Source organism: Lysinibacillus sp. EB271-A1-10B, assembly GCF_058791335.1.
Map to the genome: position 1 here is coordinate 76723 of NZ_JBYTDL010000003.1, position 57671 is coordinate 134393.

Here is a 57671-nt window from a genome sequence, read left to right on the forward strand (position 1 = left end):
GTTGCTGTCGCTTCGCTTTCGCACAGAGCAAAGCTTCCAGGGGGCGTCCGATGAGATTTATTTAAATTCTCCTTATCTCTTTTTTAAATTATAATATTAGATAAAATTACCCAAATTCCTCTTTAAAGAAATAAAAAAGAGAGAACACGTTTTTAATCGTATTCTCCCTAAGAAACTATTATCTACTTTGAGTTTGAAGTGCTAATTTAACGCCTAGTCCTATATAAACAAAACCAACAGCCTTTTCAAGCCAACGTGAACCATTGTTTGTTGTTTTCGTAAAGATTTTTTCACCAATAAAGCTTGTAATAATAGCTAACAAAATCGTATACAAAGCGCTCATCACAACAAAAGTAATGCCTAAAACCAATAATTGTACAGTGATGGATTGGCCATTATGTTGAACAAACTGTGGTAAAAACGCTAAGAAAAATAATGCGGTTTTTGGATTTAAAATCTCCGCTAAAAAACCTTGTCGGAACGAAGTACTTGCCGGGCTTTGCTCAACAGTTGGTTTTTCTATTTTTTGTGGTTTTGTTAGTAGCATTTGAATACCTAGATAAACAAGATAGGCTACACCAATATATTTCACTACTTCGAACGCAGTGGCAGATTTCATTAAAATGGCAGATAACCCTAAGACAGCTGCTAACGTATGGACTAAGTCACCTAATCCAATGCCTAATGCAGTGAAAATACCGTTCTTTTTACCACCTTTCAGCGTTTGTGTAATGGTAATGATAACAGCAGGGCCAGGAATTAAAAATAAGAGAAGAACTATTGCGATAAAAGATAACATGTTAACCCATCCTATTCTAATAAACTAAACATTCAAGTAAGACAATAATAAGATTAACTTAATGAATGCAAAAAATATTATATGCTATCTTCTATATAACTGTCGATAATGAAATACTAAAATAGAAGCGAACTAATTATTCATAAAAATCGGAAAATAATCCAGTGATATTTGTATAGTGTTATATATTATTGAATTATAGTGAAGTAAGTGTATGTTATAACAAATACACAATTTTATTAACGTGAGAGCTGCATTCGAACCAATAGTGGGAGATATTATTTATGCGGATGCACGAGGAGCAGCCTCAAATTATTTGAGGAACTTCCCATATGAAAATGTCCCTGCCACTATTTGGCCACTCAATAAAGAAGACTACTAATACAAAATAGTACAGTCACATCTAATTAGGATGTGGCTTTTATTTAGAAATTCAAACAAAAAATAGTACCAACTACTAATAATTAATGCTAGAATTAGGTGATAAAATTATTGGAGGTTTTTTGATGCTAGATATTCAACAAATACAAGAGGTTTTACTACATCGTTATCCTTTTTTGTTAGTGGATAGAGTATTAGAATTAGAAGAGGGGAAGAGAGCAGTAGCCATTAAAAACGTCACGATAAATGAAGAGTTCTTTAATGGACATTTTCCTAATTACCCGGTAATGCCAGGTGTATTAATTGTTGAAGCATTAGCGCAAGTAAGCGCTATTATTATGCTTACAAAAGAAGGGAACCAAGGCAGACTTGGATTACTGGCAGGTATTGATAACTGTCGCTTTAAAAAACAAGTGAAACCTGGTGATCAATTGCGTCTTGAAGTGGAAATTACACGCTTAAAGGGTGCCATTGGTAAAGGACGTGGGGTTGCAACGGTTGACGGAGAAATAGCTTGTGAAACAGAGCTTATTTTCGCATTCGGAAGCTAAGTCAATTCGATTAAAGAGTACTGCAAAAATCATTGCAGTACTTTTTTTGTGTGCTGTGTCAAAAGGGTATTTAAAATTATGTTAGTAAATGAATGACTTCTAAATGCAGATGGTTACATGAACTATCCATTAACTCTTTATATAGCCATTTGTATCAAGCAATTGATCATCCTCACAAATATACCTGCAATTTTCATCTCAAGCAGATCAAAAAGAGAAGCTCTAATGACTAGCACAACATCCAACTATCTAAAAATTAGTTTGTTAATTACAACAAGCCAAAATCACTGACCGAGGTAGTCGGCCTTTCTTTAGAAATATGGCTAAGTGGCGCAATTTACAATTTCAGAGAAACAAGGTTTGCAAAATAGAAGCCTGTTCTTTTGTTGGAAGAATAAAATAAAACAAAAGAAATGATCATCACATGTCGTATCTAAAGAAGAATTAAATTCATTTAGCTACAAAATAGACATAAAAATCCAAAAATATAATAGTTAAGGGAAAGGGATGAATGTATACTTAAATTAAAATAATGAGAACTAATTATGAAGGGGAGATTTTATATGTCGTTAAGTACACCATTTATAAAAGATGTTCCTGATGAAAATGTGAAATTTTCTGTTATAATACCTGCTCATAATGAAGAAAAATATATCGGTGAGTGTTTAGAGTCAATTGCAAAGTCTGCACAACCTTATAAAGATCAAGTTGAAGTTATTGTAGTGCTAAATCGTTGTACAGATAAAACGAAAGAAATTGCACAGTCCTACAATTGCGTGACATTGGAAAATAGCGCTAAAAACTTAGCCAAAATTAGAAATGCTGGGGCTGCTTTAGCAAAAGGCGAAATTCTAATTACAATTGATGCTGATACTCGAATGACAGAACACTTATTATCTGAAGTTGAAAAGCATTTAGCATCTAATCAATACATTGGAGGAGGCGTGAATGGTAATTTTGAAAGAATGTCCTTAGGTATCGTTGTTTCTAGCATGGTGCTAATTGTTCCTTTACTTTTCAAGTACGGAGTTATCTCTGTGGGAATCTTTTGGTGCTATAAAAAAGACTTTCAGGAAGTAAACGGTTTTAATGAGAATATGCTAATGGCAGAGGATGCTGATTTTGCTAAGCGTTTAAAAGCATGGGGCAAGAAGAACGGAAAAAAATACGGAACAATTAAAAATGGGATGATAACTTCTTGTAGACGATTTGACCATTATGGCGACTGGATGTTACTGAAACGTCCAGATATAGTTTTTGCTTATCTCAGAGGTACGAATAAAAAGGCTGCAAATGAAGCCTATTATGATGATCAAGCAAGATAAAGTTCAATTAGCTCGTCTCGACCACTTCGTTGTAAAAGAAGTGGTTTTTTATATGTATTTCTTTACATTTTCTAGAATGTACTTCGTAGATAATAAACTTCAATAAAGTTTTGTCGAAAATAACATACAACCTTTCTGTCCCTTCATATACTTTAATTATCTGAAAGATTTGGGTGACTATAAACATGTTTTCTATTTTAAATAAGGTCATTAAATCTGGTAAACCAGTATGAGAGGATGAGGGGTTTGAAGCATCCCGGCACAAATGTTTTTGAAAATAAAGAGGAACTATTCATACCTAAAAAAGCTTTAGATAAAGATTTTTGTGATCGATTAGTGAAAAAAATCCATAAAAATATTCTAAATGAAAATATAGCAAACGATGTTTATATGTCTTATTTCGTGATTTTTGATCAAAAGTATACATTGAAAGAAATTCAATATCTTCTAGATGTTTTGAAATTACAAGCAAATGAAATTATTAGATCAAAGCCGATTTTTATTACATTATGTGGTGTGCTATTATCGTTAATTACTATCATTGCCTCTGCCATTAATACAAAGCTCATGATTGGTATCTCATTTGTCCAAATAGTCGCTCTCGCAGTATTGAGTTTTAATGTAGCTGTATTGTTTATTTCTTATAAAATAGAAAAAGAATATAAAAAGATATACGAAGTCATTAAATTAATCGATTATTATTTAAGCTTTTATAAGTAGGGGGTGGGAATTATGCAAAATATTATTGATCAATTGAATGGTTGGATAAATAAAGTGCCGATAGAGTTCCGGCAAATGTCTGAATTAGAGATTTCGCAACGACCAGCGCCTCAAAAGTGGTCGAAAAAAGAGGTATTAGGCCATTTATGTGACTCTGCCATCAATAATCTACAAAGGTTCATTAAAATACAATACGAAAAGGAACCCTTTGTACTAACTCCATATAATCAAGTTGAATGGGTAAAAATCCAAGGATATCAAGAGCTACAGATTGATGAAATATTAGATTTATGGGTGAGCTTAAATAAAAAAATAATAAATGTTATTAAAAAAATCCCCAATGAAAAGCTAGCCCTCCAATGTGATATTGGAAGTAATGAACTCATGACCCTACAGTGGCTTATCCAAGACTACCTAGAACATATGGAACATCATATAAAAAAACAGATTTTATTAGCGGACTGAAATAAAGGAACTCTGTGTAAGAACGCCACGCACTGTGGCAATTTATCTGTGCGAAAGCGAAGCGACAGCAACAATATGGTTTTATCTGTGCGACAGCAACAACAACAACTCGGTTTCGCACAGAGACAAAAACACGTTGCTGCCGCTACGTTAGCGCTACACTTTCGCGTGAAAAATATCTACAGGACTAAACACAAAGCCGATTAACGGGTGCAATAATATCGGGGCATAATTGATGACAGCGTTAGCTTTTTAACAATTTGGCGCAAATTAGTTGTCTAAAAATGTATTTGACAAACCCAAAAGACAACCTCTAACTTCAATCTGTTTTAGCTTAAGATATACACCAACAAAAAAATTAAAAAGAGCATTTTTTTTATCATTCCTCAAATAATAAGTCTAAATATTTTTAGTTGAGGAAGTGAAGAATTGAAAAAATTGTGGTTTTTAATACCTGTTTGTCTTTTAACGGTCTCCTTTTTTTATCTAAAAGTTGGCGCAGCAACATATGAAAATAAAGGAAGAAAGTATTATGAAGAAGCGGGACAAATTGTTTGGGAAATCAAAACGGACGAAAAAATTGTTGCTCTAACCTTTGATGATGGGCCACATCGAAAGTACACATCTGAGATTTTAGATGTATTATCAAAATACAATGCGAAAGCAACTTTTTTTATTGTTGGCCAAAATGCACAAAAAAATCCTGAAGTGATATCAAGAATGTATAAGGAAGGCCATGAACTAGCTAACCATACATTTACGCATCCCTTAAGGACAAATGTCCCGAATTTACTTAAGGAGATAAAACAAACAGATGACACTATTCAGAACATCACTGGAACTAAACCAACTTTGTTCCGACCTGTTGAAGGTCAGTATTCAGATGCAATGATTGAAGCGATTGCTAAAGAAGGATATAAAGTGGTTATGTGGTCATGGCATTTAGATACATTAGATTGGAAAAGTCCAGGAACGAATAGAATTGTGAATACTGTGTTAAATGGTGTTAAAGAAGGTAATATCGTTCTTTTTCATGATGGAGGCGGCAATCGTCATCAAACTGTGAAAGCGATGGAAAAAATATTAGCAGAACTTGACAGTCAGGGATATCGATTTGTCACAGTTTCTGAATTACTCGACGAGCAGGGTAAAAAAAGCACAAACAAATAAGTATCCGGAATGTTTGAAGCAATATGTTATTTTAAAATTTTTTTTATTTGCTGTAACTCAGAAATTAAATAATCAATTTGTTCTTTCATGTTTGCATTTTGTTTTGCCTGATCATTTGAATTGTCATTTTTGGAATTTTGTAATGCTTCTAAGGCAAGACCTGCTGCAACTGCCTGAATGCCATCACCTAATGTAGAAATAGATGATCCGATATAGGTAAGTTTAGCAGCAAAAATATCCAGTGAATCAGTTGATTGATTTTTAAATGTATTCTTATTCCTATCCAATATTAAACCCTCCTTAAATAGTTCAAATCATTCCTCATTTATCATTTGTATGAAATATCGACAATGAGTAGTCCTATGTAAGACACATAAACATATTAATTTTCTTCCCTTTGTCGAAATCAGGCTAAAATGCAAATTAGCCTGATTTTTTTGTTCTAATGCGTACTTTAAACACCTGAATAAAAAGGGTATAATTACCATGATATTAGGGGGCGATTGGCATTGGGCAAGGTTGAATTGGTGGAAATGAATGCTGAGCTTTTAGAGGGAATTGGGAGCTATTGTCTTAGAAGCAAGAAGAAATCAAATGGCTATATAAATAAGAATAAATGGCTGAATAATCGATTTGAAGAAGGCTTGAAATATGTGCAAGTAATCGCCAATAAAAAACAAGTAGGGTTTATTGAATATACAGAAGCAGAAAATTCATCTAGAGTGGTTCATGCTGATGGTTATTTAGTCATCCATTGTTTATGGGTAAGTGAAGTTGGAAAAGGATACGGTGCTCGATTAATTAATAAATGTATAGAAGATGCAAAAAAACTTGGAAAAAAAGGAGTTGTTGTTATTACGAATTCAACAACGTCTTGGTCGCCAAGCAAAGATATTTTTTTGAAAAACGATTTTCAACTTATTGATGCGGCACCATATGATTTTGAATTACTTGTCTACCCTTTGAGCAGTGAATCCGAACAACCATATTTTCCGACTGATTGGGAGGAGAGATTAAAAAAATTTAACAATTTGACGATATTACGTTCATTCCAATGTCCGTATGTCGAAATTGCAACAGAAAATATTATAGCTGGTGCAAATACATTGAATATACCAGTGGAACTTATTGATCTCAGAGGTAGAGAAGCGTTGATGGAACTGGCGCCAACCCCGTATGGTATTTTTTCTGTCATTTTTAAGGGCCAGCTTCTTACATTTCATAGGTTAACAATACATTCGGTGATAAAAAAATTAAGAGAACTTACGTAATAATAACAGCGCAAATGATAGGAACATGCATAAGTGGACATGTAATTTCTAATATTCTATGAGGATATTAGTTGACTGCTACGAGGAAATGAGTAAAATAGAAAATCAGTACCATTATATACCTACAACTTAGCAGATAACTGGAGTGTCTTTAGAAAGTACTTCTGAGGCATCTTTACTTTTACAAAGGCTACATAGAATAAAGAGCTTATAATAAAGTGATTAGAAGTGATGGATTTTAGGAAGATTGATGTGGACAAGATTTGTCATGAAGTTTTGACAGTCTTTTTCTTTTCGTCTTCTCTATAACCTGTTAAGATGGTAATAGTGTGAAACAAGTTAGTGTATATGAGAGTGGTGACAATCAAGATGGATGAAGAGAAAAAAGATAGTGTAGAACAGCAGACAGAACAAACATCCGCTGCTGAAATAAAACCAGCAGTACGATTTGTACAAATGAAACCGTTTAAATTTATCATGTTGATGTTCTTTACAATCCTTATTACTGCAGGCTTAACGATCTTTGCGTTAACATTCGGTGAAAAGAAAGTAGTTGAAGTGAAAGTACCGAGTGGGCGTGCAGAATTTACAAAATTATATGAAGCCTATGATTTACTTAAAAACAAGTATTACAAAGATATCGATGATGTAAAAGTGGTCGACGGCGCTATTAACGGCATGTTCGACGCACTAGATGATCCGTATTCTGATTTTATGGTGAAGGACGAAGCAGAACAATTTCAGTCTGGACTGTCTTCTAGTTTCCAAGGAATTGGAGCGGAAATTCAAGAACGTAACGGTTTTATTACTGTTGTGTCACCTATTAAAAACTCACCTGCTGAAAAAGCGGGCTTATTACCACAAGATATTATCTTAACTGTGGATGGAAAAAGCATGCAAGGATTTAGTGCTTCTGAAGCAGTTGCGCGTATTCGCGGCGAAAAGGGAACGCCTGTAAAATTAACCGTGAAACGTGGAACAAATGCTGAGCCTATTAATATGACGATTGTCCGTGACGAAATTCCGGTTGAAACGGTTTACGGTGAAATGCTTGAAGGGGACATTGCCCATATTCAAATCACGTCATTTAGTGAAAATACTGCAAAAGAATTTGAGAAGATTCTTGCAGATTACGAAGGTAAAGCAAAAGGCATCGTATTAGATTTACGTCAAAATCCTGGCGGCTACCTAGATGCAGCGGTAGAGATTTCGAATTTATTCGTTCCAGAAGGTAAAGCGATTGTACAAGTGCAACAAAAAGATGAGGAGCCGAAAATTACAAAAGCTGTTTCTGGTAAAAAATACAATATTCCAGTGACAGTACTTGTCGATAGCGGCAGTGCTTCTGCTTCTGAAATTTTAGCTGGTGCATTAAAAGAATCTGTTGGTGCTAAAATTGTTGGAGAAACATCATTTGGTAAAGGTACAGTGCAAAATGTCGCACCATTAAAAGATGGCTCTAACCTTAAATTCACAACAGGAAAATGGTTAACACCAAATGGTAACTGGATTAACGAAAAAGGCATAGCTCCAGATGTGAAAGTGTCATACCCACCTTATGCTTCATTACCATACTTAGATCCAGCTATGGAAATGAAAATGGGCGTGCAATCTAACTCTGTAAAAGCGGCACAAGAGATGTTAGAAGTTCTAGGATATGAGCCTGGAAATGCAGACGGTATTTTTGAGCAAAATACAGAAAGTGCAGTGAAAAAACTGCAAGCTGCAAATGGTTTTGAAGAGACTGGTGTTTTAACTGGCGATACAACGTATGCTTTAATGGATGCGTTACGCGCTAAAATAAAAGCAGAGGATCCTCAATTGTTAAAAGCGAAAGAACTGCTAACTGGTACACCAGCAAAAACTGAGTAAACTACAAACTAACAAAGTAGCTGTCGCAGTAGGCGTCTCTAAGGCCTCTAGCGACAGCTTTTTTAATAGGAGGAAAAATGGTGAAGGACGTATATTTATTTAGTGGTTTTTTAGGTAGTGGAAAAACATCCATGTTAACTGATGTTATTCGACAACTTAAGGAAAAAAAATTAAAACCCGCTGTCATTATGAATGAGCTTGGAAAGCTACCATTTGACTCACAGGCTGTGGAAAAGGATATTCCGTTAAAGGAAATGCTAGAGGGCTGTATTTGCTGCTCTGGCGCTGAAAAAACAGAGGCGCAAATTCAATCTCTTCTATTAGATAGTGACTTTGATGTCCTGATTATTGAAACAACAGGTGCAGCACATCCTGTGGAAGCATTAGACGCTGTTTATTCACCATTATTTGCAGAAAAGCTAAATGTCAAAGGGATTGTCACAGTTGCTGATTCAAAGCTGTGGTTGAACCGAGAAACATTAACTCCGCAAGTGCGCTCTTTATTTATGGAACAAATCCGTCACGCACATTTATTACTGGCCAATAAAACGGATTTACTAACAGAAGCTGAGCAGGCACAAGTTGTTTATGAGCTGCAAGGCTTTAATCCACATGCCTTTATTTTGCAAACTACAAATGGACGCGTGCCATTACGTTTATTAGAAGATTTAAAGGCAACGGTACAGGTGGACAAACAAGATATTGTGAAAGCTCCTATAGCGTCGATGCATCTAGGCTCACGATTAGTTGAATTTAAAGACGTTAACTTTACACAAGAACAATTTGAGGATTGGGTACGTACATTGCCTGAAACTGTGTATCGAATGAAAGGATACGTGCCAATTGAAGGTGTAAAAAATCCTATGCTGTTTCAATATGCATATGGCATGGTCCAATGGCTTCCAGAGTACGTAAAAATGCCCGCAAAACTCGTGATCATTGGTGAAGATGTAAGTAGATTAAACGTCATTGGTATTGAGTAAACGCTAAAACTAGTTAAAGCAAAAATCCAAAATCTGCCATTTCTGCTTGTCAGACGAAAGTTTTGTTCGTTTCGTCTTTCTCAAAGTAGAAATTTTGGCAGTTTTTTTGTGTGAATGCGCACGAAAATATATTTGAATATTGAAAATGCTTAATAGTTTTTAAGAGGTGTCAACCCTATTTAAAACGTAAGTATTTCATAGGCTGGTGAAACCTGCTAAAAATTAATTCCAATAACCCTCTATTTAACGCGAATCTATTTCTTGGATGGTGTTGCTAGAAGATGCTGGTAAGAAATTTATTAAAATCGTACTTTACGATTGTTTGCATAGAAGGAGGAATTGCAAAAATGAAAAAAACACTAACTGCAATTTGTGCAACATTTTTATTAGCAGCTCCAATTCAAATGGCTTCCGCTGCAGAAAATACTACAGAGGGGAACACAACTACAGACTGTAATAAAGTTGTTTATTCTTATAAATGGTCAAATCAGTGGTCAAATCATAAGTGGGTAGTTAAACAACCACAAACACAAGCACCATCAAAAGAAGTACAAGTACCAGAAAATAATCAAACAACAAATAACAATACACAAACGACTCAAAAAGATAATACAACACCAGCACCATCTCAAACAAAACCATCAACATCTACTTCAGATGTGAATGCTTTTGAACAAGAGGTTGTAAAATTAACGAATGCTGAACGTACAAAAGCTGGTTTAGCACCATTTAAAACTGATGATAAATTGATGGCAGCTGCTCGTGAAAAATCACAAGATATGCAATCTAAAAACTATTTTTCACATACAAGCCCTACATTTGGTTCACCATTTGATCGTATGAAAGCTTTAGGTATTACGTATAAGAGTGCAGGAGAAAATATTGCACAAGGTCAACGTTCACCTCAAGAAGTAGTACAAGGTTGGATGAATTCACCTGGTCACCGTGCGAATATTTTAAATGAGAAATTTACGCATATTGGTGTTGGCTATGTGAAAACAGGTAACTACTGGACTCAACAATTTATCCAAAAGTAATCGTATAAATTGAATAGCTACATTGAATAATAGGATGTCCACTAAGTTGTAATAGGCTTAGTGGACATCTTTTTTTTGACAAAAATGCATGGTTCTTTGGCAAAACGAGGGTTGATTTCCGTTCCGGCTGGGCGCTTTCCTGGGGGCGTCCGATGAGCCGCTTCACTCGCGTTGCTCGCTGCAGGGTCACATCTGTGACGCTGAACCCCGAGGAGTCGCCCAGCCTCCACCCCAATCAACCTCTTCATATAGGGTGTATCGTTTTAAAATTCCGCATTCACAAAGATTACTAGATTATTTAGTTTTTCAACACAATATAATTAGAAATGTGTTTAATTTCTTTTTCATGGTGTCAAAAAACATTATGTCAATGAAATTAAGATGCCATAATAGTTAAAGGGTGTCTCTTTGGTAAAACGAGTGGGTGATTACTGTTCTGGCCGGGTGTTTTTCTGGAGGCTTCGGGGCAAGCAGATGATTTTTGCGTGAAAGCGAAGCGCGAGGAATTGTATTAGGAGATAGAGGATTTTTAATTATACATAGAATAGGGGATATGGGTGGCTCTCATAGGTTTGTTACTTCAATAATAAAAAAAGCAAACTAGAGCGAAGTCTAGTTTGCTTTTTTTATTTTGGTCGTATTTGTAAATCTTTTTTGAACAAGTAATAAACGTATTAATAAAGTAATCGCGCCTGCTGTCAGACCTGCTACTAGTCCAATCCAGTAACCAAACGGCCCGAAGTCTGTATGAGTGGCAAGTACATAGCCGACAGGCAAGCCGATTACCCAATACGAAATGATGGCCATAATAAAGGTTACTGTAACATCTTTGTACCCTCTTAAAGCTCCTTGTACAGGCGCCTGGATAGCATCAGATAGTTGGAAAATGGCTGCGAAAATTAAAAAATGAACGGCGTACTCTAACACTTTTCCATCGGTTGTATACATATTTGCAACGGGTTCGCGAAGGATAAAAAGGATACAAGCTGAAACAAAGCTAAATAAAATCGCGGTCCCGACACACAAATAGCTATAGAGTCTAGCATCGCGCATACGTCCAGCACCAATTTCAAACCCAACTAATATCGTTACACCCATCGAAATGCTGAGCGGTACCATATACAACAAACTAGTGAAATTTAATGCAATTTGATGAGCTGCAATGATTTCTGTACTGAAGCTACTCATCATCATTGTGACAGCAGAAAAAATACTCGTTTCTGCAAATAAGGATATTCCGATTGGCACGCCAATGATTAAAATTTCCTTCCAACGAAGCCATTCTAATTTTGGCCAGTCATTAAATAGCTGGAAACGTTCAAAAGGCTTACGTTTAGCGATAATCCAAACTGTAATCAAGAAAACAAGCCAGTATGTAATCGCTGTTGCAACGCCGGCGCCAATTCCGCCAAGCTCAGGTGCTCCAAATTTGCCGAAAATAAAAATATAATTCAACGCAATATTAATAGGTGTTGTAAGTAATGTAATAATCATTGTAACGCGAGTTTGTCCAAGCGCATCGATAAAACAGCGCATGACAAAAAATAAAAACAGTGGTATAAGTCCAGCGCACATCGATTGAATATAAGATTTAGCAATTGAATGTACAGAGGCTTCTAAATCCATCTTGCCAAGAATCCAATCTATACCGACTATTAATAAAATAAAAATAAGTGCTGCAAGAACGATGGCTACATAGATTCCTTGCTGAACAGCTCTTTTTGCTGCAAACTCATTTTTAGCTCCAACAAGCTGTGAGACAATAGGTGTGATCGCGAGGAGAATTCCAGATAGCCCTATGTAAATAGGCATCCAAATAGAGGAGCCGATTGACACGCCAGCGAGATCGGTGGTACCGTACCGACTTGACATTAAAATATCGAAGAAAGAAATAAGATAAATAGCTACTTGCGATACTAAAATAGGTACGATAATTTTTAAGATTAATGCATATTTTTCTTTTAACGTAGTTGTTTGATTCATAGTGAATAATCTTCCTTTATTATCATAATTAAAATAGTATAGCATACTAAAATAGAGTAAAGATGAAAAAATCAATTATGCCTCGGCATAATTCCATCAGACTGAGTTCCGTTCTTTCAGCGAGTGATTAGACACCGGCTGAAAGAATTTAAAAGCTTCATCTGTATCTTTTCGTTCGCATATAGTAAAATAAAAGACTGTATACAAAAGTAGTATAGCTACAATGGCTTTTAACTTCTTTCAGCGACAGTTACCACCTATATAGGTGATAAGTTACTTATTAGTGTGTGTGCAAGCATCCACTGAAAGAAGGAATTCAGTCTAAGAACGCCACGTCCTGTGGCAACGACTGAGTGACCAACATCGTGTTGGCCCAAAGCCTCCGGCGGATGTCACGAAATCGGAAAGGAGTTCTTTGTTAACACAAAACCGATTTCTGACGCAAAGTGTATCTGTGCGAAAGCGAAGCGACAGCAACAATTATGCCGGTGCATAATTGATGGAATAGGAGAATTAATGTGAATCAACAAACAATCATTTTAACCGGTGGAGGGACAGCTGGTCACGTATCGCTTAATCAAGCGATACTCCCGTCTTTACAAGAACTAGGTTATGATGTCCATTATATTGGCTCAGACCAAGGCATTGAGAAAGAATTAATAGGCGAGGCGTTTCCTAATGTTCCGTTTTACGGTATTTCTAGTGGGAAATTGCGCCGTTATTTCTCGATGAAAAATTTTACAGATCCATTTAAAGTGCTTGCTGGAATGATACAGGCTTTTCGTATTATTAAAAAAGTGAAACCACAAGTCATTTTTTCAAAGGGCGGATTTGTTTCTGTACCTGTAGTCATGGCTGCGAAATTTGCTGGTGTTCCCGTAGTCATTCATGAATCAGATGTTACACCTGGCTTAGCCAATAAAATTGCGCTACCATTTGCATCACACATCTTTACGATTTTTGAGGAAACATTACAGCATCTGCCGAAAGAAAAGGCAACATGCACAGGCTCTATTATTCGCGAAGAGTTATTTATGGGAGATCGAGCGAAAGGGTTAGCTCTTTGTGGCTTTACCACATTAAAACCTGTTCTTCTTGTGATGGGAGGCAGTCTAGGTTCAGTTGTCTTGAATGATGCACTTTGTCAAAATTTACCAGAGCTTGTGAAGCAGTTTCAGATCATCCATTTGTGTGGTAAAGGGAACTACGACGAATCATTTGAATCGATGTCTGGATACAAGCAATTTGAATATGTGACAACGGAATTGCCGGAGCTATTACACGCAGCAGACTTTATCGTCTCACGTGCGGGTTCTAATTCGATTTTTGAATTTTTAGCACTGCACAAGCCGATGTTGCTAGTGCCGTTATCTGCACAAAAAAGTCGTGGTGACCAAATATTAAATGCCAACTTATTTAAAAGACAAGGCTATGCAGAAGTGTTGCAAGAGGAAGAGTTAACAAAGGAATCGTTTAAAAAATCAGTTCATGTGTTAACAGAGCGTAAAGCAGAAATGGTTTCAACGATGGAAAAAACGCAAAGACCGAAAACCCCTGAAGAAATGGCGAAATTGATTTTACAATATAAAAAGTAGTTTTTCGTTATCACAGCCTTTAATTAAAACACAATTACAGTAATAAAATGAAACAAAGCTAAAAATAAGCTATGTGTCTGCCATGAAGACGGAGCACATAGCTTATTTTTATCCGGGATGAACGGGCAGTAATTAATCTTTATCGAAAGTAAAGACTGGTAAAGACAAATGATCAGCGAAGGCTGCAGAAAACCATCGCTGATTATAGTTTCGCTTTATGAAATTACATCGCTTGTTCTTCGCCTTCCGCCACTTGATTGGCAGTTGTAAGGTAGAATAAGTCTTTTGGGATTTTATATAAATTAAATTGCGCCTCGCCTCTGTTAACTTGTGCTAATAATGTTGGATGACTTTCATTTGCGCTCACAACATAAGGTAGCTTTAAGGCTGCACGCTGTGATTTTATATTTTCAACTCGAATACGGAGAAATACCGTATGGAAATTATAATCAAAAAATAGTTCATTCAAAAAAAGCATTTTTGCTTTTTGGTTATAACCTAAACCTTGATAAGGGAGTCCAATCCACGTTCCTATAAAGCCTGCACCATCCTCCACATCATGAATGCTAATGGTGCCGATCGGTTGACCCCAATCATCAGTAATTGTCCTTGAAATAGCGAGTCCCTTCGCTTCTTCTTCAATCAGTTGTTTTGTCATAAACCAATATTCATCAGCGGATGTGGCTTTTTGACGGACAAAAGGGAATACAGAAGGGTGTGATAATAGCTCATAGAGCTCTGTACATTCATGTAGGTCTCGATGTTTAAGCATACGAAACGCCTCCTTTACTAGGGTAGTTAAAACAATTCCTTTAAAACATAAAGAAGAAAACTAAAATTCGTACTGGAATTAAAACCCAAAGAACTAGACGTTCAAACTATGATAACCATAATCTCCCGCTGTCTTACTGATTTTTCGACCATACCGAAAAAAGGCTAGTTTTTTTAATATAATATAACAATCACACTGCTTTATGCAATCATTTTCCTCGCTAAAACAAAAAATAAGTTTTTGTGACTGAAAATTCTGAAAAATAGGTAATCGGGTAGATAGTTAAAAACTGTTAATGTATAATTTTGTAGAGTATTAAGTCTATAATATCAATTTTTGAATAAAATAGTGTTTCTTTAGGATTATTTTATTTCTTTAAAAGAGGTAAAATATCAAAAATTACCCTAAAAAGGATATAAATTTTCCAATTCGAGAAGGGTAGTTCTTTTAAATTATGTTATAATAGTAGTATTGATTTTTTTGTATGAACAAAAACTATATTACTATTAACGACTTATGGGGTGGCAGCATGAAATATCTTTTAAGCGAAGTCTTATTTAATGAATTATTTTTTGGAAAAGATTTTGTCTTTTTAATGAAAAAAGTGGGAGACGATTATCAATATATTCGCTTAAATCAAGCAGCTAGAGCTTTGTTTCCACAAGAGGCGAATGGGAAAATGCTTTCTTCCCTTACCCAAAGTCGTAGTTTCACTACAATTCAAGAAAATTACAATCAAGCGATTATAATGCGTAGTCAAGTTGATTATGTGGATTATGCCTATTATAAATCAGAGGTTCGTAAATACGAGACATCTGTTCGTCCGCTTAAACATAATAAAGAAGACTATATTTTAGCTATAACTAAAGAGATTCTCTATGATCGTAGCATCGAAGATAAGTTTTTGTTTCTGCGTTCAATGTTTGATCATGCCTTCTTTTCGACAGTCATCTTATCAGCTGAAGGGACTATTTATGAAGTGAATGCCAGCTTTACAAAAGACTTTGAATTAGATACTGAAACAGTTAAACAGCATCTATTCATTGATCTACCGATTGTTCCTAAAGATGAAGTAGAAAATATACAGAACTATTTACAAAAAGCAGCTATGGGCGAAAATATTGGCGAAAAACTCATTAAGCTTCATACACTGGATAAAAAAGAGCGCAAGTATTTAGTTTCACTATCCCCAGTTATGCAGGGGGATAACTCTTTTGCTATTTTTCTTATCATGCAGGATTTCACACAATTCACCGAACAAAAGGCAGAGTTACGCTCAAAATCTCATGGTTTAGAGGTGTTTAAGGCTGCACTCAATTCTGCAGCTTCCATTGCTGTTCTAGATAGAAATGCAAAAATTTTAGAAGTAAATGATTTGTTTTTAAATGCAACAGGCTTCATTGCAGAAGAGCTAATAGGTCAATCTTCCTTAGAATTAATCGAGCCTCGTAACGATACAGAAGAGTTAGTACAAATACTTAGGACGGGGAGTGTTTGGAGAGGGGAGTTATGCTATCGTACAAAATTCCATGCTGATTGCTGGGTAGAGACAACTATAGTTCCATTGAAAAATGAATTTGGCGAAACAGAACAATATTTATCCATTAACTATAATATTACGGACAAGAAAAGAATGTTAACGGAATTGAAAAATATTGAACGAACATTCCGTCTCATTACAGAAAATACAAATGATTTAATTGTCATAACGAACGAAGATGGCATCATTATTTATGCCTCGCCTTCTTATGAGATGTATTTAGGCTACGAAAATGTAGAATTACAAGGTCAGTTTTACAATAATATTGTCGATGAACAAAGTAAGAAGGCTTGGCAAACGTTTCTAAATAATTTTTCGGGTCTAACAGAAACACAATTTGAGCTTCTACTAAAGGCGAAGGACGGTACGCCTGTTTGGACTGAAGGAAACGTAACAGTTGTTCATGATCCAAAGCGTGAAAAAGTATCACAAATTATGATGGTATCTCGAGAGATTACTCATCGTAAGGAACGAGAGAATGATCTATTATATTTAGCCTATCACGATACATTAACACAATTACCAAATCGCCGTTTTTTAAACAAGGAGTTCCCGAAAATATTGGCAGAAGCAAAAGAACATAATGAGTGTTTAGCTATACTCTATATCGATGGGGATGACTTTAAGACTGTAAATGATCAGCATGGCCATGACACGGGGGATGATTTTATCCGAAAGTTTGGTCAAGTATTAATCACCGCGGTACGTAACCACGATTTAGTGATTCGAATGGGTGGTGATGAATTCGTTGTCGTCTTAACAGATTTAACTAGGGATGGTAAGACGAGGCATACTCAAATGATGGATATTATAAATCGCATTCGTAATGAACTGAAAAAAGGTTGGACGATTGAAAAACATCACTTTGCACCAACAGCGTCCATTGGTATCGCTTATTATCCGGATCACGGTCAAACATTAAATGGATTGCTAGAATTAGCAGATCAAGCTTTATATAAAGCGAAGGAAATCGGGAAAAATAATCACTATATTACTGACATTTAATCAACTATGCCTCGGCAACAACACAAGGGCCGACTCAATGTCGGTCATTTCGGTAATGACTGGCGTTTTTAGCGATGCTGGTCAATTAGCCGTTATCGCATGGATACAATGATTTCTCCTTAGAATTTTAAAAAAAGTCTGTATTACAAGTAGTTGCTTGTGGTACAGACTTTTTGTTTGATGGTATGCTATAACCGGATTAAGGAAAAAACCTTATCGTTAATTTGGAATAGAAGGTGATGTAATGCCGAAAAAAATACTTTTGGTGGAAGATGAGAAGCATATCGCTCGTTTTGTAGAACTAGAATTAAAACATGAAGGCTATGATGTATTAGTCGCTTTTGATGGACGTGAAGGACTTGAACTAGCTTCATCTGATAATTTTGATGTGTTGTTATTAGATGTAATGCTTCCGGGTATAAATGGAATTGAAATTTGTCGTCGAATACGCACGCAATCGAAAGTACCTATTATATTGTTAACGGCACGAGATGCTGTGATGGATCGTGTAGCTGGCTTAGATGCTGGTGCAGATGACTACATAGTAAAACCATTCGCTATTGAAGAACTATTAGCTAGAATTCGTACTATTTTACGTCGGGTGACACCGGATGAAAAAATGGAGAAATCATTACATTTTCGAGATATCGAAATGGATATCGCGGCATATGAAGTTTTTGTACAAGGGAATAAGCTTGATTTAACGAAAACAGAATATGATCTACTAAAACTATTAATAGAACATAAAAACAAAGTTTGTACACGGGAGCTAATTTTAACCTCCGTATGGGGGTATGATACGGATATAGAGACAAATGTCGTAGATGTATATATTCGGCATTTGCGAACGAAACTACCGGGTGATACGAATGCCTATATTGAAACCGTTCGTGGGGTTGGGTATGTGATGCGTGAATGAAAAAATGGAGAGATTATTTAGTCAATCAGTCATTACAAAGAAAATGGATGCTAACTTCTAGTGCTGTTATATTTTTTAGCTATACTATTATATGTATTGTCGTATATATTTCACTTCATACATGGCTATCAAATGACGAGGCAAGTAAAATCAAACGGACAAGCGATGATTTGGTGTATTTTTTAGAGTCACAAGGACCTGATCTTACCATTCAGGAAATTCAACAAAATAAAGGTCTTATAGATTCTATTGCCGATCGTGATCAAACGATTAGAATGTTTAATTTAGATGGCGATCAGATTCTTCGTATTAATAATACTTCCCAGGCTGCACCTCTTTCCTCAATGGGGGAAATTATTGATATGACAATTGATAAAAAAGATGTCATTGTCATTAATGAACCGATTCAACTTGGTTTCTTTCATGGATATATTCAGGTGATTCATCCTTTATCGAAGTTCCAGTCTTTGATGCATTATTTATTGACGACAATGCTAATAGCGGGCTTAGGAGCATTATTGTTATCAGCATCTATTGGTTTTTATCTTGCAAATTATTTGATGAAACCATTACGGGCGTTACGTTCATCGATGAAAACCGTTATGGATAAAGGATTTAATGAACCGATTCAACTAACTTACACGTCTCATGATGAGATAGGTGATTTATTGAAAATGTACAATACGATGATGAATGAATTGCAAATATCATTTGCACAGCAGCAACAATTTGTTGCAGATGCCTCTCACGAATTACGAACGCCTATTCAGGCAATTGAAGGGCATCTATCCCTTTTGAAAAGATGGGGGAAGGATGATCCTGAAATTTTAGAGGAATCTATTAATACTTCGCTAACGGAAATTGCACGAATGCGAAAAATGATCGAAGAATTACTAGAACTTGCTCGTCGTGAGGAAAAAGATATCGATAGTGAGGCTGATGCAGTAGCTGTTATAGAAGCGGTAATCGAAGAGACGAGACTCCTTCACCCAAAAGCTCGAATAACACTGTCGAAAAATGATGAAATAGGGCGGATATTTATAACAGAAAATGCACTTAGCCAAATTGTTCGTAATATAATAGAAAATGCTATTCGTTATTGTGAAATAGTTCCTGAAATTCAAATTTCACTTGCTGTTTCCGAGAAGGAAGTATTGTTAAAAGTGGAAGATAATGGGATTGGAATAGCAAAAGAAAATATTCCATTCATTTTTGATCGCTTTTATCGGGTCGACGAGGCAAGGAATCGTCAAATCGGAGGAACAGGCTTAGGGCTTAGTATTACAAAAATGTTACTTGAAAAATACAATGGCTCTGTAGAAGTCAAGAGTGAGAAAAATGTTGGAACCGTTTTCTTCATGAAATTCCCTTTGAAAAATTGAGAAAAATACACGCTTTATTTCATTATTCTATCCTTTGGGAAAAAAATTGCTTAATTTGCTAAAAAGAGTTGTATTTTTTGTGAAGAGTAGTAAGATTGAGATGGAAAAAACGTTCTTTAAATAATGGATGAGAAGTCAAACATCCTTTAAAAGAACGGAAAATTATTATATAATTAATTGTAATTTAATTAATGGAACTGCCGAAAGGCAAAATTTGGAGGTCATTTTTCATGTCGAACAACGTTACAACTGTAAGTTCTCCATGGTCAGCTTTTTCTGGTCCTAACCTAGGATATGTGATGGAGCAATACGACTTATTCTTACAGTCTCCTGAAGAAGTAGAACCGGAGTTAGTATTATTATTCCAACAATTTGGTGCACCAGTAGTAGTAGAAGGTGAAGTAGCTGTAGCTAGTAATGCAGCAGCTCCTGCTGGCGATTACAAGAAAGTGTTAGCAGCTGTGAAATTAGCAGATGCAATCCGTACAAACGGTCATTTAGCGGCAGATATTTATCCTTTGAAAAACCGTGAACTACAAACAGCTCAAATTGAAGAAAGCGCGTTCAACTTAAGCGCTGCAGATTTAGCTGAAATTCCTGCAGCTGTCTTCTTCAAAGATGTGCCAGCAAACGTGAAAAATGGTAAGGATGCAATCGATTACTTAAAATCTGTTTATACAGATAAAGTAGCATTTGAATATAATCACGTAGTAGCAACTGAAGAACGTGATTGGATTCAAGCACAAATTGAAACAGCTTCATTTAAACAAGCATTAGCTTCTGATGAGAAAAAAGCTTTATTAGACCGTTTAACTCGTGTTGAAAACTTCGAGAAGTTTATTCATAAAACTTTTGTAGGTCAAAAGCGTTTCTCTGGTGAAGGTTTAGATACTCAAATCGTCCTATTCGATGAAATTTTGAAAACAGCTGAAACAAATAGCGTTAAAAATGTACGTATTGGTATGGCCCACCGTGGTCGTTTAAATGTGTTAACACACATTTTAAATAAACCATATGACATGATGTTCTCTGATTTCGCACATGTTTCTAATGAATTATTTATGCCAGAAGATGGTCGCCTTGAAATTACTAAAGGCTGGACTGGTGATGTAAAATACCACATGGGTGCTTCTTACAACCGCGAATCTGGTATGAATGTTAAACTTGCTTACAACCCTTCTCACTTAGAAGTAGGAAATCCTGTTGTTTTAGGTACTGCACGTGCTGCACAAGATGACACTTCTAAACCAGGGCAAGCTATTCATAACCGCACAAAAGGATTAGGAATTCTTGTGCATGGTGATGCTGCGTTCCCAGGTCAAGGGATCGTAACAGAAGTATTAAACTTTGCAAAAACTGAAGGGTTCACTACTGGTGGTACAATCCACATCATTGCTAACAACATGATTGGATTTACAACTGAACTACAAGACTCTCGCTCATCTGTATATTCTTCTGACCCTGCAAAAGGTTATGAAGTACCAGTTGTGCATGTAAATGCAGATAGCCCTGAATCTGTAGTTTTAGTTGGTCGTTTCGCAGCTAGCTACCGTCAAAAATTCGGTAAAGATATTATCGTTGACCTTCTTGGTTACCGTCGTCATGGTCATAATGAAACGGATGACCCAACTGTAACAAACCCTGAAACGTATAAATTAGTTTCTAAACATGAACCTGTCCGTTCTTTATACGGTGCTCAATTAGCAGCTGAAGGTGTAGTTTCTGCTGATGAAGTAGCAGCTTTAGATAAAGCTATTTATGCAGAAATGCAAGCAGCTTATGATCATGTAAGAGAAATGGCAGATAAAGATGAACATAAACATTTAGAAATGCCAGAAGAATTAAAAGTAGAATTCCCACAAATTGATACAGCAGTTGGTGCGGAACGTTTAGAAAAAATAAATGAAGAGCTTTTAGTGTTTGAAGAAAACTTTGAACCACAGAAAAAGCTTGGCAAAATTTTAGAAAAACGCCGTGATGCATTTGCTTCTGCAAAAATCGACTGGGGTCATGCAGAAACTTTAGCTTATGCAACAATTATTCAAGATGGCACACCAGTACGATTTACAGGTCAAGATGCACAACGTGGTACGTTCTCTCAACGTCACCTAGTGTTACATGACAAAAACAATGGTAATTTATTCACGCCACTTCACCATATTTCAGGTGCAAATGCATCATTTTCAGTACACAACTCTCCACTTACAGAAGCTGGGGTAGTAGGCTTTGAATATGGTTACAATATAGAAAACGACCATGTATTATCAGTATGGGAAGCTCAATTTGGTGACTTTGCTAACATGGCACAAGTTATGTTCGATAACTATATTTCAGGTGCACGTGCTAAATGGGGTCAAAAATCTGGTTTAGTAATTCTTTTACCACATGGTTATGAAGGTCAAGGTCCAGAACACTCTTCAAGCCGTATGGAACGTTACTTACAAATGTCAGCTGAAAATAACTGGTTCGTAGCAAACTGTTCAAACGCAGGTAACTACTACCACTTATTACGTCGTCAAGCAGCATTATTAGGTACTGAAGGCGTTCGTCCACTTGTGGTTGTATCACCTAAGTACTTACTTCGTCACCCATTAGCTGCAGCAAATGCTGATCAATTAGCAAATGGTTCATTCCAAGAAGTAATTGAACAACCAGGCCTAGGTTCAAAACCAGAAGCTGTAGAGCGCATTGTTTTAGGTTCAGGTAAAGTCATGATCGACATCGCAGACCGTATTAAAGACGGTGAAGGCTTCGATCACCTACACATTACTCGTGTAGAACAACTTTACCCATTCCCAAAAGAGCAAGTTGCTGGTATTATTGCTAAGTATCCTAATGTAAAAGAAATTGTTTGGGTACAAGAAGAGCCTAAAAACCAAGGTTCTTGGAATTATGCATTAGAAACATTACACGACCTTTCAGAAGGTAAAAAGCTACGTTATGTAGGCCGTCCTGCAATGAGCTCAACTTCTGAAGGTGATGCAGATTCTCATAAAGCAGCTCAAGCCGCACTTGTAGAAGAAGCAGTTGCTGAGCCTGTAAAGGTTAAATAATCATATATTAAATATTTTTGAGAGCCGGGCTACTTGCTTAGGCAGTAGCCCATTGATGTGCACCAATGCACGTTAATTAAAGGAGGAAATGAAAGTGGCTGAAATTAAAGTCCCTGAATTAGCAGAATCGATTACAGAAGGTAGTATCGCACAGTGGGTAAAAAAAGTGGGCGATCGCGTTGAAAAGGGTGAATTCATCGTTGAACTTGAAACAGATAAAGTAAACGCTGAAATCATCTCTGAAGAAGCAGGAGTTTTAACTCAAATTTTAGCTGAAGAAGGCGATACTGTACTTGTAGGTCAAGTAATCGCAGTTGTAGAAGCTGGCGAAGGTGCAGCACCTGCTCCAGTTGCAACAGCTCCAGTTGAGGCAGCTCCAGCTCCAGCAGCACCACAAGCAGCACCTGCTCCAGTTGCAGCAGCTCCAGTTGTAGTAGAAACTTCTGGTGAGCGTGTAATCGCGTCTCCAGCAGCACGTAAACTTGCTCGTGAAAAAGGTATTGACCTTGCTGCTGTATCTCCAGTAGATCCACAAGGCCGTGTACGTGTACAAGACGTTGCAGCTCATGGTACAGCTCCAGTAGCAGCACCACAAGCAGCTCCAGCAGCACCTAAAGCAGTAGCAGCTGTTGATGAATCACGTGTGACAATTGAAAAAATGAGCCGTCGTCGCCAAACAATTGCAAAACGCTTACTTGAAGTAAAACAATCTACAGCAATGTTAACAACATTTAACGAAGTAGATATGACAAACGTTATGGCTTTACGTTCTCGTAAAAAAGACCAATTCTTCGAGTCAACTGGCTCTAAACTTGGTTTCATGTCATTCTTCACAAAAGCTGTAGTTGCAGCACTTAAAAAATACCCATATGTGAATGCACAAATCTCAGGCGATGAAATTCACTTAAACAACTTCTTTGATATCGGTGTAGCTGTATCAACAGAAGAAGGTTTAGTAGTACCAGTAGTACGTGACGCTGACCGCAAAAACTTTGCTGAAATTGAAGATTCAATTGCAGACCTAGCTAAAAAAGCACGCGACAAAAAATTAGGTTTAGCAGATCTTTCAGGTGGCTCATTCACAATTACAAATGGTGGTGTATTCGGTTCATTAATGTCTACACCTATCATGAATGGTACACAAGCTGGTATCCTTGGTATGCACTCAATCAAAAAACGTCCAGTTGAAGTGAATGGTGAAGTAGAAATTCGCCCAATGATGTACTTGGCACTTTCTTATGACCACCGTATTATCGATGGTAAAGATTCTGTAGGCTTCCTTAAAACTGTTAAAGAACTACTTGAAAACCCAGAAGATTTATTATTAAATTCTTAATTCCTGAGTTTCTTAAAACCTTGCGAACATCGTTTCGCAAGGTTTTTTAGCTTTTTATGAAGCATTTGTGGGAGGGAAGGATAAAAGAGCCAAAGTGACGGATAGAAGAGTCAGAACGACGGATAAATGAGTCGGAGTGACGGATAAAGCAAGCGAAGCGACCGAAAGAAGAGCTGAATCAACGGAAAAGTTGTCCGATCGTTTGTGAAAGCTTCACAGTAAAAATGCGTATAGTGCAAATGGTGTTATCTTTACAGTTCAACAATTTCTTTTGAATTACTATAAAATAATTTAAATATTAATTATTTGCTTGATTTCTGAAAAATCAGTTCTTTGTCGCGTGTGTTACAAGCGTATCCACGTATATAAGTTGGTTGGAGTACGTACAATGGAGCATGGGCGATTTTACGGACTTTCTCGACAAAACATTCGAATAAATCATTTTCGACTTTGCAAAAGTGTATATATGTCTTTAAAAGGCTAAAAAACCCTAATATTGTAATTAATCAGAAAAGTAATAAAATTGTCTTGACGAAAATATTGTTTTTATAGTAGTATCTTAATATCAATTAAATATACAAACCTCACATTTATCCTATTGTGAGGTAGAGGCGCGGTATTTATTAGTTCATTGTTGAGTATAAGCAAGCGAAGACGCAATGGAGAAGGAACTATCGCCGAAGTATAAAAGGAGCTCGTACTTTTATGCTGGGTCTGCAGTGAATAAGTGCAGGACTGTCCTAGTGAATTATTTTCCAGGTTTACTAGGTTGTGCTATCTCGGAATGATGGAATTTTAGTGAGGATTTGGGCAACTGTTAAAAAAGTAAGACCTAAGTTCAGTACTTAGGTCTTTTTTGGTACAGTTGTCTTATTTTTTTACAGAAAAGGGGAATGTTACATGAAAAGAAAATGGTTAGTATTAATGTTGACCGTAATGACAGCAATCTTGCTAGCAGCTTGTGGTGCTAGTGACAAGAAGGAGACGACATCGTCTAGTAATGGCAGTGCAAGTACTGATAAGAAAGAAGAAAGCGGCCAATTCCGAATCGGGATGGAGGCGGGCTATGCTCCGTTTAACTGGACGCAGCAAAGTGATGCAAATGGCGCGGTAAAAATTGCCGATAATGCAGAATATGCAGGCGGTTATGATGTACAAATGGCGAAAAAAATAGCTGAAGGCTTAGGAAAAGAATTAGTCATCGTAAAATTGGAATGGGATGGCTTAGTACCAGCTCTACAATCAAATAAAATAGATGCAATCATAGCAGGTATGTCACCTACTGCAGAGCGCAAGCAGACAATCGACTTCACTGACAATTACTATACATCTGATTTTGTAATGGTTGTTAAAAAAGGTAGTAAATATGAAAATGCAACATCTATTCAAGATTTCTCAGGTGCAAAAATTACTTCACAATTAAATACATCTAACTACACTGTTATTGATCAAATCAAAGGTGTAAAAAAACAAACAGCAATGGATAGCTTCCCAGCAATGCGTGTAGCAGTAGAAGCTGGAAAAATTGACGGCTATGTAGCAGAACGTCCAGAAGGTATTTCCGCTGCTGCTACAAATGATAAATTCACATATGTAAAGTTTGAAAAAGGCTTTGATACAGATGTTTCTAATACATCTATTGCAGTTGGTTTACGTAAAGGTGATGCTGAGCTTGAAAAAATCAATGAAATCTTAAAAGGTATTTCAGAAGATGATCGTCAAAAAATTATGGAAGAAGCAATCCACCACCAACCAGCAGCACAATAACAAGAATGCACGGGCTAACTATTAGCCCGTGCATTCCATAACATCTCATTTAATAACAATCACAAAAAAATAATAATGTCTTAGCTAATAGTTTCATAAAATTAAAGAAACAGAAGCCCAATGAAAGTGGTTGATAGCTAAGAGACAACAGTAACGAAAAAGCAACACGACGTTGTTAGGAGGTACATCATGAGTCTTGATTGGATTATTTCTATTGTTGAGAACAACTGGCAAATGTTTTTACGAGGTGCTTATTATACATTACTTATTTCAATTAGTAGTACAATTATTGGTGCACTTATCGGATTTTTCATCGGAATTATGCATACCATAAAGGTTCGTAAAAAAGGTGTAAATTTCTATAGCTTAAAGCTCATTAATTTTTTACTAACATGCTATGTCGAATTCTTCCGTGGTACACCAATGATTGTACAAGCAATGGTTGTATTTTACGGATTAGATATAGCATTTGGCATTGATATGCACTTTATTACGGCAGGTATTTTAGTTGTTTCACTAAATACAGGTGCTTATATGGCAGAAATCGTACGAGGTGGAATTGTTTCCATTGATCAAGGGCAGTACGAGGCCGCATCGGCTATTGGCATGAATCATGTTCAAATCATGCTACATGTTGTATTACCACAAGTTGCCCGAAATATATTGCCGGCAACAGGTAACCAATTAATTATGAACATTAAAGATACAGCAGTTTTAAACGTTATTGGGGTTACAGAATTATTTTTCCAAACAAAGTCGATTGCGGGTAATAACTTCCGCTATTTCGAATCCTTCTTTATAGCATGTATCCTATATTTCGTCATGACATTCACAGCATCAAGAATTTTACTGTATATTGAAAAGCGACTGGATGGACCAGATGCCTACAAAAAACAACAGAAAGAAGCAGTATAGGGGGATGAGCAAATGACAGTTATTAAAATAGAGCATTTAAGTAAATCATTTGGTCGTAACCAAGTGTTGAAGGATGTAAATTTTCAAGTAGAAAAGGGTGAGGTTGTCTGCTTAATCGGTTCTTCTGGATCTGGTAAATCAACACTATTACGCTGCATTAATTTACTGGAAACACCAAGTGGCGGTCAAATTTTTTATAAAGATGAAAACATTTTAGACGATAAACATAATATCCAAGAGTACCGAACACATTTAGGCATGGTATTCCAGCAATTTAACTTATTCAATAATCATAATGTGCTAAAAAATTGCACAGTTGGTCAAATGAAAGTATTAAAGCGTTCGAAGGCAGAAGCGGATGAAGTGGCACTAAAATATTTACAAATTGTTGGTATGGATCAATACGTCAATGCGAAGCCTCGGCAACTATCTGGCGGTCAAAAACAGCGTGTAGCGATTGCACGAGCATTGTCAATGAGCCCAGATGTAATGCTGTTTGATGAACCGACGTCAGCTCTCGATCCAGAAATGGTTGGAGAAGTATTAAAGGTAATGCGTCAGTTAGCGGATTCCGGAAATACGATGTTAATCGTTACACATGAAATGGAATTTGCTAAAGAAGTAGCCGATCGTGTAGTCTTTATGGATAAAGGTGTTATTGTAGAGGATGGCCCTCCAACTCAGGTTTTAGTAAACCCTCAGCATGAACGGACAAAAGCGTTTTTAAAACGGACATTAAGATAAAAAAGTTTACGCGTTTGGTAATGAATAACTAAAAAAGTGAGTCAAAACGAATTTTATTAATAGTCAATATATAATGTGTAACAATTAAGCTGAACTAAATTAGTTCAGCTTTTATTTGTGATTAAGATATAATCTGGGCCACTCCAATTTAACGGTACAGTCAACTCTAGGAACTTTCTTCTACTGATAGCGTCAATTTTAGGCAGTTAAGGGGGTAGGACTTTGAAAAAATTATGTATTCTATTTACCGTAATTAGTGTTCTATTACTTGGATGTTCGCAAGAAAAAAGCTATAACGTATGGGTTGATTCATCAACACAAAGTCAAGAAACTATTGATTCAGCGATAAAAAGGCTTTCTAAAGCCGGGGTTGATTTCATTATTGATGAAAATGGTAGTGTCTTAGTAAATGAAAAAGAGATGGATAAGGCTGTAATGTGCTGTTCTTAAGCTGAAGGGGACTCTTTTTCGAAAAGGATAATGCCTTTTTTATAATTATTATGCACTTTATTGAAACGAAAATCACGAAATGGTTTTAGGAAGCAAAAGTTCAGTGATGCTAACATTGTAACTTAAACTTTCAAGTCTCCAAACAGAATATCGAAGTAAAGTGGCAAGGGCGACTGATGAGCCTGTTCACTGCAGTCCGTATAATAAAAATAAAAACGTACACTACTAAAATTGAATTTAGTAATGTACATTTTTAATTTTTTACTGAGTTATTTTCTAGAATTCCATTCTGCGTATAAAATAAAACAAATTGCAAATGCAACGGCCAGGATAAAAAACCATTGCGGTACACCACCAAAGCTCATGTTAACACCTCGAAGTAAAATTTTTTATTAATTTTCTCCATTCATTTAGACTCCAAACTCTGCATGTATTGGGATGAGAGCTACAGTGAAATATCTACTGAATGAAGACATGTCCTCAGACGCATTGTTTATCTGTGCGACAGCACCTATTACACCAATACGAAATTGATATGGTTAAAAAAATGGATAGTTAGGGAGAAAATATGGTCATCTATGGTTTTTTTCTCCACAAGCGTACAAAAATATTATAAAATAAGCTGTATACATTAGCTTCGTGCTAGTAAAGAGAGGTAGAGAGATTATGTTACATTTAAAATGGAAAGATGCTCCAACAGTACGCACAGTTACTTGTAAGCATACAAATGCATCAAAATATTTAGTGTCAAACGTATTAACAGTAGGGCAACAATATGATGTGAAAAACGAAACAGAAGAGTTCGTTTTTATTATCGATAACACTGGTAATATTGGTGGCTACTATAAAGATTATTTTGAATAAGCAAATCAATTTCGCATTGGCGTAATTGATTCCGGATTTTCATTCAATAGGTTTGAATGAAAACCAAAGGGTGGTTCAGATGATTTCTGAGCCACCCTTTTTGTTGATAAAACGGAATCATCCATGCTTAAAGGTTTTTAATTCAGCAACTTCTTGTAGATGCTCTTTTTCCTGCTCAGTAGCTGTATGAAGGGCGAAGACATCTTGGATAGCTGACTTCAGCTCATGCTGTGTTTCTTTGAATTTTGATACTTGCTGTGCAAAGGAAGGGCTCGTAAAACGATCATTTGCACGAGATAATTTTTCCTCTAGCTGCGCGTAGCGATGATCCATATGCATAGACAACATCATAGCTAACTGATTTTTCCAAAGTGGAATAAGGGTAACGATTGAAAATTCTATTTTTTCCGCTAGTGTTTGATTGGATTGTTGGATCATGCGTATTTGTGGCGCAGTTTGTAAGGCAACTTGCTGAGAAACTTGTAGGTCATAAATACGTTGATCTAGACGTTCGATTTGAGCGGCAAAATCATTGAGCTGCTGGACAGCTAGTGGCTGTTTTGATGCCTGTACACTTGTCACTTTTTCTGGAAGTTCAACTTCAATGGCTTGCTGCTTCTTCATTTGTCCAGCTGCAATGGCAGTCGCTAACTCTTCAAAGTATCCTCTATTATGTGCATACAGTTCTTCTAGCATTTCTACATCTTTAAACATTTGAAGCTGTGCACGTTCAAGCTGAACACCAATTCGCTCTACTTGGATACTAGTCCGTTCAAACTCCGTTAATGTTTGCTTAACAGTAGGCTCAATTTTACCAAACATTTTTTTAAAAAAGGACTGTTTTTTTGGTTCTAATGCGTTAGGGTCCACTCGGTCTAATGTATGCATTAACGAGTCTAACATTTGGCCAATTTTTGTGACGTCTTTCTGTTTTACTTGTGCAAGCATTCGATCAGCAAATTGAGAAAGTGATCGCTGTGAATCTTGCCCTAAGGACAGGACTGATTCGAAGTTAGTTAGGTCAAGCTGACTAGCATATAAAAGTGCACGACTTTGTGCAAGTGGCGATAGCGTTTCATACGTCGCCATCGCCTCATTATTTGTAGTTTCTAAATAAGATTGCACAAGAGGGGAAATACCTTGTATTGTATTTAGTTGAAATGCGTGATCATTTGCCGTCACTTATCATCGCCTCGCCACTCCAATTGTTCTTTTCGTCGTATATTGGAACGATTCGCAAATTCGATTTCCATTTGAAGATGGTCGATGTCGTTAGAAAGCGCATCCTTTAAATCAATTTGAATCGTATCATTTAAATCTGTAAGTGTTTCTCTTGTTTTAGATAAGGTAATTTGTATTTCCTTATCTTTCACAGGCTGCCTTGATAACATCGTATATTTATCCGTTAATTCAACAGCGGATGGGAGATGTGCATAAAAAAACTGTTCAACATTATAAAATTTTCGTGGATCTGTTTTAACAATTTTCACGATATTCTTTGAAATACGTGTCATTTCGAGTAATTGCTTAAATGCAGAAACAGAACGTACACGTAAGTAGTTTTGACTTAATGTTTGAATGTTTTTATTGGCTGCTTTAAGTTGAGTTTCAATATGTTTGTATTCTTCTTTTGTTATACCGGCTAATTGTATGAATTTCTTTTTCTGTCTATGTTTCAACAACGTCGTACTTGACGCGTATGTTCCAGCGAACAATAAACTACCAAGTAAGTATCCTGGTGTTGCCGCAAATGCTGCGATAGAAACAGTTGTGAGAGAAATTAAGAGGCTAGCGGTATGTCTAGAGAAAAACTGTCCGACACTGAGCATGTTTCTTCCTCCTAGCATTTAAATATGTCTATCTTCTTATACGAAATAATCGACATAAAGTTTCAATGAAAAAATAAACCTTACATAAATTTTACAGCTATTTGTAAAGTTTCTCAATGATATTACTTTGGAACAGGGAATTTCCTTATCTTTTTAATAGGCACAGTGGAACGAAGTCGGACCAAACAATAATCGACATCGCTAGTTCCAGATACTCATTGAGAGGTTGAAAACTTTAACTATCAAAGATTTTTTATTATTGCATAATCAAATCGTAGCTATTCATATAATTCGCAAATTGTTTGTCTTGCTCCACTTACGTACATATTTTAACATAATGAATTCTCAGTAGTTTGAATGTCATTTTGTGTTAAATGAAATGTTTCATAGCTGATCTTTTGTGAGAGATGAGGATCGAACTTATAAAATAAAGTAGAAATAATAAAATTTTGTTAAAAAATGATAATAAGGGAATTATTAAGTAAAAAAATATTTTTTATATAAAACTATTTACACATAGTGAATATGGTGTTATAAAAAGAGAATGATAATTGTTATCAAATGAATTGATGGAGGCTTTCAAGTGTTTTTTAGATGTAACAAAAAAACGATTGGCTTACTAATGGTTGTTTCAATGCTTTTCTTATTAGTAGGTTGCAATTCAAAAGATGCGTCAAATAAAGATGCAAAAGATGTAACAGAATCAATCAGTATCAAACATGAAATGGGGACGACAAAAGTTCCGACAAATGCTAAAAAGATAGTTGTTTTAGAACTTTCTTTTGTGGATGCTTTACAAGGTGTTGATATTACACCGATTGGTATTGCAGATGATAATAAAACGGACATGATTGAGAAGCTTGTAGGCAAAAAAATAAACTATACTTCTGTTGGTACTCGTGAACAGCCAAACTTGGAAGTTATTAGCTCACTTCAACCAGATTTAATCATTGCGGATGTACAACGTCATAAAAACATTTATGAGGACTTACAAAAAATAGCGCCAACGATTGAATTGAATAGTCGTGAGTCAACATATATAGAAAATATTGATTCATTCAAAACAATTGCGAAAGCTGTAAATAAAGAGGCTGAAGCTGAGAAACGTCTCAAAGAGCACGATAATAAATTGGCTGCTTTAAAAGCTGAATTAGCTGATGAAAAAGGAAAAAGTATTTTAACAGCAGTTGTTCGTGATACCTCTTTCCAAGGACATACGGCTTCTTCTTATGATGGTGAACTTTTAGAGAATTTAGGCTTTGAAATTGCTGCAAAAAGTAATGAAGCTTATGTGGAAATCAACTTAGAGCAACTTTCAACAATCGACCCTGATATTTTAGTGTTAGCGCAGAATGAAGGTAAATTAGTTATTGATGATTGGAAGTCAAATCCTCTTTGGAAAAATTTAAAAGCTGTGAAAGAAAACAAAGTTTTTGTAGTAGATCGCGATTTATGGACTCGTTATCGTGGGGTTATTTCATCTGAAGCAATTGGTGATGACCTTGTTAAACAATTAAAAGATTAATTTCTTTACTAAAAGCGAGAATGTTGATAATACAACATTCTCGCATTACTTATTTTTAGATATGTTTTCAGTTAAAGGTGTGATACAAACAATGGGTTCTAAACGAACATTGAATATATGGGTCGTTGCATTTATAAGTCTATCTTTACTTTTAATTGGTTTATTTTTACACCTCAGTGTTGGTTCGACTATTATGAACATCCATACAATTTTTAATGCAATCTTTCAAATAGATCAGTCAAGAGAAACAACGATTATTCAGACGCTACGCTTACCTCGAACAATACTTACGGTGATGGTAGGGGCTGCATTAGCAGTAGCAGGCGCATTGATGCAAGCTATTACACGAAATGCACTTGCTTCTCCAGAAATCTTTGGTGTCAACGCGGGTGCCTCATTAGCTGTAGCATCTGCTACACTGCTATTTGCAACACTGAGTCCATCAATGACCGTGTATGCAGCGTTTATTGGTGCATTGCTTGGAGGAATAACAGTATATGTATTCGCCTCTGGAAGGAAAATGACACATGTCAAACTAGCACTTGCTGGAACAGCGATTCATCTTTTCTTTTCTTCTATTACACAAGCTATCGTTATTTTAAATGAACGCGCAACCGATGTGCTCTATTGGCTTGTTGGATCTCTGAATGGGAAAGATTGGACACATGTACAAGTTGCATCGCCGTGGATCATTATTGGACTGGCAATTGCCTTTTTACTCTCGCGTTCATTTTCCATATTATCATTGGGAGAAAGTATGGCGTCCAGTTTAGGTGAAAGAGTTCAATTGATTCGCCTAATTGGAGGGTTACTAGTTATTATGTTGGCCGGCTCTTCGGTTGCAGTGGCAGGTCCAATTAGTTTTATTGGTCTAATTGTGCCTCATATTACACGGAAACTTGTCGGTCCGGATTATAGCCGGGTCATCCCATTTTCGGCACTTTTAGGAGCAACTTTATTATTATATGCAGATATTTTATCTCACTTTATCGTATATCCTTATGAGTCACCGGTGGGAATTGTTACTGCTCTGATAGGCGCTTCATTTTTCTTGTATTTAGTAAGGAAGGAGCGACTTATAAAGCAATGATTAGAAAGAAAAAGCCTAATTTACTGATTAGCATCTGTGGAATTATTTTGCTCGCGTTTTCTTTTATTAGTTTAGGAATTGGATCTATATCAATATCACCTATCGATATTTTTAATACATTAATAGGACATTCTAGTGATAATTCTTTTATTTTGTTTAACTATCGTTTACCTCGTATGATTATTGCGATTATTGTGGGAGCATCATTGGCAGTTGCAGGAGCAATTTTACAAATTATATTGAAGAATCCACTAGCTTCTCCGGATGTTGTTGGTGTCACAAAGGGAGCTAGCTTATTTGCAGTTGCTTCTATGATTTTACTACCTAATGCTTTGACAATCATGTTGCCTATATCAGCACTTTTAGGAGCGGTCACTGTAGCAACAATTCTATTAGTTTTTGCTTATAAGCAAGGCGCAAAAACGCACTCCTTTGCTTTAATAGGAATAGCATTAAGCGCGATATGCCAAGCGGGTATTCAATTTTTTATCGTTAAATTCCCTGATAATGTTAATACTACATTGCTTTGGCTTACTGGGAGTTTATGGGGACGTAGCTGGAACGAAATACTGTTCTTAATCCCTTGCATTATTTTGTTACCGATCATGCTATTATTTGCTCGGAAATTAGAGATTTTAGGATTGGGTGATAAGGTGGCGGCAAGCCTAGGTGAAAATGTGCAATTATTACGTTATAGTTTCCTTTCTGTTAGCGTAATTTTAACAGGTGCTTCTGTAGCAGTAGTCGGATCAATAGGCTTCATAGGATTAGTAGTTCCACATCTTTCTAAAAGGCTTGTTGATACAAACGCACGTAGATTTTTAACAATGTCAGCTATTTTAGGTGCCTTATTTTTATTAATGGCTGATACGATAGGAAAAGGACTCATGCCACCAGTAGAAATTCCAGCTGGAATCGTTACAGCTCTCATTGGTGCGCCGTATTTTCTTTATTTACTTAGACGTGAAAAAAATAAGTGAAAGGATAATCGACTTTTATGACACAACTATCAGCAGAAGAATTAACACTGACTTATGAAACAAATACGATTATAGATGGAATCAATTTAAACATTCCGAAAGGGAAAATAACGATCATCATTGGGGCGAACGGTTGTGGAAAATCGACAATTCTTCATGCCTTAGGTCGTTTGATGAAGCCTAAACAAGGTAGTGTCTATCTAAATGGGAAAAACATTCATCAATATTCTCCGAAAGAAGTAGCAAAGCAACTTGCCTTTTTAGCGCAGTCACCAGAAATACTGGAAGATTTAACAGTAGAGGAATTATGTCTATACGGACGTCACCCACACAAAAGCTTGTTTGCACGCCATTCAGATAAAGATAAGGCAGTCGTGGAAGAAGCATTAAAAGCTACAAAAATGGATTTATTAAAAGATCGCACATTAGATGCATTATCTGGTGGTCAGAGACAGCGTGCTTGGATTGCTATGGCATTAGCGCAAGAAACAGATATATTACTACTTGATGAGCCAACAACATATTTAGATTTAGCACATCAAATTGAAGTACTTGAATTACTTCGCGCATTAAATCAGAAGCACAAAAACACTATAATAATGGTTCTTCATGACTTAAATCAAGCAGCGAGCTATGCAGATTATTTAATCAGTATAGCGGATGGGGAAATATATCAAGAGGGAACGCCTAATGATATTTTTACAGAAGAAATGATTCAACATGTATTTGGGCTCAATTCAAAAATTATCGAAAGCCCTGTTAATCAAGCCCCCATTTGCATTCCGATAGGTGTTATTTAAATTAAATAGTTTCATTTGAAATAAAAAGATTGAAGCAGTCGTTTTCAATCTTTTTATTTTTTTCTTTTTGAAAAAGCGCCTTTGCTAAGTTTAATCGTAAGGCTTAAAATGCTTTAATTGTTCTGGCGAAAGAGTTGTTCCATTTATTGTATAGTACTCAAATTGCCCTAAACGGTCTTTATCATGAGCAAAATAAATATAGACGACATTTGTTTCATCAGAAAAAATTACATTCACCCAATAACTTGGAAGACCTGCAAAGTGCCAATTACATTCAATAGATTGAATCGCTTTCTCCCGATACGACATATCTTCGATCAAATAGTTTTCGATTCTTTTTTCATATAGACGCTTTTTGATATGTACTGTACAAAATGGTGCAAGCAACATAATGATGATCCCAACAATCATTAATTTTTTCATTCGCCATCTCCCTAAACAGTTCTGCCTAATTTCGTTTCTATTAATTATTATATTGTCTTGTCGATTATAGATAGTCCTTTATATTTCATATAGTCAGTTCTAACTATATGTAGTTTTTTAATTCCATTTGAAAGAGATAAATATTGTTTAATAAGATAAACAACATTATAATAGTGTTAATTATATCCAATTCTTGAGATACTTTCATGTAGAAGAAAGGGAGTCTGCCATATGCTAAAGAACACAAACAAGAATGTTGAGATATTGGAAACTAAAATTATTTTAGAGAAATATAAGGAAAATATAGAATCAATTCAAAAATCGTTAAATCAACTAGAGTTGGAAGTTAGTAATTTGCAAAGTGAAGGTTTAGTTGAATTAGAAAAGCTAGCAAACGAATTAAATATGCTGCAGCTGCTTTCAACGAGTATAAAATTTAAAGCTAATAGTCTAAACTGTAATAACAATAAAACCATTGTGACATCAATAACTGAATAAAATAGTGATATCAAGTTCACATCCAATTTGAAATAGATTTATATAATGCTTCATAGATTGTTACATATTCTAAAGGGAGATAGATTCAAGAAGTACGTTATTACTAGCGTGCAATAATAAAGAAGCTAGACTACATAATGACTTAGACTAGTAACAACAGTTTCTAACTGGAAAGAGCATTGGATATATCTAATCTCATGAAGGGAGATTTCCTCAAATTTTGGACCGACAGCAAGGCGCCACACTCACAACGAGTAGTGGCTTTTTATTTTGCATGTTATTGCATCATTAAAAGGGCCACCGAAGGGTAGTGACCCTTAGATAAAATTCATTAGAGGTTTGAAGTTCATAATTGTCATGTTATGGATTAAATATCTATGATATATGTCAGGTACGTTAATACGAATTATACAAAAACGCTGCACCGATAATAATTAGGAGAATAAATAGAACAACAAGTAGCGCAAATGCTGAACCGTAGCCAGAACCAGATCCACCATTACCATAAGATTGAGACATAATAATTCCCTCCTTTCTGTAATTTATAATATGTATAGTTTTTTATAGGGGGTGAGATATCTATCATAGGTTGTCTTAGAAAAAGATTTAACTTCTTTCCGCGGGTATCTAAATACGCGCGGAAGGAGGGAATACCCGCGGAAGTAAGGTAAATACCCGCGGAAGCGAAGCGAATACCCGCGGAAGGAAGTCAAATACCCGCGGAAGCAAGGTGAATACCAGCGGAAGTGAAGCGAATACCCGCGGAGCAAAGCAATACCCGCGAAAGCAAGGCAAATACCCGCGGAAGTGAAGCGAATACCCGCGAAAGCAAGGTAAATACCCGCGGAAGCGAAGCGGATACCCGCGAAAGCAAGGCAAATACCCACGGAAGGAAGTCAAATACCCGCGGAAGCGAAGCGAATACCCGCGAAAGCAAGTCAAATACCCGCGGAAGCAAAGCAGATACCCGCGAAAACTGGCAAGACAATGTGCGTGGAAGTTTACTTTCCCAATTCATTGTAAGTAGATAAATAATTAACAATGACTAAGCATTTATTATTTGCACGAGTCAACAAATTGTACAAGATTCTCATACTATTCTCCTTATGAGTGACATCCGCTAGAGGCTTTGGACAAACGTATGTTGGTCACTCAGTCGTGTGTTGTTAACATCGCTGACGCCCGACTAACGCTTCACTTTCGCTAAGTAAATCACTTACTGAAGGAAGTTAAATTATTTTGTTCAGTATTAGTCCATATTGGCAGGAACTTTTGGACAGGTAGCTGAAGATAATATTATTGTATGTATTAGTAAGTTTTGTGATCGCGAATAGTATAAGCAGTATACATACAAAAGAGGTTCATTTCTTCACTTTTTTTGTAACTAAATCCAACTGTAATATCAAAAAGTCTAATTTGAAGGAGACCAAAGTTATGAAAATATCGAAGGGAGTAGAAATGCTCCATATTGAATTTCAAGAACATATTATTCATCCAACTCTTTTATGGGATCAAGAAATGGCTGTTTTAATAGATACTGGATTCCCCGGACAAATGGAAGATTTACGCGTGGCTATGGAAAAGGTCGGAGTGCCGTTGGATAAGCTAAAAGTTGTCATTTTGACGCATCAAGATATTGATCATATAGGTAGTCTTCCTGATATATTACAGCAGTATGGAAATACTATTAAAGTATATGCTCATGAATTGGATAAGCCTTATATTCAAGGGGATTTAACTTTGTTGAAGGATGGGCACCTAAAGAATCTACCAAAGGGCAAGGTTGATGATATTTTGAAAGATGGTCAAGAATTACCGTATTGCGGTGGGATTCGCATTATTCATACGCCAGGGCATACTCCTGGCCATATCAGCTTGTATTTGGAAGAAAGTAAAACACTAATTGCTGGAGATTCGATGTACTGTGTAAACGGAATAATTGGGGGAATTCATATACCGACTGCACTTGATATAAATGAAGCCCGAAACTCTTTGAAGAAATACCTAGAACTCGACATTGAATCTGTGATTTGTTACCATGGAGGACTGAGTATGGATAATATTAATGAGCAGATTCAAAAAGTAATTTCAGAACCTTAGTAAATTAATTCGTAAAAAGGCCACTATATATACTTGAGGAGTATAGTGTGATAAGAAGGGAAGTACAAAACTATGGATTTCGAAACAGTTATGCAGGAGCTTGAAGCCCTCGGTAAGGAACGAACTAAAAAAATGTATATATCCAATGGTGCGCATGAGCCTCTTTTTGGTGTTGCTACAGGTGCTATGAAACCCATTGCAAAGAAAATAAAAAAAAATCAACAATTAGCTGAAGAGCTTTATGCTACAGGTAACTATGATGCAATGTATTTTGCAGGCATTATTGCAGACCCAAAAGCAATGACTGAATCGGATTTTGATCGTTGGATAGATGGAGCGTATTTTTATATGCTATCTGATTATGTAGTGGCAGTAACATTATCAGAGTCAGATATTGCCCAAGATGTTGCTGATAAATGGATTGCAAGCGGTGACGAGCTAAAAGTGTCAGCGGGTTGGAGTTGCTATTGCTGGCTTTTAGGGAATCGCAAAGACAATGAATTTTCCGAAAGCAAGATTTCCAATATGCTCGATATGGTGAAAAATTCTATTCATGATGCACCAGGAAGAACAAAATCTGCTATGAATAATTTCCTATCCACAGTGGGGATTTCGTATTTGCCACTACATGAAAAGGCGATCGAGACCGCAAAGGAAACAGGGGTAGTTGAACTCAAAAGGGACAACAAAAAAACAAGTTTTTTAAATGCTTACGAAAATATTCAAAAAGAAATGGATAGAGGAAGAATCGGTTTCAAACGCAAGTATGTAAGGTGTTAATATTAGCTTTGCATCAATCCAAACGAATAACATCCTAAGTCACATCTATCAAGGTGTGGCTTTTAATTTTGCCTGCAAAGTCAGATAAATGGATCGAATTAACTTTGCTTATTGAGCTAAAAATTGTAAAGGACTAAAAGTATTGAGAGCGTTCCGTGCTATTCTATAACTTACAGAAAGAACATGATAGTCTTTCGCAATCAAGAAGTAGTAGACCTAATTTTTTTGTAATAGTTGAAATAGCGCCATTTACCACAGTAAATCAATGCGGAAGTGTCCTATATGCGCCTACGATTGCATACAGTGTTTGGAAGCAAACATTTGAAAGGATGTGGAAGCAAATGAAAGTAACGGTTAAAGAATGGCGTGTAATGTCTGATCACAACAAACAATTACTTTTAAATGCGGTGGCGACTAAATAAAACATAAATAAAAAGAAGAATGAGAACATGCAGCAGCAAATACAACAAGTAATAGAAATAGCAATTTGGTCTAGAAAGTAATAACAATGTTTATAGTATATCGGCACAAATAATCAATTAAGAGTTGTCCAATAGGCAACATCTCATTTAATGGATAAATTTAATGAAATCACTCTTTAAGGTGATATCCCTTCATATAGCTGCGAAAATTTGAGACTCAATCATTTAAATGACGTGTTAATATCCCAATAAAACGAATAAGGTCAAATAAAAAAACAAAGCTTAAGCTTTGTTTTTTTGTCTATTGCTTATGATGAGAGGAATGATACATAACGATCCAAGGAGAATGAACAGTATTAACGTGTTGATTGGATTATCTTTTACAATAGTATCTTCTTTATGTTTTTTTTCAAATGCTCTTACTTCTTCTGTAGTATTTACTTTATTATTTGGAAGCAGTTCATTTTTATCTACATCATAGTAATAAAATCTGTGTTTGTTAAAGGTGAAAAAGTCATCATTAATCGTTTTATATGAACTTGAAATCATTGCTAAGTTCACTTTTTCCGTATCAGTCACTTTTTTTACATAGTTTTTGCTTTCTTCTTTAAACATTTCTTTTTCTTTTTTTAATAAGTTAGCTGCTTCACTTTTTACCTTTTCTACATCTTGTAGTGTTGTTGCTTTTTTCAATCCCTCTTCTATTAATGCTATTTGTTCCATTTTCATTTTTTCTTCAAATTCTTTTGTTTTTTTCTCTAATAATGATTTATCTTCTTTTGTTGTTTTGATGAGCACCGTTTTTGTTTCTTGTGCTAATATTTTAGCGGAGTCGTTTTTGTAATTATGAATTTCATTTTTGTTTTTTTCGTTTACTGAATTCAGGTGCTCATCTGTAACGATTTTTGTTGCCATGCTGGCAGATGAAAAAACGATACTCAATATACATACTGACAGTCCAATCACACTTAATTTTTGAATAAATTTCATGTAAATCACCCCGTTCTTTCTGTTATAATCCATGAAATCCGTTTTTGCATTATCTCTCTTTTTCGTTCAAATATTTTCTATTTTATGATGAATCAAGAAAATTTATGAAAAATCATAAAGAACAGCTAAAAATGGGCTTCAATACATTAGGAAGGCAGAACAGAGGAATGGCTTATGCACCCGCTTTAAAAATTATATATTAAAAAAGAAAGGAGATAAGAAATTTTCAATAGGGGGGGATCAATGATCAATCAACAGCGGTTTTTATGGAAGGGAAAAATAAAAAGGACTGGGGTATTATTCCCAATCCTAATTAATAAAATTTAAATTTGGCCAGCAACGTCACTGAATTTATTCATTGGCCATAATGACACTACAAAAAAGGAGTATCCAGATTAAACAATGTCTGAGTCCATGCGTGCAAAGCCTTTTAAATCATCAAAAAGCTCTAATGCAAATGAATTGGAATCTGCTTGAGGGCTAACACCCTTTTGAACAAATACTAAAAATTCATCTATCGCTTTTTTGGATCCTTCTACTTCAACCTCAATTTGTTCTTGATCATTAAGTTTACAGTAACCTTTTAATCCTAGCTCAATCGCTTTTTGTTTAATGAAAAAGCGGTAGCCTGTCCCATAAACGTCTCCGAAAAATTTAATTAGCGCTCGCTTATTCAAGCTTACACCTCCTATTGAAGGGGGAAGGTACCCCCTATGTGCTTAGTGCATAACACGTTCTTGTTCTAAATAGGCAATTAAGTTATTGATATAATAGAGAACCTGTTTAGAAGCTTGATCTACTTCTTTTAAATGAACTTCAGCTTGTTCGATATTTCCAACCTTATAAGCTTCCGCTGCTAACTTCGCTGATTCATGAACATGTAAATGATATGCGTCTAAATCACGATAATCCTGCAAGTGCCCAAAACGTTCTACTGAGCGAGCAGATGTATACCATTTACCGAGACGACAATCTGTATGCGATGAAACATCACTTGGTTGGACGTTTTCAAGACCGAGGAACATATTATAAATTCGCCATTTCCATAAAATATGGTCGGCTTTTGATAATTGTAATAGTGCTATAGACGATAACTGAACATTATTATTCGCAATAATGTGATTTCGGAATCGATTAATTTCTTTCCCTAATGCGTGAATATCTCTAGATGTGTTATGGCTATAATCGCGAATATCATCTTGAAGACTAGAAATTTCAATCATTCTTGCGGATACTTCATCAATAGCTGCTGCTTGCTCCTCTGATATCGCCGCTGTATTTGTAACATCCAGATTAATACCTTCAATGGCACTAACAATCGCATTTAATAATGGTAACGATTCTTTAGCTTCAACGGTTGCTTCTTTTATAATCTCTGTCGTTTCCGTAATTGAGACTGACACATCATTTGAATAGCTCTTTAAATGATGTACATTTGTAGATACTTCACTAAGCGCGGATACTGTGCCCTCAGCGAGCTTACGAACTTCCTGTGCAACTACGGCGAAGCCTTTACCATGTTCACCTGCTCGTGCTGCCTCAATAGAAGCGTTCAAAGCAAGTAAATTTGTCTGATCGGCAATTTGGTTGATTAATGTTACAACATTTTCAATATCATTTACCCGTTTTTGCAATTCTGAAAAGGACTCTACAATCGTTGTAAATGTCTCTTCTGTTTTAAAGATTTCAGAAAGGGCATGCTCAATGGCATTTTTTCCTTGTACAGCGTGATCAACAGATTCAGTTGTTTTTTCTGAAATGCGTGAAGACATTCGTGCAACCTCATTAATAGAAGCGGCAATCTCTTCAGTTGCTGCGGTAGAGGATTGAATTTCTTCATTTTGCTTATCTAAGCTAAATACTAAATCTTTCATATACATGATTTTTGCGTTAACATCCATTAAAGAAGAAATTTCAGCAACTACATTTTCAATTGTACGTTCTGTTAAAACTTCAACGAGCAATTCCTGATCAACATTGACTGCAGATTGGAAGGATTTCATGTATTCAAATGCCTTATTAGGTTTCAAACCAAAATTATGTAGTATGTATGTAGTAATATAAAATGCAAATTGATTGAAGACGACGATTAACTTCCCAGGTTCATATTGATTTTTTCTGAATAAATTGAAAAATTTAACGGTTTCATCTACATATTCATCATCACGAGTAGCTAAGAAAAATTGAGTTAAGTATCGATTAATATAATCTTCACTAATCGTTAGCTCAGAGGAGAGAGAGATTTCACTTAAATAGTTATTAAAAATAGCGTTCATTGAAGGCGTGATATCATTTAATTTTTTATAAAGAGTTTTTAAATTCTCTTCATCTTGAGAGTTGAAATGGTTAAACGCTAGTGTTTTATTAAAACGGCCCGTTGCATTTAGATTTGTACCACGCTTTAGTAATTCATCGAGTTCGGCCTTAGGTCGAATACTTGAAAACATAAAAAAAATACCTCCAAAATTTATGAATAATAAGGTAATAATAGCATATTAAAGTGTGTTTTAATAGACATTTCAAATGTCTTTGCTAAAATGAAAATATCTTATTACAGCAGGGAATGTGGCAAATATGTATACAATCATTTACATGAAAGCTGATTATGAGCCTTGGTGGAAGTTTGAAGGCTGGGAGGCTTTTATACAAACAAATGAAACCTTCGAAACAGAAGAGCAATTTGAATCAGCTTTACAAAGAAAACTGCAACACTTCCGATCAGTATATGACAATGAAGTAACGAAAGAAGGGGGATATTGGGCTTTTTGGTCAGAGGATGAAAGTGCCTTTTGCGAAGCTTGTGATGATGATGTACAAATTTATCACGGTATTATCGCTTTGAAATCTAAGTCATAGAAATAAAATTTTGACATTTTTAAAAAAACATTTTTCTTTATTTGACAAAATTATGAATGATGGTTATACTTAGGTTAACAATTTAATTGCTTCACCGGAAACATGAATTCACATATTACAAAAAGTGATCGCGTTAGTACGGTACTCTTTGTAATATGTGAATTTTTTCATTCGCTGAAGAAATTACATATTGTTCACTTTTATTTTTTTGGAGGTTTTCTTAAATGAAACAAGGTACAGTAAAATGGTTTAACTCAGAAAAAGGTTTTGGATTCATCGAAGTAGAAGGCGAAAACGACGTATTCGTACACTTCTCAGCTATCGGTGGCGAAGGTTTCAAAACTCTTGACGAAGGTCAAAAAGTGGAATTCGAAGTTGTAGATGGCAACCGCGGACCACAAGCTGCTAACGTAACTAAACTTTAATTCTCAGAAATTAAAATTACTTCCGTTAAACTTAAGGCATCCTATTGATATAGGATGTCTTTTTTTGTATTCAAATAGATTTAGCCAATGAGTAAAAATACACATAGAGCTAGGTCGTCGTTTTTTAAAAAAAGATTATAATTTTATTATGTAAACTAAAAAAACATTTTATAATTGAGAGAGAAGAGGAGGGGCTGTCTACATATATGATTGTCAAAGAAATGTTGTAATATTAATGGTAATAAGTATAGAACTTGCAGGAAGCAAAAGCAGGAGATACAACATGGAGCATTAGCGTGTTTTGCGACGTAGCATCAGGAGCGAAGCGATGCGGTGGCCAAATCCCCCCATACAAAATGAACTCGCAGAAGAGCTAGATGAAATAGCAAAAGAAATTTTAGGAACACTCTGTTATAAAATAACCCATTATTAAACTAGGCTCATTTAATTGCTCTAACTTTTTAATAAAAATCTCAAACTTAGTTAGAAAGATTAACTCCATTTTGATCAATCTTTTTTCAACATGGAGTTTTTACAGTACTGATAAATAGGGTTGAAAGAAATTTTTAATCAATCTATATTCTAAAGTTACATAATTGTCGTTTTTTAATAAATTAATTAAGTTTGACGAAAAATAACCTCTTCGTATAAATTATCCCGAAGAGGTTATTTTATGGATGAATGCCGTAAAAGTGTTAACTAAGAATAATCCTAAAAATCAAGAGTTATTAGAATCAATTTTATGCTGATATGCTACATTCACATTTAAATTATTGCTATAAAGATTTTACGTGATCGGAAGCCAAATAGCTCTATATCGTATTTTTTATCGTTCCATTTTCTCCATTTGACTCTAATAAAATAATTTACGCTGCATCTGCATTGGAAACAAATGTTGAATTATGGGTCACATCAATGACTTGTCTTTGATTTTTTAACTTTTTTATGCTAGTTATCAAAGTCTTTAATCAAGCTTATCTTCAGGTTGGTCAATTACAAAGGGCGTATTGTAAACGAGCTTCGTAGACTATTTATTATAAAATTTTATTTAAATCCCACAATAATTGATTATCAAGTTCGGAACCAAGGTTTGTGTAAATTAATTGGACGTTGGTAAAATTATCTTTAATACTGCTCAATGCTATCTACATAAGCGCTGCGTCTTTGTTTTGGCCCGAACTTGCACCAACCAGTTCTCGGTTGAAAAGATTGTCAAATAAACATAAATAGTGCCATTTTTTCCGACATGGACATATGTTAAATCACGGACTTAAACAGATAATTCTTTTTCTTGTTGGAATTATTGATATAAAATATTGGTGACAATGGCTTCATTACTACGCTTTTTTGAGGTTTGTAATAGGAAATCGAGTAATTTGATAGAATCCTGAGTTGCTTCATCATGCGACTGATACGACGTCTTCTTAAAGGTAAATTCCAAACGTTCACAAGTAATGAATGCAATTAAGTTTCTTCTTTCCAATAATTATAATAGGGAAAGTAATTTATCGATGTAGAATAGAAATATGCTGGGGACTAATATGATAACTACATTTCAAACTTAGCCTTCATTTTGCTTCTTCCTAATCTCAACAATTTTCTTCCAGATCTCCTTATCAATTTTGGCAAAACTACTTATGCTTGGCGTTGTATTTACTTCAAATAATATTGGTTTACCTTTTGGATTTATTCCAAAATCAATGCCATATTCTCTACAAGGAAAGTGGGATGCTATTACTTCAGATGCTAAAATTGAAATTTTTTTTAGAGAAGCTATTGTTTCATTTTTCTTTGTATTATCCATCATCATATAATCTGATAATAATTCATCAATCGGTATTACTTGAGAACCACGATTTGAATTCACAATCCCATGATCTTCATATGCAATCCTTCCGTAAATACCACCGATTATCCATTTTCCTTTTAGATTTTGAACATGAACACGAATAGAAATAGCATCCTCATTAGGGGTTAGACTCTTGATCCCCTCCTGTATTATATAAATTCCGCTTAATTTATCGTGTTTCTCATATGGGTGTAGAATTTTATGGAAATCCTCAATTGCTGCCACACACTTATTTATTTCTTTACCTTGCATGTTAAATCCATTAAAACAATAGTGTCCATCTTTTCTTTTGTAGACTTTATAAATTGCTCTTCCTTGCCCGGTGCTAGTATGTTTCACATAAACATACTCATACCTATCTAAAAAATAGATGAGGTTTTCTAGACTGTAAAGTGTTGATTTTGGAATGCAGTTAGTTGTTAAAGGATTTTTATTTAATAGTAGGAATTGTTCCCATTTCCCAAGTCCATTTTTCAATAAACGCACCTCATTTAGTAAGATATTTTTTTAGTATTAAGAGTGTAGTCCTCTCCTCTTATGAAGGTACTGTATTGTATGTAAATAGATTTGTCTTCCATGGGTGGGTGTGACTTAGTAACGCAATTAATCTTTCCCATTTTTCTGTTAGAGTCCCATAATAAATATACTACACAGAAAATAGCATTGTGATGGTTCTCTATACTTCCTTTTTTGATTTCAAAATCGTTAGTTTCTAATGTATCTGCCCTGCTAATCTTTACTTTTAGTCATATGATAATACGATATGTCGAGTAAGGAGATGGAAGATATTGAAAAAGACGAAGAAATTAAAAGAATTAATATATTCAGATAAACTCGAATTTTTAATGGAAGCCCATAACGGTCTTTCCGCAAAAGTTGTAGAGGAGGCCGGTTTTAAAGGGGTTTGGGCGAGTGGTCTATCAATTTCAGGATCATTGGGTGTAAGAGATAATAATGAAGCTTCTTGGACGCAGATATTAGATATACTTGAATTTATGAGTGATACGACAACAATTCCTATCCTATTGGATGGAGATACAGGATATGGGAATTTTAACAATGCTCGGCGGTTAGTTAGAAAACTAGAACAATTGAATATTGCTGGAGTATGTATCGAGGATAAAATTTTTCCGAAAACGAACTCATTTATTAATGGCGAATTACAGCTTCTCGCATCGATTGAAGAATTTTGCGGGAAAATAAAAGCAATGAAAGATACGCAAGAGGATGAAGACTTTATGGTTGTAGCTAGAGTCGAGGCTTTTATTGCAGGCTTGGGATTGGATGAAGCCCTTAAACGTGCGGAAGCCTACAGAAAGGCAGGCGCTGATGCAATTCTTATGCATAGTAAAAGGTCAGATTTTAAAGAAATCGAAGCATTTATGAAGGAATGGGGTAGAAGGCATCCAGTGGTTATTGTGCCTACAAAATATTATACAACTCCAACAAATGATTTCAGAAAAGTAGGAATAAGCACTGCGATCTGGGCTAATCATAACTTAAGAGCATCGATCACTGCTATGCAGAACATCTCCAAACAAATCCTAAAAGATGAGAGTCTCATTCAAGTAGAGAAATCGATTGTAAGTGTACAAGAGATTTTTAGACTCCAAAATGCTGAGGAGCTTCAAAAAGCGGAGAAGAAATATTTGCCATCAACTAATAATCAATCAAAACCGGAAACGGAGTGATGGTATGTTAAATACAAGTGAATTTGGAAATGAGCTTAAAAAACTTGGTTTTAACTTTTACAGTGGGGTCCCATGTTCATTTTTAAAGAATCTTATTAACTATTCCATAAATGAGTGTGAATATATTGCTGCAGCCAACGAAGGTGATGCAGTAGCTATTGCTTCAGGAGCATACCTTGGGGGAAGGAAATCAGTTGTTTTAATGCAAAACTCTGGTCTAACCAATTGTACTTCTCCATTGACTTCCTTAAACTACCCCTTTCAAATACCTATACTTGGGTTTGTTAGTCTCCGTGGAGAGCCCGGGTTGAATGATGAGCCCCAGCATGAATTAATGGGGCAAATTACTACACAACTATTAGATCTCATGCAAATAAAATGGCAATTCTTATCTTTTGATGATAGTGAGGCAAAGAGACAACTTGAAGAGGCTAACAAGTGGATTGAAGCGAATCGACCATTCTTTTTTGTAGTGAGAAAAGAAACTTTTAAAAGTGAGAAATTGAAGATAGAGCAACGTCTTAATCATAAAAATAAGGAAAAAAGTGAACAAACTGACTTAGATGCACTGCCAAGCCGTTTTGACACTTTAAAAGTGATAAATGGACTCAAAGATATGAAAACAGTACTAATAGCCACAACTGGTAAAACAGGAAGGGAACTATATGAGGTCGAGGATTCTGATAATAATCTATATATGGTAGGTTCCATGGGTTGTGTCGGTTCTTTAGGTTTAGGCTTAGCCTATACACGAAAAGATATAGATGTAATTGTTATTGATGGAGATGGTTCCCTCCTTATGCGAATGGGAAGCTTATCTACAAATGGCTACTATCAACCTGAAAATATGCTCCACATTCTTCTAGATAATCAAGTTCATGATTCAACTGGAGGGCAAAATACGGTTTCTCACAATGTTGATTTTGTCAATATTGCTGCAGCTTGCGGTTATGAAAAGTCATGCTATATCCATAGTTTACATGAACTTGAAAAGTGTATTCAAGAATGGAAAATGGCAAAAGGGCTGACTTTTATTTATTTAAAAATCTCAAAGGGATCTAAACAAAATCTAGGACGTCCAAAAGTTACTCCAAGTGAAGTTAAAACTCGTTTACAGAGATTTCTTAAATAATCGTTCTGAAAATAAATATTAGCAGGCCGATCTTACCTATAAGAACTTCTCTACAGGGATAATTCGAACCGCGTATAAAAGTGTAATAAAATTAAAGGGAGGAGTACCGTGAAAAAAATTAAAAGAAATATATTACTGAATCCCGGACCTGCTACTACAACAGATACGGTTAAATACGCACAAGTGGTACCTGATATTTGCCCTCGTGAAGATGACTTCAGCCAATTATTGCAATTTGTTACTTCTGAACTTACTAGTTTAGTTTCAGAAGAGAATCAATATACAACCGTGTTATTCGGTGGTTCAGGTACTGCTGCTGTAGAATCAATCTTGAGTTCAGTAATGACTGATGGGGTTTTAGTAATCATTAATAACGGAGCCTATGGAAAAAGAATGTGTGAAATTGCAGAAGCTTATCAGCTGGATTGGATTGAGTTTTTAAGTCCACCCGATCAACCTATTAAATTAGATCAGTTACAGTCATTCATTCAAAAAAATCCTCGAAAAGTATCTTATCTAGCTGTTGTGCATAATGAAACTACAACGGGATTATTAAACGATATAGAATCGATTGGCTCCATTTGTGCAGAAAATGAGATTAATATGATGGTAGATGCAATGAGTTCGTTTGCGGCAATTCCTATTAATATGAGTAAAATGAAAATAAGTTATTTGGCGGCTAGCTCCAATAAAAACCTTCAAGGAATGGCAGGAGTCACTTTTGTTATAGCTAAAAAAAGCGAACTAGAAAAAGGAAAAACAAAAAAGCCGACAAATTATTACTTAAATCTTTATTCTCAATATCAACATTTCATCGAGACAGGTCAGATGCGTTTTACTCCGCCTGTACAAACTATCTATGCGCTAAAACAGGCAATTGTAGAATTAAAAGCAGAAGGAATAAAAGAAAGATATGAACGTTATTCTAAATGTTGGGAAACTTTAGTAGAAGGCCTCTCTAGACTTGGTTTAAGTTATCTCGTCCCTGTCGAGCACCATTCAAAAATTATTACAGCAATAGTAGAACCCGAAAATGAAAAGTATAATTTTAAAGAAATGCATGATTATTTTTATGCTAACGGAATAACGATATATCCTGGGAAAGTTTATCAATTAAATTCTTTTAGGGTGGCCAATATTGGTGATCTTAGTAAAGATGATATCGCCCTCTTTTTATCTTTATTAGAAAAATATCTTCAATCCCTGAAATAGTCAGGGAACAGTGGAAAACCTACAATGTAGGTGAGATTAATTGATTATTTTTTTGCTTTTCCTTGTCCAACTAACAGGGGCTTTTGCGGGATAAGAAGAATCAAAATAATCAATCTTTATTATAAAATAATTTTTGAAATTAAAGGAAAGCCAATGTTTTGAATAAATTTTATTCAAAACGTTGGCTTTTTATGCAGTGAAATCAAGGATTTAATAAGGACTAATTTTTTTCCTGTTGTTTTTTCTCCATATATTTTTTACCCCATTCTTCCATAGTGTTCAATACTGGAATAAAACTTTTCCCTTGTGTTGTTAGTGAGTATTCAACTTTTGGAGGAACTTGTTTATACACTTCTCTGTGCACCATTCCGTCTTCTTCCAACTCTCTCAGTTGTCTTGTCAATATCCCTTTTGAAATGCCTGGTAACAACCTTTGAAGTTCGTTAAATCTTCTTGTACGCCTACTTAGATACCATAAAATTATAATTTTCCATCTTCCAGCGATTACGTTTTGAGTAAGTGTCAACGAACATACTTCCTCTTGTTCTTCGGTAGGAGGTTCTCCTTCAAAATTAAATCGAGCCATTGGTTGTCGTATCCCTCTCTCCTAAGGTACTTTTTTTGTGACTATGTCATAAAAAAATGCCTACTTTTATTATTGTGACTGTAGATATAGTATATACCTAGATTTTATTTTTCAATATGAAAATCTAATTGGAGGGAAAAATATGAAAATATTAGTTACAGGAGCAACGGGAAAACTAGGATCAAAGGTTGTAGAAGCATTATTAAAAGCTATACCGGCGAGTGAGTTGGCCGTTAGTGTTCGAAATCCGGAGAAAGCAGAAGGATTGCGAGCTCTCGGAGTAGAAGTTCGACACGGAAATTTTGATCAACCAGAAACATTAGATTCTGCCTTTTCAGGAATTGATCGAGTTTTAATAATATCTACGTTTGGTGATTATGAAACAATAATGAGACAACATACGAATGCCGTAACTGCTGCTCAACGTGCTCAAGTGAAATTTATTGCTTATACTAGCGTAACAAATGCAAATGAAAGTGATTTTTTCCTCGCTTTATCCCATAGAGCCAGAGAAGAAGCAATTTTGAAAACAGGGATTCCTTACTCATTTTTACGAAACAATTGGTATTTTGAAAATGAAATTGGGAGCATACAGGGTGCGATGGTAGGAGCACCTTGGGTTACATCAGCAGGAAAAGGAAAAGTAGGCTGGGTACTTCGACAAGATTTAGCGGAGGCAGCAGCAAATGTATTGATAGGGATAGGACACGGGAATACAATTTATGAGCTTTCTGGGAAGCTAATGACGCAAGAGGAATTAGTTTCTGCTCTTGGAAATGTATTAGGGAAAGAAGTTCATGTACAACAAGTCGATGATGCTACTTATGCCGATATTATGAAAGGTGCAGGTGTACCAGAAGCATACCTTCCTATGCTCGTAAACACGCAAAAAGGTATTCGAGAAGGTGGTTTAGAGATTGAAAGTAACGATTTAGAAAGATTACTTGGTCGCCATGCTACACCGATAAACGAAGCTCTTAGTCATATTATTAGTGAAATTTCTCAAACAGGAAATTAAAATTAATCAAAAAATGACCTTCATTATATTTAGAAGGTCATTTTTATACAAAAGGACTAGACGGCTTTACTTCTGAAGAATTAAACAAATATGTTTTCAACCGAATTGTAGCTATAGGTATTATTTACTTAAAATACGCTGTAACACCTCAACCGGAATAAACAAACCGACACGGCCATATGGATCTTTTTTCGCCGTTGCAAAGACAATCCCGATAACCTCGCCATCAGCATTTATGACTGGACTCCCACTATTTCCTCGATAAACAGGGGCATCCATCATCATAACAGGTTCCTGCCAATCCTCTAGGTATGTTGATTCCAGTAATGTACCTTCATTTGCAATGCCCGTAAAGGCTAGTGGATTACCAATGAAATACACATGCTCATTTTTGCTATAGCTCGGATTTTTAGCAAGTGAAAGGGAAGGTAGATCATCACCAGTTACTTGCAATAATGCTAAATCTACGTCGGGGTAACTTTCCACTATCTTGGCACCCATTAATCCTTCCTCAGGGAAAACAACGATTAATGATTGTGCATCATCTACAACGTGTGCATTGGTTACGATAAGTCCATCTGAAGAAATCACAAAACCAGTACCTTTACTAGAACCTGTAGAGATCTCTACAACAGCCTTTTTATATGTTTTTATATCTTCTTGTGTTGATAACCGAGTAGACACTTTCAAAAATTCAATCGCTGGAATGGAGTAAATATGAAAGATAAGTGCAAATGTATTCAAAATTAACACAAATGCCATACTCCAGACAATCCATTTGACAATCGGTCTTTGTTTTTTGGGCTTTTTCCCTTTGAGGCGTTCTTCTTGTTCTTGTGCTAACGCTTTTTCCTGTTCCGCGAGGACAAGCTCAATCAATTCTTCTTCGGACAAATCTTCATCTGTTGTTGATCTATGTATTTCACTCATAAAAGGCCTCCTTACTCAAAATGAAAAGCGCCCAAGCAGGACGCCTGTGAAATAATTTTTATTCAATTTTTGTAGGGTAGGTGTAATGCAAAACGTTCCATATTCGTGTCAACATCATGGCTTCTATACAGAATATGTCGTTGTGGTCATTGTACCCTCTAGAGTGTGTTAATCTAAAAGAAGTCTAGGGCGATTGAATAGTTTAAGTTATTTCCCATTTTACATAGAACGTCTTCCGTTCTTTTCTTTCATTATACGTGAAGTCTAGAGGTTATACGAATATTATGAAAACCAGTTTACAAGAGTAATCTATTTGCTAGACGCATTAAGCCGATCACAAAAAATAATGCTCGGTATACTGTACAAAAGGATGTGTTAGCAACAAGAGCATTTGATTTTAAATAATAATATTATGTCAATTGGATACTAGAAACTTGTAAGAGAGTTTCTAATTTAATATGATAGAGATGAATTTACGAAAATGGGGGGCATTTAAATGTATCGACAAGTAGATGATTTTTTAAATGAGTGGTCAGCATCAGCACAAGGTACTATTCAAGTATTAAAAGCCGTAACAGATGAAAAGCTAGAGCAAAGCATTGTAGAAGGTCACAGTTCATTAGGCTGGTTAGGGTGGCATTTAGTTGGTGCTGCTGGTTATTTCAGTTATTTAGCAGGTTTACAGGTGCCTATGATTCGTCAAGAAGATCCAATTCCATCTACAGCAGCTGAAATTGTAGCTGCTTACGAAAAACTAGCAAATGGTGTGAAAGAGGAAGCGGCAAAGCTATCAAATGAGGACTTGCTGGAAGAAGTAAAAGGCTTCACTGGTCCAATTGCTAGAGGTGCATTATTACGTGTACTAATCGATCATCAAACACATCACCGTGGACAAATGACGGTGCTACTACGTCAAGCAGGCTTACCAGTACCAGGCATAATGGGACCAACGAAAGAAATGCAAAAGTAGACGTTTTAGGCAGATACTCAATGTATCTGTCTTTTTTTTATTTTTCGTAAATATGAAAAACAATTACATATAACGAGAAAATAGGCAATCCTAATTTATTTGTAAATAGGAAGTGCCTATTTTCGTTTAAAGTAGAATTGGTTATTGGCTTCAAATTATTAACGATCCTTATTTAATAGCAAACCATCTAAAAATATTGCAATAAAGCCTTTACTTTCTTGTAACAAATCAAAATCTTTTCCAAAAACTAACCAGTCATATAAAGAACCTCGCATACAACGAGTAATGTAAATCACAGTTTCCTGCACATTTATTTGTACAGATAATTCGCCATCCTTAATTGCTTTTTGTATAAATGAATGCAAGATTTTATACAATTTGCGTTCAGAATTAGAAAAGAAATTTCTTTCGTTTTCAATTAAGCCACTTTTGTAAACAGACCGCATTAAATCCATTCCTAAATCATCTTTTAAATATTTCATTTGTGCATCAATTAATGAGATTACCTTTTCCTTGAAGGAAAGACTTACGGGCAGTGTAGTCGTAAATTCTTCATAAAAATGATCAATTTCTTTAAACTTCTCTAGGAAAATATCGTACTTTGAAGAGAAATGACCATAAAATGCTCCTTTTGAGCTGTTGCTTTTCTGAACAATTTCATCGACCGTTACTTGATCAAAGCCTTTCGTTTGGAATAATGTAAGCGCTGTTAAATATATATGTTTCTTCGTTTCTTGAGCCTGCTGTTTTCTTGTCATCTTCATTGCAACATCACCACATTTCCACTAGATTTGCTATTTAACTTTAGCATAATACTCGTTTATGTTATTAACTTATTTTCAGAATTATTTGAAATAATATTGACAAATATTTGCCTTGACGATTAATATACAGACTATAGTCTATGAAACTATTTCAAAAGGGGTGTAGATCATGGATCTAATTGGAAATAGAACATTACGTTCTGTTTTAAGGGAGAGAGTTGCGCAACAGCCTGAAAAAAGTTTTATTCGGTTTGAGGACCGTAACGGAATTTATTTCGAAAAAAGTTATGGGGATTTTTATCAGGAAGTTATGTGCTTCAGTAATGCACTTCTTAAGCTGGGCATTAAAAAAGGGGATCATGTTGTGTTGCATTTACCGAACAATATGGAGTTTTTTACAGCGTGGTTCGCTCTTGCTGAAATTGGTGGCATCATGGTGCCAACTAATATTTTATCTCCGGCGGATGAGATGTCTTATATTATTGCTCATTCCGAAGCTGTTCTTATTATTACGGAAGAGGACTATATCGAAAAGTTTGTTAGTATACAGTCTCAAACACCAACTATACAAAATATTATTGTTACGAGACAACTAGATAACGCTGATGGTGTCTTATATTTCTCTGAGCTCATTAAAGATGAGAGCGATAACAATGTGTATTTCCCAACAGTTTTCGCAGAAGATATTGTGGCATTGCTTTATACATCTGGGACTACATCCAAACCAAAAGGTGTACAAGTGACACATGCTAATTATATTTACACAGGGGAGTTAATGGCACGTTCAATCGCTTTAACACCTGAAGATCGAACATTTATTGTCCTACCGCTTTTCCATGGGAATGCGCAATATTACTCCACGATGTCTGCCATCATGGTAGGAGCAGGCATTGCAGTTACGGAGAAATTTAGTGCTTCGCGTTATTTTAAACAAGCAAAGGCATTAGGTGGAACGGTCGGCTCATTATTTGCCGCACCTATTCGTATGATTCTAGCGAAAGATTATGAAAAAGAGGCGCTGGATAACCCGCTACGACTTATTCTTTTTGCACAGTCAGTAGCAGAACACCAATTAATACAGTTTGAAGAACAATTTGATGTGAGGTTATTGCAACTGTATGGATTGACCGAGACTGTCGGGATTCCACTAATAAATCCTCTATTTGGAATACGAAAAAATATGAGTATTGGTAGACCAAGCATTGGTTATGAGGTTCAGCTTGTCGATGAACATGGGATTCCCGTAAATCAAGGGGAGATTGGTCAAATTGCCGTTAAAGGGATACCAGGTAGAACGTTAATGAAAGGCTATTTTAAGAACGAGCAAGCGACAAACGATACGTTTAAAGATAGCTGGCTACTGACTGGGGATAACGCCAGAATAGATGAAGATGGCTATTTTTATTTTGTTGATCGCATAAAGGATATGATTAAACGTTCAGGGGAAAATGTGGCAGCCAATGAAGTGGAGCGTGTATTAACAGAGCATCCATTCGTATTTGAAGCGGCAGTCATCGGTGTACCAGATGATATGCGTGATGAAGCTATTAAAGCTTATGTTATTTTACAGACTGGCGTTGCTATTAGTGAAGAGGCGTTGATTGCACATTGTCGGGAACGTCTCGCAAAATTTAAAGTGCCGGATCGTATTGAATTTGTGACAGATTTCCCTCGTACACCAGTTGGCAAAATTCAAAAGCATGTTTTACGTAACGCTATTTTTAGTTAAAGCGAATGATATAAAAATTTGACTGTAGAGAGCAGGGGCTATATGAAAAATGTGAAAATATTATTAGCAAGTTTAGCAGGCTCAATTATTGAATGGTACGATTTTTATTTGTATGGAACGGCAACAGGATTAGTTTTTACAACGCTATTTTTCCCTTCGACTAATCCAGCAATTTCGATTTTAATTGCATTTGCTACGTTTGGAGCTGGCTATGCGGCACGACCAATTGGAAGTTTAATTTTTGGACATATGGGTGATCGTGTCGGAAGGAAAGCCTCGCTTATGCTTACGTTAATTGGAATGGGCGGTAGTTCTTTTTTGATCGGTTTATTACCTACTTATGCGCAAGTGGGGTTACTCGCGCCAATGCTTTTAGTCATTTTGCGACTTATTCAAGGGATTGCACTTGGGGGTGAGTGGGGAGGTGCTGTGTTACTAGCTACCGAATCGGCTACAAAAGGTGTGCGTGGCTTTTTTGGCTCTATTCCGCAGCTTGGTGTTCCAATCGGTTTAGTTTTAGGGACATTTAGTTTTACGCTTATTTCTTCATTAACGACTGAAGCACAATTTATGGCCTGGGGATGGCGTTTACCATTTCTATTTAGTGCAGTTTTAATCGTATTAGCGATATGGATTCGAAGCGGGATTGAAGAAACACCTGAATTTAAACGCAAAAAAGACAATGGTGAACTAGCTAAGCTACCAATTGTCCAAGTATTTAAATATAACAAAAAAGACATTTTCCGCATTATTGGATTAAAAATAGGGGACGGATTCTTTAATGTATTTTTAATGTCATTTATATTAGTGTATGCGACGACGTATATTGGCTACACAAGGGATGTCGCATTATTTGCTTTAACAATAAGCTGTGCAACAATGATAGTCACAATTCCACTAGTTGGTTATTTTTCAGACTTTATAGGACGTAAGAAAATTTATATCGGTGGCCTTATCACAATGTTATTGCTAGCTATTCCTTATTTCGTTATGATTCCGGTCAGTTCAACTTATTTCTTTATGTTACAAGTCGTTTTACTTGGTGTCGTATGGGCAGCCATTTTCGCGACGCAAGGTACGTTCTTCTCTGAATTATTCCCAGCGAATGTTCGCTATACGGGGCTATCCTTTGGCTATCAAATCGCAGCAGCAATCGTCGGTTTTGGACCAATGCTATGGACTTCTTTAGCAACAGAGTATGGGGCTTCACCGTATTTATTTGGTGGTTTGATGATAGCTGGGCTTCTAATATCATTGCTACTTGCAGTATTTTCGCCTGATACACGGATCATCACTCAATATGAAGAAACTGTCGAGAAAGTACAAGAAAATGAACAGCTTTCAGATACTCAAGTGGAAGTGGCAATGACAACATCGACAAAGTAATCGTGGACATTATTTTTACAAGGAAAGCTTTATAGCAATAAAAAAACAGGGTTCTCCTTTTTGAATAGGAGAACCCTTTTAATATTAGCTTAAGCCTTGGCTATCTTTCCACTCAAGGAATTCATCATAAGTTAATAGTTTATCTAAAATTGTACCGTCTTCACGGATTTCGATGACACGGTTCGCAATTGTTTGGATGAACTGATGGTCATGAGATGTGAACAGCATCGCACCTTTGAAGCGCATAAGTCCTTCATTTAGTGCTTGAATAGATTCAAGATCAAGATGGTTCGTTGGTTCATCTAGTAAAACAACGTTTGCTGTAGCAAGCATCATTTTAGATAGCATACAACGTACTTTTTCTCCCCCTGAAAGTACAGAAGGTGATTTTTTTACTTCCTCACCAGAGAATAACATACGACCTAAGAAGCCACGTAAGAAGCTTTCTGTTTCATCATCAGGAGAATATTGGCGTAACCATTCCACTAATGATTTCTCTGAACCTTCGAAGTATTTATCGTGATCATTTTCAAAGTAACTTTGAGAAGTTGTTACGCCCCATTTGAACGTACCAGCATCTGCTTTTCTTTCATCCGTTAAAATATCAAGAAGAGCTGTTTTTGCCATTGGATTACCAAGTAAAATGATTTTATCTTCTTTGTTCATTGAAAAGCGAATATCTTTAAATAGTGTTTCGCCTTCATTACTTGCTGTAAGACCTTCCACTGTTAAAACATCGTTACCGATTTCACGTCCAGTTTGGAAGTTGATGAATGGATATTTACGG

General features: G+C 35.7%; 52 protein-coding genes and 1 riboswitch (1 of these 53 running past the window's edge). Of the genes, 36 read left to right on the forward strand and 16 right to left on the reverse strand.

What is annotated here, in order from left to right:
- Positions 1-178: 178 nt before the first annotated feature.
- Positions 179-799, reverse strand: coding sequence for a LysE family translocator (locus AC3WSK_RS05585; protein ID WP_492413721.1), 621 nt, complete (start codon positions 797-799; stop codon positions 179-181).
- A 506-nt stretch (positions 800-1305) separates the two neighbouring features.
- On the opposite strand from AC3WSK_RS05585, the gene fabZ reads away from it, so the two are divergent.
- The 5 genes from fabZ to AC3WSK_RS05610 all read left to right on the forward strand — a co-directional run bounded on the left by fabZ (position 1306) and on the right by AC3WSK_RS05610 (position 5411).
- Entirely contained in the window at positions 1306-1731 is a 426-nt protein-coding gene (gene fabZ, locus AC3WSK_RS05590) for a 3-hydroxyacyl-ACP dehydratase FabZ (protein WP_079562238.1), read from the forward strand.
- Positions 1732-2294: 563 nt separating this feature from the next.
- A complete protein-coding gene (locus AC3WSK_RS05595) occupies positions 2295-3056 on the forward strand; it encodes a glycosyltransferase (RefSeq protein WP_492413719.1) in 762 nt (253 codons plus the stop codon).
- A 246-nt stretch (positions 3057-3302) separates the two neighbouring features.
- The gene (locus AC3WSK_RS05600) at positions 3303-3776 is read left to right on the forward strand and encodes a hydroxymyristoyl-ACP dehydratase (protein ID WP_240518308.1); all 474 of its coding nucleotides are present in this window, start codon (positions 3303-3305) and stop codon (positions 3774-3776) included.
- Between the two features lie 12 nt (positions 3777-3788).
- Positions 3789-4241 carry a DinB family protein gene (locus tag AC3WSK_RS05605; protein ID WP_079562241.1) on the forward strand — a complete coding sequence of 151 codons (453 nt, stop codon included), beginning with the start codon at positions 3789-3791 and terminating at the stop codon, positions 4239-4241.
- A gap of 429 nt (positions 4242-4670) precedes the next feature.
- Positions 4671-5411: a polysaccharide deacetylase family protein gene (locus AC3WSK_RS05610; RefSeq protein WP_079562242.1), complete on the forward strand. Its 741-nt coding sequence runs from the start codon at positions 4671-4673 to the stop codon at positions 5409-5411.
- 26 nt (positions 5412-5437) lie between these two features.
- Here AC3WSK_RS05610 and AC3WSK_RS05615 read toward each other — a convergent pair whose 3' ends face one another.
- A complete protein-coding gene (locus AC3WSK_RS05615) occupies positions 5438-5698 on the reverse strand; it encodes a translation initiation factor 2 (protein WP_079562243.1) in 261 nt (86 codons plus the stop codon).
- Between the two features lie 222 nt (positions 5699-5920).
- On the opposite strand from AC3WSK_RS05615, the gene AC3WSK_RS05620 reads away from it, so the two are divergent.
- The 4 genes from AC3WSK_RS05620 (at position 5921) to AC3WSK_RS05635 (ending at position 10574) form a co-directional block, all read left to right on the forward strand.
- Positions 5921-6682: a GNAT family N-acetyltransferase gene (locus AC3WSK_RS05620; protein ID WP_492413716.1), complete on the forward strand. Its 762-nt coding sequence runs from the start codon at positions 5921-5923 to the stop codon at positions 6680-6682.
- A gap of 369 nt (positions 6683-7051) precedes the next feature.
- On the forward strand, positions 7052-8554 hold the full coding sequence (locus tag AC3WSK_RS05625) for a lmo1851 family serine protease (RefSeq protein ID WP_079562244.1): 1503 nt from the start codon (positions 7052-7054) through the stop codon (positions 8552-8554).
- An 80-nt stretch (positions 8555-8634) separates the two neighbouring features.
- A complete protein-coding gene (locus AC3WSK_RS05630) occupies positions 8635-9537 on the forward strand; it encodes a CobW family GTP-binding protein (protein ID WP_079562344.1) in 903 nt (300 codons plus the stop codon).
- Positions 9538-9884: 347 nt separating this feature from the next.
- Complete coding sequence (locus tag AC3WSK_RS05635; protein ID WP_079562245.1) at positions 9885-10574, forward strand: CAP domain-containing protein; 690 nt, start codon at positions 9885-9887, stop codon at positions 10572-10574.
- A 612-nt stretch (positions 10575-11186) separates the two neighbouring features.
- Here AC3WSK_RS05635 and AC3WSK_RS05640 read toward each other — a convergent pair.
- Positions 11187-12557 (reverse strand): MATE family efflux transporter, encoded by a 1371-nt coding sequence (locus tag AC3WSK_RS05640; protein WP_492413713.1) that lies wholly within the window; start codon positions 12555-12557, stop codon positions 11187-11189.
- Between the two features lie 518 nt (positions 12558-13075).
- Here AC3WSK_RS05640 and murG point away from each other — a divergent pair.
- Positions 13076-14152: an undecaprenyldiphospho-muramoylpentapeptide beta-N-acetylglucosaminyltransferase gene (gene murG / locus AC3WSK_RS05645; RefSeq protein WP_492413711.1), complete on the forward strand. Its 1077-nt coding sequence runs from the start codon at positions 13076-13078 to the stop codon at positions 14150-14152.
- A 223-nt stretch (positions 14153-14375) separates the two neighbouring features.
- Here the strand turns inward: murG and AC3WSK_RS05650 are convergent, their stop codons facing one another.
- Positions 14376-14924 carry a GNAT family N-acetyltransferase gene (locus tag AC3WSK_RS05650; RefSeq protein ID WP_079562248.1) on the reverse strand — a complete coding sequence of 183 codons (549 nt, stop codon included), beginning with the start codon at positions 14922-14924 and terminating at the stop codon, positions 14376-14378.
- Positions 14925-15453: 529 nt separating this feature from the next.
- Here AC3WSK_RS05650 and AC3WSK_RS05655 point away from each other — a divergent pair.
- From AC3WSK_RS05655 to AC3WSK_RS05700, 10 genes are all read left to right on the forward strand, one after another.
- A complete protein-coding gene (locus AC3WSK_RS05655; protein ID WP_079562249.1) occupies positions 15454-17469 on the forward strand; it encodes a diguanylate cyclase domain-containing protein in 2016 nt (671 codons plus the stop codon).
- 244 nt (positions 17470-17713) lie between these two features.
- On the forward strand, positions 17714-18388 hold the full coding sequence (locus AC3WSK_RS05660) for a response regulator transcription factor (RefSeq protein WP_079562250.1): 675 nt from the start codon (positions 17714-17716) through the stop codon (positions 18386-18388).
- Positions 18385-19770: an ATP-binding protein gene (locus AC3WSK_RS05665; RefSeq protein WP_492413708.1), complete on the forward strand. Its 1386-nt coding sequence runs from the start codon at positions 18385-18387 to the stop codon at positions 19768-19770. Before AC3WSK_RS05660 ends, AC3WSK_RS05665 begins: the two co-directional genes overlap by 4 nt.
- A 230-nt stretch (positions 19771-20000) precedes the next feature.
- Positions 20001-22823, forward strand: a complete 2823-nt coding sequence (locus tag AC3WSK_RS05670; protein WP_079562252.1) for a 2-oxoglutarate dehydrogenase E1 component — start codon at positions 20001-20003, stop codon at positions 22821-22823.
- A gap of 94 nt (positions 22824-22917) precedes the next feature.
- Positions 22918-24159 carry a 2-oxoglutarate dehydrogenase complex dihydrolipoyllysine-residue succinyltransferase gene (odhB, locus tag AC3WSK_RS05675; RefSeq protein ID WP_492413706.1) on the forward strand — a complete coding sequence of 414 codons (1242 nt, stop codon included), beginning with the start codon at positions 22918-22920 and terminating at the stop codon, positions 24157-24159.
- Positions 24160-24757: 598 nt separating this feature from the next.
- Positions 24758-24944: riboswitch (Lysine riboswitch) on the forward strand.
- Positions 24945-25059: 115 nt separating this feature from the next.
- Complete coding sequence (locus AC3WSK_RS05680) at positions 25060-25926, forward strand: transporter substrate-binding domain-containing protein (protein WP_427484070.1); 867 nt, start codon at positions 25060-25062, stop codon at positions 25924-25926.
- Between the two features lie 189 nt (positions 25927-26115).
- A complete protein-coding gene (locus AC3WSK_RS05685; RefSeq protein WP_079562255.1) occupies positions 26116-26841 on the forward strand; it encodes an amino acid ABC transporter permease in 726 nt (241 codons plus the stop codon).
- A 12-nt stretch (positions 26842-26853) separates the two neighbouring features.
- A complete protein-coding gene (locus tag AC3WSK_RS05690; protein WP_079562256.1) occupies positions 26854-27585 on the forward strand; it encodes an amino acid ABC transporter ATP-binding protein in 732 nt (243 codons plus the stop codon).
- 222 nt (positions 27586-27807) lie between these two features.
- Positions 27808-28035 carry a hypothetical protein gene (locus AC3WSK_RS05695; protein ID WP_427484069.1) on the forward strand — a complete coding sequence of 76 codons (228 nt, stop codon included), beginning with the start codon at positions 27808-27810 and terminating at the stop codon, positions 28033-28035.
- A 666-nt stretch (positions 28036-28701) separates the two neighbouring features.
- On the forward strand, positions 28702-28899 hold the full coding sequence (locus tag AC3WSK_RS05700; protein WP_079562258.1) for a DUF6501 family protein: 198 nt from the start codon (positions 28702-28704) through the stop codon (positions 28897-28899).
- A gap of 117 nt (positions 28900-29016) precedes the next feature.
- On the opposite strand, the gene AC3WSK_RS05705 is transcribed toward AC3WSK_RS05700, so the two are convergent.
- Entirely contained in the window at positions 29017-30081 is a 1065-nt protein-coding gene (locus AC3WSK_RS05705; protein ID WP_492413702.1) for a toxic anion resistance protein, read from the reverse strand.
- A complete protein-coding gene (locus AC3WSK_RS05710; protein WP_079562260.1) occupies positions 30078-30728 on the reverse strand; it encodes a 5-bromo-4-chloroindolyl phosphate hydrolysis family protein in 651 nt (216 codons plus the stop codon). Before AC3WSK_RS05710 ends, AC3WSK_RS05705 begins: the two co-directional genes overlap by 4 nt.
- A gap of 622 nt (positions 30729-31350) precedes the next feature.
- On the opposite strand from AC3WSK_RS05710, the gene AC3WSK_RS05715 reads away from it, so the two are divergent.
- The 4 genes from AC3WSK_RS05715 to AC3WSK_RS05730 all read left to right on the forward strand — a co-directional run bounded on the left by AC3WSK_RS05715 (position 31351) and on the right by AC3WSK_RS05730 (position 35123).
- Positions 31351-32253 carry an ABC transporter substrate-binding protein gene (locus AC3WSK_RS05715; protein ID WP_492413739.1) on the forward strand — a complete coding sequence of 301 codons (903 nt, stop codon included), beginning with the start codon at positions 31351-31353 and terminating at the stop codon, positions 32251-32253.
- 82 nt (positions 32254-32335) lie between these two features.
- Entirely contained in the window at positions 32336-33343 is a 1008-nt protein-coding gene (locus AC3WSK_RS05720) for a FecCD family ABC transporter permease (RefSeq protein WP_427484087.1), read from the forward strand.
- Positions 33340-34323 (forward strand): FecCD family ABC transporter permease, encoded by a 984-nt coding sequence (locus AC3WSK_RS05725; protein WP_492413700.1) that lies wholly within the window; start codon positions 33340-33342, stop codon positions 34321-34323. Before AC3WSK_RS05720 ends, AC3WSK_RS05725 begins: the two co-directional genes overlap by 4 nt.
- Positions 34324-34340: 17 nt before the next feature.
- Positions 34341-35123, forward strand: coding sequence for an ABC transporter ATP-binding protein (locus tag AC3WSK_RS05730; RefSeq protein ID WP_492413698.1), 783 nt, complete (start codon positions 34341-34343; stop codon positions 35121-35123).
- Positions 35124-35213: 90 nt separating this feature from the next.
- Here AC3WSK_RS05730 and AC3WSK_RS05735 read toward each other — a convergent pair whose 3' ends face one another.
- Positions 35214-35546: a DUF3139 domain-containing protein gene (locus tag AC3WSK_RS05735; RefSeq protein ID WP_079562264.1), complete on the reverse strand. Its 333-nt coding sequence runs from the start codon at positions 35544-35546 to the stop codon at positions 35214-35216.
- 231 nt (positions 35547-35777) lie between these two features.
- Between AC3WSK_RS05735 and AC3WSK_RS05740 the strand changes: the two genes are divergently transcribed.
- The gene (locus tag AC3WSK_RS05740) at positions 35778-36044 is read left to right on the forward strand and encodes a hypothetical protein (protein WP_492413696.1); all 267 of its coding nucleotides are present in this window, start codon (positions 35778-35780) and stop codon (positions 36042-36044) included.
- 396 nt (positions 36045-36440) lie between these two features.
- On the opposite strand, the gene AC3WSK_RS05745 is transcribed toward AC3WSK_RS05740, so the two are convergent.
- Positions 36441-36563, reverse strand: coding sequence for a YjcZ family sporulation protein (locus AC3WSK_RS05745; protein WP_079562266.1), 123 nt, complete (start codon positions 36561-36563; stop codon positions 36441-36443).
- 915 nt (positions 36564-37478) lie between these two features.
- On the opposite strand from AC3WSK_RS05745, the gene AC3WSK_RS05750 reads away from it, so the two are divergent.
- A complete protein-coding gene (locus AC3WSK_RS05750; RefSeq protein ID WP_492413694.1) occupies positions 37479-38144 on the forward strand; it encodes an MBL fold metallo-hydrolase in 666 nt (221 codons plus the stop codon).
- A 72-nt stretch (positions 38145-38216) separates the two neighbouring features.
- Positions 38217-38924, forward strand: coding sequence for a DNA alkylation repair protein (locus AC3WSK_RS05755; protein ID WP_492413692.1), 708 nt, complete (start codon positions 38217-38219; stop codon positions 38922-38924).
- Positions 38925-39628: 704 nt separating this feature from the next.
- Here AC3WSK_RS05755 and AC3WSK_RS05760 read toward each other — a convergent pair.
- The 3 genes from AC3WSK_RS05760 to AC3WSK_RS05770 all read right to left on the reverse strand — a co-directional run bounded on the left by AC3WSK_RS05760 (position 39629) and on the right by AC3WSK_RS05770 (position 42783).
- Positions 39629-40336, reverse strand: coding sequence for a hypothetical protein (locus tag AC3WSK_RS05760; RefSeq protein WP_492413690.1), 708 nt, complete (start codon positions 40334-40336; stop codon positions 39629-39631).
- Between the two features lie 395 nt (positions 40337-40731).
- Entirely contained in the window at positions 40732-41013 is a 282-nt protein-coding gene (locus AC3WSK_RS05765; protein WP_079562271.1) for an acylphosphatase, read from the reverse strand.
- Positions 41014-41055: 42 nt separating this feature from the next.
- Positions 41056-42783, reverse strand: a complete 1728-nt coding sequence (locus AC3WSK_RS05770; RefSeq protein WP_079562272.1) for a globin-coupled sensor protein — start codon at positions 42781-42783, stop codon at positions 41056-41058.
- 127 nt (positions 42784-42910) lie between these two features.
- Between AC3WSK_RS05770 and AC3WSK_RS05775 the strand changes: the two genes are divergently transcribed.
- Both AC3WSK_RS05775 and AC3WSK_RS05780 read left to right on the forward strand, forming a co-directional pair.
- Positions 42911-43192 (forward strand): DUF1033 family protein, encoded by a 282-nt coding sequence (locus tag AC3WSK_RS05775; protein WP_079562273.1) that lies wholly within the window; start codon positions 42911-42913, stop codon positions 43190-43192.
- A gap of 224 nt (positions 43193-43416) precedes the next feature.
- Complete coding sequence (locus tag AC3WSK_RS05780) at positions 43417-43617, forward strand: cold-shock protein (protein WP_049665398.1); 201 nt, start codon at positions 43417-43419, stop codon at positions 43615-43617.
- 1561 nt (positions 43618-45178) lie between these two features.
- On the opposite strand, the gene AC3WSK_RS05785 is transcribed toward AC3WSK_RS05780, so the two are convergent.
- A complete protein-coding gene (locus AC3WSK_RS05785; RefSeq protein WP_492413686.1) occupies positions 45179-45943 on the reverse strand; it encodes a YheC/YheD family protein in 765 nt (254 codons plus the stop codon).
- 311 nt (positions 45944-46254) lie between these two features.
- Between AC3WSK_RS05785 and aepX the strand changes: the two genes are divergently transcribed.
- From aepX to AC3WSK_RS05800, 3 genes are all read left to right on the forward strand, one after another.
- Positions 46255-47157 (forward strand): phosphoenolpyruvate mutase, encoded by a 903-nt coding sequence (gene aepX, locus AC3WSK_RS05790; protein WP_079562275.1) that lies wholly within the window; start codon positions 46255-46257, stop codon positions 47155-47157.
- A gap of 4 nt (positions 47158-47161) precedes the next feature.
- Positions 47162-48289, forward strand: a complete 1128-nt coding sequence (gene aepY / locus AC3WSK_RS05795; protein WP_079562276.1) for a phosphonopyruvate decarboxylase — start codon at positions 47162-47164, stop codon at positions 48287-48289.
- A gap of 108 nt (positions 48290-48397) precedes the next feature.
- Positions 48398-49501: a 2-aminoethylphosphonate aminotransferase gene (locus AC3WSK_RS05800; RefSeq protein WP_492413683.1), complete on the forward strand. Its 1104-nt coding sequence runs from the start codon at positions 48398-48400 to the stop codon at positions 49499-49501.
- A gap of 220 nt (positions 49502-49721) precedes the next feature.
- Here the strand turns inward: AC3WSK_RS05800 and AC3WSK_RS05805 are convergent, their stop codons facing one another.
- Positions 49722-50087: a winged helix-turn-helix transcriptional regulator gene (locus AC3WSK_RS05805; RefSeq protein WP_079562277.1), complete on the reverse strand. Its 366-nt coding sequence runs from the start codon at positions 50085-50087 to the stop codon at positions 49722-49724.
- A 142-nt stretch (positions 50088-50229) separates the two neighbouring features.
- On the opposite strand from AC3WSK_RS05805, the gene AC3WSK_RS05810 reads away from it, so the two are divergent.
- Positions 50230-51105: an SDR family oxidoreductase gene (locus tag AC3WSK_RS05810; RefSeq protein ID WP_492413682.1), complete on the forward strand. Its 876-nt coding sequence runs from the start codon at positions 50230-50232 to the stop codon at positions 51103-51105.
- 120 nt (positions 51106-51225) lie between these two features.
- Here AC3WSK_RS05810 and AC3WSK_RS05815 read toward each other — a convergent pair whose 3' ends face one another.
- Positions 51226-52035 carry a S1C family serine protease gene (locus AC3WSK_RS05815; protein ID WP_079562279.1) on the reverse strand — a complete coding sequence of 270 codons (810 nt, stop codon included), beginning with the start codon at positions 52033-52035 and terminating at the stop codon, positions 51226-51228.
- Positions 52036-52531: 496 nt separating this feature from the next.
- On the opposite strand from AC3WSK_RS05815, the gene AC3WSK_RS05820 reads away from it, so the two are divergent.
- Positions 52532-53005, forward strand: a complete 474-nt coding sequence (locus AC3WSK_RS05820) for a DinB family protein (protein WP_427484057.1) — start codon at positions 52532-52534, stop codon at positions 53003-53005.
- A 158-nt stretch (positions 53006-53163) separates the two neighbouring features.
- Here AC3WSK_RS05820 and AC3WSK_RS05825 read toward each other — a convergent pair whose 3' ends face one another.
- Positions 53164-53769 (reverse strand): TetR/AcrR family transcriptional regulator, encoded by a 606-nt coding sequence (locus AC3WSK_RS05825; protein WP_079562281.1) that lies wholly within the window; start codon positions 53767-53769, stop codon positions 53164-53166.
- A 169-nt stretch (positions 53770-53938) separates the two neighbouring features.
- Between AC3WSK_RS05825 and AC3WSK_RS05830 the strand changes: the two genes are divergently transcribed.
- Together AC3WSK_RS05830 and AC3WSK_RS05835 are read left to right on the forward strand one after the other, a co-directional pair.
- A complete protein-coding gene (locus AC3WSK_RS05830) occupies positions 53939-55498 on the forward strand; it encodes an AMP-binding protein (protein ID WP_079562282.1) in 1560 nt (519 codons plus the stop codon).
- Positions 55499-55540: 42 nt separating this feature from the next.
- On the forward strand, positions 55541-56884 hold the full coding sequence (locus AC3WSK_RS05835) for an MFS transporter (RefSeq protein WP_427484054.1): 1344 nt from the start codon (positions 55541-55543) through the stop codon (positions 56882-56884).
- 84 nt (positions 56885-56968) lie between these two features.
- Here the strand turns inward: AC3WSK_RS05835 and AC3WSK_RS05840 are convergent, their stop codons facing one another.
- Positions 56969-57671, reverse strand: the end of a protein-coding gene (locus AC3WSK_RS05840) for an ABC-F family ATP-binding cassette domain-containing protein (protein ID WP_079562284.1). The gene runs 902 nt beyond the window's last position; only the last 703 of its 1605 coding nucleotides appear in the window; its start codon lies off the right edge, out of view — the gene reads right to left on this strand; its stop codon occupies positions 56969-56971.

Coding starts and splice junctions, on each gene's coding strand:
- AC3WSK_RS05690 (WP_079562256.1), top strand. CDS start 26,854: ATGACAGTTATTAAAATAGAGCATTTAAGTAAATCATTTGGTCGTAAC.
- AC3WSK_RS05595 (WP_492413719.1), top strand. CDS start 2,295: ATGTCGTTAAGTACACCATTTATAAAAGATGTTCCTGATGAAAATGTG.
- fabZ (WP_079562238.1), top strand. CDS start 1,306: ATGCTAGATATTCAACAAATACAAGAGGTTTTACTACATCGTTATCCT.
- AC3WSK_RS05640 (WP_492413713.1), bottom strand. CDS start 12,557: ATGAATCAAACAACTACGTTAAAAGAAAAATATGCATTAATCTTAAAA.
- AC3WSK_RS05780 (WP_049665398.1), top strand. CDS start 43,417: ATGAAACAAGGTACAGTAAAATGGTTTAACTCAGAAAAAGGTTTTGGA.
- AC3WSK_RS05750 (WP_492413694.1), top strand. CDS start 37,479: ATGAAAATATCGAAGGGAGTAGAAATGCTCCATATTGAATTTCAAGAA.
- AC3WSK_RS05655 (WP_079562249.1), top strand. CDS start 15,454: ATGAAATATCTTTTAAGCGAAGTCTTATTTAATGAATTATTTTTTGGA.
- AC3WSK_RS05665 (WP_492413708.1), top strand. CDS start 18,385: ATGAAAAAATGGAGAGATTATTTAGTCAATCAGTCATTACAAAGAAAA.
- AC3WSK_RS05830 (WP_079562282.1), top strand. CDS start 53,939: ATGGATCTAATTGGAAATAGAACATTACGTTCTGTTTTAAGGGAGAGA.
- AC3WSK_RS05625 (WP_079562244.1), top strand. CDS start 7,052: ATGGATGAAGAGAAAAAAGATAGTGTAGAACAGCAGACAGAACAAACA.
- AC3WSK_RS05670 (WP_079562252.1), top strand. CDS start 20,001: ATGTCGAACAACGTTACAACTGTAAGTTCTCCATGGTCAGCTTTTTCT.
- AC3WSK_RS05820 (WP_427484057.1), top strand. CDS start 52,532: ATGTATCGACAAGTAGATGATTTTTTAAATGAGTGGTCAGCATCAGCA.
- AC3WSK_RS05835 (WP_427484054.1), top strand. CDS start 55,541: ATGAAAAATGTGAAAATATTATTAGCAAGTTTAGCAGGCTCAATTATT.
- AC3WSK_RS05735 (WP_079562264.1), bottom strand. CDS start 35,546: ATGAAAAAATTAATGATTGTTGGGATCATCATTATGTTGCTTGCACCA.
- AC3WSK_RS05605 (WP_079562241.1), top strand. CDS start 3,789: ATGCAAAATATTATTGATCAATTGAATGGTTGGATAAATAAAGTGCCG.
- AC3WSK_RS05710 (WP_079562260.1), bottom strand. CDS start 30,728: ATGCTCAGTGTCGGACAGTTTTTCTCTAGACATACCGCTAGCCTCTTA.
- AC3WSK_RS05770 (WP_079562272.1), bottom strand. CDS start 42,783: ATGTTTTCAAGTATTCGACCTAAGGCCGAACTCGATGAATTACTAAAG.
- AC3WSK_RS05760 (WP_492413690.1), bottom strand. CDS start 40,336: ATGAAATTTATTCAAAAATTAAGTGTGATTGGACTGTCAGTATGTATA.
- AC3WSK_RS05825 (WP_079562281.1), bottom strand. CDS start 53,769: ATGAAGATGACAAGAAAACAGCAGGCTCAAGAAACGAAGAAACATATA.
- AC3WSK_RS05635 (WP_079562245.1), top strand. CDS start 9,885: ATGAAAAAAACACTAACTGCAATTTGTGCAACATTTTTATTAGCAGCT.
- AC3WSK_RS05805 (WP_079562277.1), bottom strand. CDS start 50,087: ATGGCTCGATTTAATTTTGAAGGAGAACCTCCTACCGAAGAACAAGAG.
- AC3WSK_RS05740 (WP_492413696.1), top strand. CDS start 35,778: ATGCTAAAGAACACAAACAAGAATGTTGAGATATTGGAAACTAAAATT.
- AC3WSK_RS05815 (WP_079562279.1), bottom strand. CDS start 52,035: ATGAGTGAAATACATAGATCAACAACAGATGAAGATTTGTCCGAAGAA.
- AC3WSK_RS05680 (WP_427484070.1), top strand. CDS start 25,060: ATGAAAAGAAAATGGTTAGTATTAATGTTGACCGTAATGACAGCAATC.
- AC3WSK_RS05650 (WP_079562248.1), bottom strand. CDS start 14,924: ATGCTTAAACATCGAGACCTACATGAATGTACAGAGCTCTATGAGCTA.
- AC3WSK_RS05715 (WP_492413739.1), top strand. CDS start 31,351: ATGGTTGTTTCAATGCTTTTCTTATTAGTAGGTTGCAATTCAAAAGAT.
- AC3WSK_RS05725 (WP_492413700.1), top strand. CDS start 33,340: ATGATTAGAAAGAAAAAGCCTAATTTACTGATTAGCATCTGTGGAATT.
- AC3WSK_RS05730 (WP_492413698.1), top strand. CDS start 34,341: ATGACACAACTATCAGCAGAAGAATTAACACTGACTTATGAAACAAAT.
- AC3WSK_RS05585 (WP_492413721.1), bottom strand. CDS start 799: ATGTTATCTTTTATCGCAATAGTTCTTCTCTTATTTTTAATTCCTGGC.
- AC3WSK_RS05700 (WP_079562258.1), top strand. CDS start 28,702: ATGTTACATTTAAAATGGAAAGATGCTCCAACAGTACGCACAGTTACT.
- AC3WSK_RS05745 (WP_079562266.1), bottom strand. CDS start 36,563: ATGTCTCAATCTTATGGTAATGGTGGATCTGGTTCTGGCTACGGTTCA.
- AC3WSK_RS05775 (WP_079562273.1), top strand. CDS start 42,911: ATGTATACAATCATTTACATGAAAGCTGATTATGAGCCTTGGTGGAAG.
- AC3WSK_RS05685 (WP_079562255.1), top strand. CDS start 26,116: ATGAGTCTTGATTGGATTATTTCTATTGTTGAGAACAACTGGCAAATG.
- AC3WSK_RS05755 (WP_492413692.1), top strand. CDS start 38,217: ATGGATTTCGAAACAGTTATGCAGGAGCTTGAAGCCCTCGGTAAGGAA.
- AC3WSK_RS05660 (WP_079562250.1), top strand. CDS start 17,714: ATGCCGAAAAAAATACTTTTGGTGGAAGATGAGAAGCATATCGCTCGT.
- aepY (WP_079562276.1), top strand. CDS start 47,162: ATGTTAAATACAAGTGAATTTGGAAATGAGCTTAAAAAACTTGGTTTT.
- AC3WSK_RS05810 (WP_492413682.1), top strand. CDS start 50,230: ATGAAAATATTAGTTACAGGAGCAACGGGAAAACTAGGATCAAAGGTT.